Source organism: Prevotella bivia DSM 20514 (assembly GCF_000262545.1).
Taxonomy (GTDB): domain Bacteria; phylum Bacteroidota; class Bacteroidia; order Bacteroidales; family Bacteroidaceae; genus Prevotella; species Prevotella bivia.
In genome coordinates this window covers 1-57,671 of the sequence record NZ_JH660660.1, presented here as the reverse complement: position 1 = coordinate 57,671, position 57,671 = coordinate 1, and the positions used below count along the sequence as shown (strand labels likewise).

Below are 57,671 nucleotides of genomic sequence, written 5' to 3'. Positions count from 1 at the left end.
GATACTTGCCCCACCCTCACGCAAAATTTGCATAATAACGGTCAATGGCAGTTTAGAAGGTGTGCGGTTTACTATTTTTAGCACCTCAGTATCTAAATCTTGTACTCCTATACTAAAACGATTGAAATGAGCTGCAAGCAAGTTTTCCCAATCTTTCTTCTCTAGATAACCGGGATGACACTCAATGGCTATTTCTGGCTGTTCTATCGTTGGGAAAGATGTGAGCAAATGCTCGTTTAACTCCTGAAGTACAGAGGCAGGCAACGATGTAGGACTTCCTCCGCCATAATGAATTTGCGAAATACGCCTACTTTTATTCAAATGCTGCACAACGAGATCTATTTCCTTATGTAGCGCATCGACATAGGTTTGAACACCCTCCTCTTTCTGCATAGGATAAGAGTTGCAACCACAATAATGACAAAGTCGGCGACAGAAAGGTATATGAAAATAGAAAGAAAGATTACTTGTATATGAAAAATTGCTTTCATGAAGCGCCTCAATATAGTTAGCTTCTGTAAAAGGTGCAAAATAATTAGCTGGTGGATAGCTAGTATAACGAGGTACTGAAATGTTATATTTATCAATAATATTAGTTTTCATAACAAACTAAAGATGTTTTTTTTATTCCTTTATTTTTTGATAAGCCACACGGGTGTCGCCATTTTCTAAATAAATAATTCCACAATAAGTAAAACCAAGTCGCTCTAAAGCACTACGCATAAGAATGTTATCAGCGTGAGTATCTATACGGATGTTGTTCGTAAGCGTGAAAACAAAGTTGATAATAGCACGCATTATACCATGCGTATTAGGAGCAGATGCTACACGATGGATAACATAATAGGAAGCATCATTTAGCCATTGTCCTTCTTCAATAACAGTGTAAGTTGGTTCTGGACTAGCGATAGCTGCAAAGGTTGCAAGAGGCGAACTCGGGTTAGCTACATCTATTACTAGGTAAGAATTGCCATTAAGAATATCTTGATGTAGCTGCTCAATAGAAGGGTGAGAAGCCGACCATTGGTGAAGATTGCCCGAAGCTATCATCTTACGCTTACCTTCTTCTATTAATGTCTTTATATGACCAATATCAGTCTCTGTAGCAACACGAATGATAATTTTAGAATTATCTTTTATCATATCATTATCGTTTATTTCAAGCAAAAATACGCAATTAATTTCAAATACCCAGCTTATAGTAGCAGAAGTTGTATAGAACTGCTAACGAATGTTATCTTTGTACGCATAGAAGTATAGTAATAAGAAAGAAAATAAACCCTGAAAAATACTTGTATTCAGAAAAGAATGCGTATTTTTGCCATAGATATAACCTCATAATTTTTTTATAATGGAAAAGAACTTAAATCTTGTTTCAGCAAATAAGCTAGAAGCATTTCTTGGTAAGAAATCAAAGACATTTACCAAAGCAGACATCTTGAAGGTAGCAGATGAATTTGAAATTGAAATGGTCAATTTTATGTATCCTGCTGGTGATGGAAGATTAAAAACACTAAACTTTTCTATTCATTCACAAGCGTATTTAGAGACAATTCTTACTTGTGGTGAGCGTGTAGATGGGTCATCGCTATTCAGCTTTATTGCAGCAGGAAGTAGCGATTTATATGTAATGCCACGTTATGCAACCGCTTTTATTGATCCATTCCAACTTACACCTACTCTATGTTTCCTTTGCACATTCTTTGACAGAGACGGAAACCCTCTAGCTTCTTCGCCAGAACAAACACTATGCAAGGCAATGAAGTCGTTCGAGGAAGTTACAGGAATGACTTACGAAGCAATGGGCGAGCTAGAATATTATGTTATTCACGAAGAAGAGGAAGAGTTCCCTGCAGAAGATCAACATGGCTATCATGAAAGTTCTCCATACTCAAAGGCTAACGATTTCCGTACAGAGTGTATGAAACTTATTGCAGAAATGGGTGGTAAGATTAAGTATGGACACTCAGAAGTGGGCAACTTTGTTGAAAATGGTTTGAACTATGAGCAAAACGAAATAGAATTCTTGCCAGTACCTGCAAATGAGTGTGCAGAACAATTGCTTTTGGCTAAATGGGTAATCCGCTCGCTCGCTTACGAACAAGGCTTAAACGTTACTTTTGCACCAAAAATTACAACAGGTAAGGCTGGCTCAGGTATGCACATTCACATGCGTATGATGAAAGATGGCAAGAATATGATGTTGAATAATGGCAAGCTATCTGACGAAGCTCGTAAGATGATAGCTGGTATGATGGAGCTAGCTCCAAGTATCACTGCATTTGGTAATAAGAACCCTACTTCTTACTTCCGTCTTGTTCCTCATCAGGAAGCTCCTACTAATGTTTGTTGGGGTATGAGCAATCGTTCTGTATTGGTACGTGTTCCACTAGGTTGGACATCTGGCGAAGATATGTGCCATAAGGCTAATCCTTTGGAACCATTGACACAACGCGATTATAGTGGTAAGCAAACAGTTGAAATGCGCTCACCAGATGGCTCGGCTGACATTTATCAGCTATTATCAGGGTTATGTGTAGCTTGTCGTCATGGTTTTGAAATGGCAAATGCAATGGAAGTGTCAGAGCAAACATTTGCAGATGGCGATATCCACGACGAAAAGAATGCTGCGAGATATGCTACTCTTGCGCAACTTCCTGACTCTTGTGAGGCTTCAGCCGACTGCCTAGAAAAACAACGTGCTATTTTCGAAGCTTATGAAGTGTTCCCTGCTGCTATGATTGATGGTATCTTAAAGCAACTTCGTGGTATGCAAGATCGTACCTTACGTGCTGACATCATCAACAAGCCTGAAGAAGTAGCTGCATTAGTAAAGAAGTATTTCCACTGCGGCTAATTCGTAAAATATAAGGAGTTAAAGTCACCAAAGCTATTGTTTTAGGTAGCTTGATTAGGCTTTAACTCCTTTTCTTATCAATTTAATACCCCATAAGCTACTATAAAATGGGAAAAATCCTTACCTTTGTCTTATTCTATAAAATAACTAATAGCTAAATGGGTATGGAGAATAATTATAAGATAGCTGTTGCTGGTTCTGGATATGTTGGGTTAAGTATTGCGATATTGCTTAGTCAGCATAATGAAGTGGTAACTGTAGATGTTGTAGAGGAAAAGGTTGATATGATCAAGCGTGGTATCTCTCCTATCCAAGACGACTACATAGAAGATTATCTAAAGAATAAATCGCTCTCCCTAAAAGCTACAATAAATGGGAAAGAAGCATATAAAAATGCCGACTTTGTGGTAATTGCTACTCCTACTAATTATGACCCTGTACGCAACTATTTCGATACACGTCATGTAGAAGAAGTAATAGAACTAGTGCTTGAAGTTAATCCAAAGGCTATAATGATCATCAAATCTACTATACCTGTTGGATATACAGAAAGTGTAAGAGATAAATATCAATGCAATAACATTATCTTCGCTCCTGAATTTTTGCGTGAGAGCAAAGCACTATACGATAATCTTTATCCAAACAGAATTATAGTAGGTCGCCCTGAAGGTGATGAGCATTTGGATAAAGCTGCCCATATCTTTGCCGAACTACTACAGCAAGGTGCCATTAAAAAAAACGTTCCTACCCTTTTCATGGGACTCACAGAAGCAGAAGCCGTAAAACTTTTTGCTAATACATACCTAGCTTTGCGCGTAAGCTATTTCAACGAGCTTGATACTTACGCAGAAGTGAAAGGTCTTGATACTGCAAATATTATTCAAGGGGTTTGCCTTGACCCACGTATTGGCTCTTTCTATAATAACCCTTCATTTGGTTACGGTGGCTATTGCTTGCCAAAAGATACCAAGCAATTACTAGCAAATTATGAAGATGTACCCGAAAATCTGATACAAGCCATTGTAGAAAGTAATCGTACACGGAAAGATTTCATAGCAAATCAGGTTCTTCACATCGCAGGCTATTACGATTATAATGATAAAGGCGATTATAACCCTAACAACGAAAAAATATGTATTATAGGAGTATATCGCTTAACGATGAAGTCGAATAGCGATAACTTCCGTCAAAGTTCTATCCAAGGAATTATGAAACGCATTAAGGCTAAAGGGGCTCAAGTTATTATCTATGAACCAACTTTAGAAGATGGAACGACTTTCTTTGGAAGTGAAATAGTTAATAACCTAAGTGAGTTTAAAAAACGTTCACAAAGCATCATAGCCAATCGTTACGATAGTAGCCTTGATGATGTTAAAGAGAAAGTATATACAAGGGATATATTTAAACGAGATTAAATCCTAACTAGAACATCTAGCATTAATCCTCTTAAATAAGATGTTATAAAAACTATCTTTTGCTGCTAAAACAAAATATAAACAAGCAAAAGATTTTTTATAACAAGAGCGGAAGTAGAGGGATTCAAACCCCCGATACGCGGTGAGGCGTATACCGGATTTCGAGTCCAGCGCATTCGGTCACTCTGCCATACTTCCTTATCGTAACACAAAAGTAATATAAAATGATAATATTACCAAATTAATCAAATGAAAGTTTCTTCAATCTGGTACGAAGTTCGTCTGCTTTACTTTGTCTAATAGATAGAACTATTTCACATGTATTATCGAATGTCTGGCTAACAATACGTGGTTCCATATCTTTTACTATACGCATAACATCATTCATCATAGGATAAGTAAAAGTAAACTTAACAATCTCTTCTACAAACCGTTCCTCAATATTGCTATTTACAATAGCATTGGCAGCAGCTAATCGGTATGCTTCTATCAACCCACTAGTACCTAAATTTACACCACCATAATAGCGAATAACGATAATAAGAATATTAGTCAACTCATTACTATTAATTTGTCCTAGTATCGGCTTACCTGCCGTAGACGATGGTTCTCCATCATCATTAGATCTAAATTCACTTCTATCAGCTCCCACGACATAAGCGTAGCAACAATGTCGTGCATCATAATATTTCTTCCGATATTCTTTCACAAACTTCAACGCCTCGGCTGCAGAATTTACATGATGGGCAAAAGCGAGGAATTTACTCCGCTTTTCAGAGTAAAATCCCTCGCTTATTTGATTTTCTAATATTGTCTTATACTTGTCGTTACACATATAAATATTAAAGTTCCACTTAGTCTAGCTTATGAATGATAAGACCAGAACGAAGTTTTGGCTCAAACCATGTTGCCTTTGGTGGCATAATCTTACCACTATCAGCAATATCCATAATTTGTTGCATAGAAACAGGATAAAGTGCTAATGCCCAACGCATTTCACCACTATCAACACGACGTTTCAATTCTGATAATCCACGTAAACCACCAACGAAGTCGATACGCTTATCTGAACGTAAATCCTTAATATTCATAAGTTCGTCAAGAATCAAACGACTAGAGATGTCAACATCAAGAACACCGATAGGATCTGCATCATTGTATGTACCTTCTTTAGCAATGAGACTGTACCAATTCTCGTCAATATATAGTGAGAATTCGTGTAGCTGCTTAGGACGATACTCTGTATGTCCCTTCTTCTGAACAGTAAAGTTCTTTGCAAGAGCAGTCAAGAACTCATCAGTAGTCATACCATTAAGATCCTTAACAACGCGGTTATAATCTAAGATTGTTAATTGGCTAGCTTGGAAGCATACAGCCATAAAATAGTTATACTCTTCATCACCTTTGTGATTAGGATTTTGCTTAGCTTTTTCTGCGCCAACTAATGCTGCTGCTGCAGAACGGTGATGTCCATCAGCAATATAAAGATTAGGCATTTTACCAAATTCTTCTGTAACCAATTTGATATCTTGATCATTATCAATAATCCATAGTTGATGACGGAAACCATCAATAGGAGCAACAAAATCGTATTCTGGTTCAGTAGCAGCATAGCGATTGACCAATTCATCAAGCACTTTATTGTCTGGATAAGCAAAGAATACAGGCTCAATATTAGCGTTGTTTACACGAACATGCTTCATACGATCCTCTTCCTTATCGCGACGTGTTAATTCATGCTTTTTTATAGTGCCATTCATGTAATCATCAACGTATGCACCCACAACAAGACCATATTGTGTCTTACCGTTCATAGTCTGAGCATAAATATAATAACGCTCTTTATTGTCTTGAACTAACCAACCTTTATCTTGGAACTTTTTGAAGTTCTCTGCTGCACTTTCGTATACCTTAGGATCATATTCACTAGTTCCTACAGGAAAGTTGATTTCTGGCTTGATTATATGATATAAACTTTTTTCGTTATTGCCAGCTTCCTCTCTTGCTTCTTCAGAGTTAAGTACGTCGTAAGGACGACTTTGAACTTCTTCGACAAACTGTTTTGGAGGACGAACGCCTTTAAATGGTTTTACAATTGCCATATTATTTAGGTTTTAAGATAAGATTAATAGTGTTTAAAGTGAAAGATATTATAATGGACTACACAATATAAATGTAGCCATTATAATATTTTCTCGAATGTAAAAATGTAAGTAAAACTCCTTATCTAAAGAATTATTTATTTACTTGGAATTTGGTATCACCTGTTGCAAAGAAAGCATTAATCTGCTTTGCTGCAGCAATACCAGCATTTGTGTTAGCTTCTGCAGTTTGAGCCCCCATCTTCTTAGGTGTGCTGAAGTATCTTCCTTCAAACTTCGCAAACTCAGCATCAGCATCAGGCTTAATGTCTGTAATGAACTTGATATCCTCACGCTCAGCCATTAACTTAACCAACTCTTCCTCATTGATAACTTCCTTACGAGCAGTGTTCACTACAATACCACCTTTAGGCATCATATTTACTAGGTTGTAGTTAATACTCTTTATGGTTTCAGGAGTTGCAGGAATGTGTAGAGAAACTACATCACAATTCTTGAATAATTCTTCCTGATTAGCAACAGCATGAACTCCTGCTTCTTCAATAACGTTAGCTGGGCAGTATGCATCGTATGCATAAACATCCATTCCAAAGCCTTTAGCAATACGAGCTACATTACGACCAACATTACCAAAAGCAAGAATACCAAGTTTCTTACCTTTCAACTCTGTACCTGACTTACCATTATAGAAGCCACGAACACCAAATACTAACAAACCAAATACAAGTTCAGCCACAGCGTTTGAGTTTTGTCCAGGAGTGTTTTCTGATACTACATTATGAGCAGTAGAAGCAGCTAAGTCGATATTATCGAAACCTGCACCAGCACGTACAACAATCTTCAACTTCTTAGCTGCATTAAAAACTTCTGTATCAACTTTATCAGAGCGAATGATCATAGCATCAGCATCAGCAACAGCTGCTAATAGTTGAGACTTCTCTGTATATTTCTCTAGCAAAACAACTTCATGCTTTGCACCTTCAAGTTCTTCTTTAATGCCTTTAACAGCAGCAGCTGCAAAAGGTTTTTCGGTTGCAATTAAAACTTTCATAGCAAACAGTTTTAGTTATAGGTAATTTTTATATTACTGATAGGCAGCACACTTTTATGCTGCTACCTATCAGTTGATTATAATAAGATTAGTGCTTCTTTTCGTATTCCTGCATACAGTCGACAAGTGCCTTAACACCCTCAACAGTCATAGCATTGTAGCAGCTAGCACGGAAGCCACCAACATCGCGATGTCCCTTAACACCTACCATACCACGCTCTGTAGCAAACTTGAAGAAATCATCTTGTAGTTCGCTGTACTCATCATTTAATACGAAGCAGATGTTCATGTAAGAACGATCTTCCTCACACTTAACAGTGCCATGGAACAACTTGTTGCGATCAATTTCTCCATAAAGCAAGTCAGCACGCTCCTTTGCAAGTTTCTCCATAGCCTTTACACCACCTTGAGCCTTGATCCAACGTAGGTTTTCAAGAGCTGTATAGATAGGAACTACAGGAGGAGTATTAAACATAGAGCCTTTCTTAACATGTGTACGATAGTCTAACATTGTTGGAATTTCACGCTCAACACGACCAAGGACATCATCCTTAACAATAATAAACGTAACACCTGCCATAGACAAGTTCTTCTGAGCACCACCATAGATACAATCATACTTAGAAACATCAACAGGACGGCTGAAAATATCAGATGACATATCACCAATCATACGTACAGGAACATCAAGATCCTTGTGCAACTCAGTACCATAAATAGTATTGTTAGTTGTTACGTGTAGATAGTCAAGATCTGTAGGTACATCAAAGTTCTTTGGAAGGTAAGTGTAATTATCATCTGCAGAAGATGCAACTTCAATAGTTTCACCATAAAGTTTAGCTTCTTTCATTGCCTTCTTTGCCCAAACACCTGTATTTACATAACCAGCCTTCTTTACAAGGAAGTTAGCAGGGATCTGAGTGAACTGCAACGAAGCACCACCACCAAGGAACAATACAGAATACCCTTCAGGAACATCCAATACTTCTTTTACCAAAGCCTGAGCTTCATCCATTACAGGCTGAAAGTCCTTTGATCTGTGGCTAATCTCAGCAATAGATAGACCAATACCATTAAAATCTAAGATAGCACTTGCTGTCTTTTCAATCACTTCACGTGGAAGAATGCAGGGACCTGCACCAAAATTGTACTTCTTCATATGCATATATTGTTTAATGTTAGTTTAATCATTTTTTGAGCAAATGCTAGGTTTGTTGCATTTTTCTTTACTCACGATGCGAATTTACGCTTTTATTTTTAGTCTTACAAGCATTTAACCATTTTTTTTATTTACTCTATTTGTTAAGTCAAATACCTATGTTCTCGCACACACAAAGAAACATCTTGTCATTTTGAAAGCAATATCTACCTAATTTCTTCCAAAATAGTACGGATACCCTTTATTTTTTTATCTTTAGTATTTGTTATTACAGAAGAAATTTTTCTTTTTTTTATCGCAACATAAGAGTATCTATCTTTTACATCAATCTTTCCTATTTCTGATGATTGCAATCCACCTATTTTACAAAGAAACCCTACAATGTCTGTCTTAGCTATTTTATCCTTCTTTCCCTTCCCTATATATAAGGTTGCCATCTTAGGTTCGGATGGCGCAGGAAGCTCGTCAGGCAATACTACCTCTTCATATTCTTCCTTAATATAATCAGGAAGTTTCTCTTCTGGACCAAGAATGAAAAAAGTAGCCCCCTCCTTGTCCCACCTCGCAGTTCGCCCAACTCTATGCACAAAGCTATCTTCTCCTTCTGGAAGATGATAATGAACAATATTATTTACATCAGGAATATCTAGTCCTCGTGCAGCAAGGTCTGTGCTAACAAGAATATTTGCCGATCCATTTGAGAACTTATAAAGGGCAGCTTCTCGCTCAGTTTGATCTAATCCTCCATGAAATAAGGACAGTGTAAACCCCTTCTCACGTAAGAAACTAGCAGTACGTTCTACCGAGTCGCGATAATTTAAAAACACTATTGAACTTTGATCCCTAAATGTGCAAAGTAAGTCGGAAAGTGTTTCAAGTTTATCTTTATCTGGACTGTTAACAATAAAAGTTTTAATACGATCCGAAACGACTTCGTCTTTATCAGAATAGTCAATCTTCATCAATCTACCCATAGAAACAAAGCTTGGAATTTCCTCTGAGTATGTAGCAGAAAGGAGAATACGACGTTTAATATTAGGAAGCTTGAATATGAGACTAGACATTTCTTTTTGAAAGCCCATTTCCAAACATTTATCAAACTCGTCTATAACCATCCATACCACTTCTCTAACATCAAGGTTATCCTTATCAAGGTGATCGTTAAAGCGTCCTGGAGTTGTAAATACTATTTGAGGTTTTACTTCTCGCAATAACCTATGTTCGTCCATAGTTGCTCTACCTCCATACAATGCCATTGCACGAAGTCCACTACCTAAGTCTTTCACTACGGTAGCTGATTGCAAAGCTAATTCTCTACTAGGCAATACAACAACAGCTTGCACATTATCACTTTTTGCATTGATACGTTGGCATAATGGTATGAGATAAGCAAAAGACTTACCTGTACCAGTAGGAGAAAGTACTACAACATCCTTATCTGTATGCAAAATAGCATCAAATGTAGCTTTCTGCATTTCATTTGGCGTTATACCAAGTTTGTCTAATATCTTATTATTTTCCATTTCTTATCCTATCTATTATGTCAAATTCTTTACCCATATTTAGGTTCAAATAAATTGTGTAAAGTGGAGCTAGCCACTTTTTTTTACTATCGGGCATTAGTTCCTTATATTTCTCTATATAAGGAAGTGCTTTCTCATAATATGCCACAATACTATTACGTTTTACACTACTCCGTTGCCAATTCTTATCTAGCTCAATAGCTTGATTAAAGTACGCCACCCCAATATTGTAGTAAGCGTCCGCAAAATCTTCCCTCTCTTTTATCAATTGCTTACATATAGCAATACTTTGATTATATTTACCTAGATTAAGCAAAGCTGTGCTTTTAGCAAAACGAAACAACACATTCGTTGAATCGACTTTTAACGCACTATCAGCAACGATTAATGCCGAATCGTTTGCACCTATCTTGTCATAATATTCTATCAAACGTGGAAAGAAATAGCCAAAATTAGGATATTGTGAAAATCCATCTTTCAATGCGTGAACATACTTTATCGTATCCTCTTGTAATAGATATGCTTCTGCCTCATATTGCTTTACAAAGTTGAGCATCGAACTATCTTTTTCAGCCCATTCTTTATGCTTTAATATTAAGGTAGCATCTTGTATTTTATATCCACAATACATAGCCCAATAAGCTGCATGTGGAATTAAAGGATCACTATTCTTGTAGTGATATCCTGTAAAAAGTGGCAAATTATCTAATAAAATAAAGTCATCAAAGAAGCTATAAGCCTGCTTGAAATCCTGCGCATGAATGAAGAATACCCCACCATTAAAAAGGTTAGGGCGAATGGAGTTGAGCAGTTTTGCATGCTTTTCTCTATATTTAGGTTTCCTGCTAGGATTATTCCTTACATCAACAGAATCAAAACTACTCATAGTATGATACAGTTTTCTTGTTATATTAAAGAAAGCTGTAGTATCGTATTTTTGCTTTAAGTACAACTTTTCATTGCCCTGATCATATTGTTTAATCAGTGCTTCACAAAGAAGCAGCCATATTTTAGAATTAGTCCTATTAGCAGAATCTTTAAGCAATAATTCCATTGCCTTTTCTACTTTCACCAATTCTTTACCTTTTTTCAATTGTTCCTCTGCTGTTTGTATTTGTTTTCTCTGTCCAAAAGAGGCAATTGAGACTAGCATCAGCAACAATATTGATAATATCTTTTTCACATCTTTCTCCTTACTTTGTTTCTAACATTGGTTCAAGCTCGTTTACCTTTATTTTATCATCCAATATAGTATAATCCATATACAACGGACCTACCCAGTCCACTTTATTCCTTCGTGGATCCTTAGCACGAACTCTTTCAAGATAGTTTCTAGCTTCTGCAAAAAATCTTGTATATAGTGTTTCTGAAACTATCTCCCCTTTCTTTTTCTGTGCCATAACAGAATCTCTCATCTGCATTCCCAGCTGATTTAAGCATACACCTATATTATATATAAGAGGTATGCGTGTTGGATCAAGCTCATCTGCTTGCTTGTAAGCATCTACTGCTTCCTCCCAACGCTCAGCATGCATAGCAATCTCACCTTTTAAAATCCAAGGTATAGGCGAATTAGCATTTTCTTCTAGTCTGCCATCTACAAAATCTTCCAAATTAAATTTTGCAGTAGGCTTTTGGTAAAAGCGCATAATCCATGAGAAATATTTTTCATTTGTTGGATCAGTATTATACAGGTGTTTTAGCACTGCTAGATACTTTACTGAGTCAATTTCACATGTCATCTGCTCATACATACATTCAGCCTTTACATCAGCCGCAGCCTTTGCCGTTTCATCGTATTTTAAGGCTTCGTTAGCATATTGATCGGCATGTTCATAATCCTTCGCTTTAAGATAATAATAAGCCAAATAATAAGATGCCACTCCTGACTCATCAACGCTCCCAACAAGTAAAGGTGATTTTCTTGCCGACAAATATAAATTAAGTGCATCTATACCTTGCGAACGTGTGTTGTCTTGCTTAGCCAAATACTTACCTGCATCTATTAAGATAGGATAAAGACGATTTAGACGCATCTTATTATCTTCTTCCAATTTAGGCTGAACCTTGTTCCGTCGATTAGGCATTCTGTCAAATTCATCACTCTTCAATGAGTAATTCACAACATTATAAATAGCATTGTAATATAATACAGAATCCCTAATCGACCGTTCATCTACTTTAGCCTCATTATCTTTAGCCAAACGATTATATCTATCAGCCTGCTTGCGTGCATCTTCTTGCGCAGATACCACTAATATAGAGTTTAGAAATACTAATAAGAATACGGAAATCTTCTTCATCAAATAAAATTTTCGTGAATAGAAAAGTTTAATTCTTTTCTATTGAACTTGCAAAAGGCTCAATAGAAAAGAATTAAACTATAACAATTAATGATTACTGAACACCAGCATCAGCTGCTGCTGCAACTGTTTCAGGAGCTTGCGCACCCTTAACAAAGTAGTAGCAACCATATAGAGGATAAGCCCATGAGTTCTTTTGCTCTTTTGTTACATCAAGGTTCTTTGCTGTCTCTAGGTAAGAAATAGCCTTGAGGTATACATCATTGAATTGAGCCTTAGCAGCAGGTGAAAGTACACCCTTAACTTGACTTACACGGTCTTGAGCCTTATAGAACCAACACTGACCAATAGAAGCATTCAAAGCGATTTTCTGTGTATCTTCCTTAGCACCTGCCAAAGCCTTTGTTAGATAATTAGAAGCACTTTCATATTTCTTTTCTTGAAGAGCAATCTGACCTTTCATAACCAATGCACTATAGCTGTTAGGATTTTTAGCTAAAGCGGCGTCCAAAATACTTTCAGCCTTGCTTTGCATACCTAGTGCGTTGTATGTAGAAGTGAGCGAGGTAAGTACAGGTTCGTTCTCTGGATCTTCTTGATAGATAGTTTCAAGCTTCTGAGCGTATGCTACAGAGTCTTCACGTGTCTTTAATTGTGCGCCAAGAAGAGCTAATTGAATTTGTTTTGCGTCCTTTCCACGCTCTGCACTTTGCAAAGCATAACTCACATATTTTTCAGCCTTATCATATTGCTTATTCTGATAAGCATAGATAGCAGCAAAGTAAGCTATCTCATTCAGATTTTGATCCTTAGCCTTATCAAAACTAGCAAACATTGGCCATTCTGCAGAGTCAACGTAACGAGCTAGAAACTTATAAGCATTAGCATCGTCTTTCTTACCTTGGAAGTAGATACCACCATTGATCAATTGAGAACGAAGGTTGTAAGTTGGCTCAATAATACGTGCATAACGAGGCTTAACCTTACCCTTAGCATTAGGCATATTATCATATTTATTTACCTCTATAGCAGCATCAAAAACCTGATCGAGAGCCTTGTATAGACCTTCCTCGTCAACAGGCTTATTACCTTCTTTTCCCATCTGCTGTGCAGTTTGGTTTTCTAACTGAATAGTCTGTTCAGCGTTAACCTTTCCCATAGCAAGCTCATAAAGCTTGTTATAAGCCTTAGCTTTCTCAGCATTATCAGTCAACTGACTTAGGTTTGTCTGAACAAGACTTACAGCTTGCTCGTAACTAGTTGCACTTAAAATAGCCTTTAAAGGATTGCTATCTCCAGCAAATGCAGCTGATGTACCTAGTAGCATCATGGCTGCGAACATTAATTTTTTCATATTTGTTATCTATTAAAGTTTTTCTTTTATTATAACTTTTAGTAAAGGAGAGTTACTCTGTCTCGTTAGTATTTACTCCCTCAGCTTCCAACTTTGTATCAATACTAGAGGTATCGTTCTTTATTTGCTGATTAGTTTTTTCCCAATCGGCTTTGCTTTCTTCCTCTATGCGTTCTTCCATTTCGGCACTCATCACCTTACAAACAGAAGCTATCGTATCGTTCTTTTTTGATAGATTTATCAATCGGACACCTTGTGTAGCTCTACCCATTACGCGGCATTTAGCCACAGCCATACGAATAACAATTCCGCTCTTATTGATAATCATAAGGTCGTTGTCATCGGTAACGGTTTTAATAGCAACAAGTTTACCCGTCTTTTCTGTGATATTCAAAGTCTTAACACCCTTGCCACCACGATTGGTCAAACGATAATCGTCTACCAACGAGCGCTTGCCATAACCCTCTTCAGACACTACCATGACGGTTTCATTTTCTGCATCGTTTACAACAACCATACCAATAACCTCGTCTTCACAGTCGTCATCAAGTTTCATACCACGAACACCTGTTGAAACACGCCCCATTGTACGAACATGCTTTTCATGGAAACGACATGCACGACCATTCCTATTAGCAATGATCAATTCATCATTACCATTGGTTAAGCGAACATCTACTACCTCATCGCTTTCATTTATATTGATAGCTATCACACCATTAGTACGTGGACGAGAGTAAGCTCGAAGTGAGGTCTTCTTTACCAAGCCCTTCTTTGTTACAAATACTACATAGTGTTTGTCTAGGAATTCTTCATTGTCCAAGCCACGAATGCGCAAGAAAGCATTCACAGAATCGCCCGGCTCTAACGATAGCATATTCTGAATAGCTCTACCCTTTGAGTTCTTATCACCCTCTGGAATATCATAACACTTCATCCAATAGCAACGACCGTTTTTAGTGAAAAACAACATTGTTTGGTGCATTGTAGCTGGATAAATATATTCCGTAAAATCCTTCTCACGTGTACGAGCGCCCTTAGAACCTACTCCGCCACGAGCTTGCTCCTTAAAGTCGGTCAATGGGGTACGCTTAATATATCCAAGATGGCTAATTGTGATTACAACAGGATCATTAGGATAGAAGTCTTCTGCATTAAACTCATGCTCGTCAGGAATAATCTCTGTACGACGATCATCACCATACTTTTCCTTCACCTCGTTGAGTTCCTCTTTCATAACCTCCTTACAACGCTCTGGATTATCAAGAATTTCTTGTAGGCTCTTAATCGTTTGCATCAACTGCTCATATTCTTCATGTAACTGATCCATACGCAAGCCCGTAAGTTGAGCCAAACGCATATCAACAATAGCCTTCGACTGTAGTTCGTCAAGTTCGAAGCGTTTCTCTAAGTTGGTTTGCGCCTCTGATGGAGTTTTACTAGCACGGATAATGTGAACTACCTCGTCAATGTTATCGCATGCAATAATTAAGCCTTCTAAAATATGCGCACGCTCTTGCGCTTTCTTTAAGTCGAATTGAGTGCGGCGAATGGTTACATCATGGCGATGTTCAACAAAATATTTGATACATTCCCGCAAGTTCAACAAGCGTGGACGACCATTTACGAGTGCAATACAATTCACTGAGAAAGAGCTTTGTAACGCCGTCATCTTAAACAACTTGTTCAAGATAACATTAGCATTCGCATCGCGTTTTACATCTACAACGATACGCATACCCTGACGACCCGTTTCATCGTTTACATTAGAAATACCTTCAAGCCTTCCTTCTTTCACCAAGTCGGCAATATATTCAATAAGCTGTGCCTTATTAACACCATAAGGAATTTCTGTTACAACGATTTTATCATGACTATCGCCTGCCTCAATTTCTGCCTTTGCACGCATAACGACACGACCACGCCCTGTTTCGTAAGCATCTTTTACACCCTGTAAACCATAGATGTATGCACCTGTAGGGAAATCGGGTGCTGGGATAAATTGCATCAAGCCCTCTGTAGTAATCTCTGGATTATCAATATAGGCACAACAGCCATCAATAACTTCGCTAAGATTATGTGTAGGAATATTAGTAGCCATACCAACAGCAATACCATTACCACCATTTACAAGAAGATTAGGTATTTTTGTAGGCATAACAGAAGGCTCGCTCAAGGTGTCATCAAAGTTGTTTACCATATCGACAGTATCCTTCTCGATGTCGTCCATAACACGCTCACCCATCTTTGCTAAACGACACTCTGTGTAACGCATAGCAGCAGCAGAGTCGCCATCTACAGATCCAAAGTTACCCTGACCATCAACAAGCTTGTAACGCATATTCCACTCTTGACCCATACGAACCAAGGCACCATATACAGAAGAATCGCCATGAGGGTGAAACTTACCAAGTACCTCACCTACTACACGTGCACACTTCTTATATGGCTGGTTACTAAAATTACCAATACCACGCATACCAAAAAGGATACGACGGTGTACTGGCTTGAAACCATCGCGAACATCAGGGAGAGCACGTGCTACAATTACCGACATAGAGTAGTCGATATATGAGCTTTTCATTTCTTCCTCAATGTTAATCCTCATGATTCTGTCATGATCAATTGTCTGATTCTCGTCCATTATTTATCTATTAGTTATTGTCAATTCATATCCTCATAGAGACTATAAAATGCGCTAGAATGCCCTTTTTTTTCGTTCTGGCGCGTTTTGCCCATTTTGTTCAAGTTGTAAAAGTACAAAAAAAGAAAGATATAAAACAGCTTAGAACTAAAAAAAATGATTATTTAACTAGTGGCTATTGGCTCTTTAAATAGATTAAAAAAGTATGCCATAGAGAAAAAAACAGCAAAAGATAAGCCTTTTAATATCATTAAATCACCTTTTACGTGAGAATAGATAAACTTTTAGAATAATTTTTAATTTATTTTTGCAAGAAAAATAAATTATAAATGACACAAAAATAATTTATTTTTCATAGCAAAAGATAAGGTTTTTCACTTTAAAAGGTCATCGTTTACCAAACGTAAGATTATCTTTTGCTATAAGAAACATTACTTTTCACAGATAAAGCATTCAGAAAAAACAAAGTTATTAGGGCTGAATAATATTTTTAAAAGCTAGGTAAGTTTTTATTGAGCCTTAAAAAAGATTTATATATTTGTTATTATCAGGCAATATAATTATCTTTGCAGATAGAGGGTTTCTAATCTTCTATCATTAATAAGCATCAACATGAAACATAGATATATTTTATTACTTTTATTCTTTTCCCCCGCTCTTCTTTTTGCGCAAGATATTGTGATAGGCAACTATACCTTTAAAAACATGGCAAAATATCATGGAGAGATGTTTCGTGGTAAGCCTTGGGGTAAAGGTAAGACGATCTTCCCTAATGGAAATGTTTACGAGGGTATATATGCCAAAGGCATAAGAGAGGGAGTTGGTACGCTAACTAAGCCTAATGGCGAGAAATATGAAGGCGATTGGTTTCAAGATCAGCAGCTAGGCAAAGGAAAATACACTTACACCAATGGCAATGTTTATGAAGGACTGTGGTTTAAAAATGAACGACACGGCAAAGGTACTATGTTCTACTATAATAAGGACAAATACGTGGGCAATTGGGAAAATGGAAAACGTAGCGGTGAGGGCAGATATACCTTTGCTGATGGGTCGTATTATGATGGTGCATGGAAGAACGATATGAAGAATGGTCATGGACAATTTGTTTGGAAAGACAAATCGTCTTATACTGGCGACTGGCTGAATAATCTAAAAGAAGGACGTGGTATTTTTATCTACTCCAATGGTGATGACTATTCGGGACAATGGAAAAACGATCTTCAAAATGGCAAAGGCACTTACCATTTCCGTAACAGAGATGTATACGAGGGCGATTACCTCAACGGACAACGCACAGGCTTAGGTTTGCTGAGATATAGAAATGGAGATGAATATAATGGTCAGTTTCTTGACGGTGAGAAGAGCGGTATAGGTACGATGAAGTGGCGAAATGGAGATGTATATACGGGCGAATGGAGCCATGACAAGCAAAACGGAAAAGGCAAGCTTATCAAGCATAATGAAGACATTTATGAAGGATCGTTTACAAACGGATGCCTCAATGGGGCTGTCATAATCCATTATGCTGATGGATCAGTTTTTGAAGGATCTTATCAGAATAACAAGCGCAACGGAAAATTCGTTGAACGTAATAAAGAAGGACAAATTACTGCCACAGGAACTTATAACAACGGATCAAGACGCCAAAATAAATAAAAACAAAACCCTCCAATTATGGTAAAAGTAACGAAGCAGACAACTACGCCTACTACAAGAAAATCTAAGATAGTGAAGCGAGCAACAGTAAAACATATAGGAATAGTGGCACATGATCCTTTCCTAGAAGAGTATGAAGCTGCAATTATGGGCAGACACAACTTTGCTTTGCAAAAGAAGAAGCAACTTACAAAGCTTACCAACGACTCGTTGTCTGACTTTGCTATGGGATATACCTATTTTGGCTTACACAAAACTGACACCGAATGGGTGTTTCGTGATTGGGCGCCAAATGCAACAGCTATCTATCTTATAGGCGATTTCAATCATTGGGAAAAGCAAGAAAAATTTAAGGCAAAGCGTATTAAAGGCACTGACAATTGGGAGCTTAAACTACCGCTACATGCTATAAAGCACGAGCAACTATATAAACTCATTATAGAATGGGATGGCGGTGAAGGTGAACGCATTCCTGCATGGGTGCAGCGTGTGGTGCAAGACGAGGTAACCCATATTTTCTCGGCTCAAGTGTGGGATCCTCAAACACCCTATAAGTGGAAGAAAAAAAACTTCACCCCAAAGACCTCTCCCCTTCTCATTTACGAGTGCCACATTGGTATGGCGCAAGAAAAAGAGGGCGTTGGCACTTATAACGAGTTTCGAGAGAAAATACTTCCACGCATTGTAAAAGATGGATATAATGCTATTCAAATAATGGCAATACAAGAACATCCTTATTATGGAAGTTTTGGCTATCATGTAAGTTCATTCTTTGCACCAAGTTCGCGCTTCGGTACTCCAGAAGAGCTAAAACAACTCATTGATGAAGCACACAAAAATGGCATTGCTGTAATTATGGATATAGTCCACTCGCATGCTGTAAAAAATGAATTGGAAGGTTTAGGAAATTATGCAGGCGACCCTAATCAGTTCTTTTACTCTGGCGATCGCCATGAGCATCCTGCATGGGATTCGTTATGTTTCGACTATGGTAAAAACGAAGTACTTCACTTCTTACTTTCTAATTGTAAGTATTGGTTAGAAGAATACCACTTCGATGGTTTCCGCTTCGATGGTGTTACCTCTATGCTTTATTATAGTCATGGGCTAGGCGAAGCTTTTATGAGTTATGGCGATTACTTTAATGGGCACCAAGACGACAATGCCATTTGCTATTTAACACTAGCCAATTTGCTAATTCACGAAGTAAACAAGAAAGCTATCACTATTGCCGAAGAGGTTTCGGGTATGCCAGGACTAGCGGCTGCAGTAAAAGATGGTGGTTATGGGTTTAACTATCGCATGGCAATGAATATCCCCGATTATTGGATTAAAACGATTAAGGAATTACCTGACGAAACGTGGAAACCATCATCTATCTTTTGGGAGATAAAAAATAGGCGTGCAGACGAAAAGACAATATCCTATTGTGAATCGCACGACCAAGCTTTAGTGGGAGATAAGACCCTTATCTTCCGCTTGATAGATGCCGATATGTATTGGCACTTCAAGATTGGTGATGAAAACGAGATAGCCCACCGTGGTATAGCACTACATAAAATGATACGTTTGGCTACTGTTGCTGCCATCAATGGCGGTTACCTAAACTTTATGGGTAATGAATTTGGGCATCCAGAATGGATTGATTTTCCACGTGAGGGGAACGGTTGGAGCCACAAATATGCTCGCCGACAGTGGAGCTTAGTGGATAATAAGGAGCTAGACTATCAATATTTAGGCAACTTTGATAAGAAGATGCTCGAAGTGATCAAAAGTGAAAAGAAATTGATAGATACACCTATTATAGAAATATGGCATAACGATAGCGATCAAGTGCTTGCCTTTATGCGTGGAAATTTGCTCTTCGTATTCAATTTTTCTCCTAACACCTCATTTACCGACTATGGTTTCTTAGTGCCTGAAGGATCATACAATGTGGTATTAAATACCGATCATAAAGATTATGGCGGATTTGGATTAGCTGATGACAGTGTAGAACATTTTACATTGGAGGATCCGCTCTATAAGAAAGATGAAAAAGGTTGGGTGAAACTGTATTTACCAGCTCGTAGTGCAGTAGTTTTAAGAAAGAAATAACAAGACGAAACATTCATGGAAGGTAAGTTTCTGCGAATCATCAGCGCAATATTTTTTTGTATATTTAGTTTCTGCTTCTTATTCTTTTATCAAGCAGACGTAATGACTGTCTCGCAACATATTGCCTCAGAGGGGCAAACATTTTATAGCCCGATAGTGGGTGCAATCTTAATAACGAGCATCTTACAACTGCTACAAAACGGTATTGATACCTTTGTAAGAATACCCAACAGAGCTTTCGCTCTAACCTACTTTCCTTCGTTTGTGTTACTAACGCTAGTAGCAAGCATCAAGCCTGATGTTGCCTACAACGAGTTTGCTATTAGCTCATGGTGGTGGAGCTTATTCATACTAGTACCTATCTATATCTTTGCAGTATATTTCATTAAACGCTATGAGCCATACGCTCTGCAACAACGCAATATAGGTATCTTCTCACAAGCCACATGGATTAATCTGCTTCTACTATTTACGTTCTCGTTCTTTACAGGATTTTTATCTAATAATGATCCCTATTTTCATAAACGAGCAGAGATAGAACACTTAGTAGACCAGCGTAAGTACGAAGAAGCGCTCAAGGTAGTAAAGACTTTACCACAGACCGATTCGGTAACCTCTATGCTTACTATCTATGCTGCTGCTCGTACTAATCAGCTAACGAGCAAGCTCTTCGCTTATCCATTAGTGGGTGGAAGTAAGGTAATGCGCCCTATATTCGTACACTCCTATTTGCAGCCAGACAGCGTTATATTTAAGAATACACGTATGTCGGCTAACTATCAGTTGATGGGATTTTTACTAGATAGAGATCTACAACAGTTTGTGCGCTACTTGCCCCAGTATTACCCTATAGATAGTATCCAACCACGATACTATAAGGAGGCTACTCGTATATACACTTTGCATTTAAAAGATAGTATTCCTGCTCCACCCTATCAGCGAGATAGCTATTATAGTTATTATTTTAAGAAATAAACAGCACATCGGCAAACCTCAGTTTCAGCTTCGTGGCTGTTTACCTTTGTTATCCTCACGCTATAATGCTCGCTTTCTTGCGCTGAAGTGAATGGCTCTAAATAAAAGTTTAATTGGTCGCCTTGATGCGACTCTGCCACATAAGCAACATCTATACGCTTGATCGTATGCTGTTGATACCAATCCACTGACCATAAGTCGAGCACATGCTCTATATATTTTATGGAGTTGATATGTCCATTCATATCAACATCACTATAGTGGGTGTCAATACTTCTTACTAAAGAAGCGGTTTCTGAAACCTGAACACGCGAAAGTTTATCAATGTTACATTCTTTTTCTTTATCTATGAATGTTGATATAATACCATTGCACACATCTAATAAATTGACAGGTTGTCGGGTCTCTACATCAATCATTGCCCATACACTTTTACCATAACCTAGTGTATTTCCTTGCTCATTGGTAATTTTAAAGTTACGCCCCGTGAAGTAGCGCATAACACTTTTTAGCCACGTTTCTATATTGATTGTTTCGTAAGCAAGAGGGTATTCTGACATCTCTATTGTGAGCCTACTCAAAACCCACGTTTTGTTTACAGTATGAAGGTAGTTCATACCATAGCCTCTGTCGTTACTATGAAAGTCGGCAGCATTAAGCAAATGATTTCCTAGATGTCCCAAAAAGAGACGTTTAGAGAAATCACAATGAAAAGGTTCTACTAAAAACTTATAGCAGCCTATCTTTGGTAATTCGTTCATTATCCTTTCCTATATACATATAAACAACAACCTATTAACCCAAGAATATTCTTGAGCCAATAGGCTGTTGCATTCATTTTTTTTACTTTATTCGTGCCAATATGAAATCATCATACGGCTTATAACCGTGCATATTCTTTAAGAAAGGAAAGTCGCGCAATGTAGACCAGCTATTGTATCCTTTCTCAACTGCTATCTCTATTTGGCGCATCGCCATAGGTTTATCATTCTTTATCGCATAGAAGCATGCTGCATAGAAATAATTAATAGCAGATGTGTCTTCTTGCAAGCTCTTATTAAGGCTTTCAAGGGCTTGTTTATCAAGGTGTAAGAAATGTTGTGCTATAAAGGTAGCAGCACTCGGTGTACCTATACTATCTGTTTCGATAGCCTTCCTAAAGTCGCCTTCGGTATTCATAGTGTTACCTAACTGTTGATATATCCAGCCCCGATATAGATACACTAAACCATTATCATGTTCGGTCTTTTCATCATAAGCGTTAATATCTTTGAGTGCTTCTTTAAACTTACCCATCTTCATATAGGTGAAAGCTCGATCCCACAAAGGAGTGGTTTTCTCAGGATTGGCATCAGCAGCCATTGTAAATTGTTTAATGGCTTCATCGTATCTGCCCATATCATCATAAATATTAGCATGTAAGGAGAAGTATCGCTGCATATTTTCAGACTCTTTCCTTGCCTGCGCTTCTGCCTTACCTATCCATTCCAAGGCTTCTTGATGTAAGTTTTGTAAATAATAAGTATTTGCTACATTATAAGCACTACCTGCAGCTTTATCAATAGCAAACGCTTCCTTATAGGCAGCTACAGCCTTTGGATAATCCGCCACTCTATAGTAAACACTTCCCAAAACGTGCTTCCAAATGCCGTTTGTAGGATCAGCAGCGGCTCTGGCATTGAGCTTCTTTATGATGATTTCCCTTATTTCTGCCGAGTCAGATCGAGCTAAAAGGTTGTCGTAACCATCCGTATCGTCTTGTTTAATCAACTCCATTAAATCTTCAATACTAGCGTCCTGCTTATCGAGTTGGTTGTAAGCTATACTTCTATGTAAGCGTGCCTCCACATAATTAGGATTGGCTGTTAGCACCTTTGTGTAACAATCGATAGCTTTATCACAGTTTTTCTGCACAAATTCAAGATCACCAAGCGTGTACATAGCATCAAGATTGCCTGCATCTAACTGCAGAGCTTTTTGTAAATCGGCTTTTGAATGCTTATAATCTTCCAGCTCGTTAGCATAAAATTTAGCTCTAAGAAGCAGTGCTTCGACATTCTTAGGCAATGCCTTCACCATATCATTATAAGTTGCTAACTGTTTTTCGCTATCGTTACACGTTTCACATAGTTTTGCACGATAATTATACGCTTGATAAAGATATGTTTCATCAGACTTAGGCATATACTTAATAGCTTGGTCTATCGAGATAAACGCACTATCTACATTCTTTTCAATACTATAAGCAAGCGATAATAAGAACAAGTCGTACGGATCTTTGGTGTTGCCTCCCATATCCATAAAGATTAGTTTCTTCGCCTTTGCAATGTCTTGATTATTAAGAGCAGCAACAGCTTGCTTAAAGTTATACGTGTTTTTTTGAGCTAAAGTTAGCAGTGGGGTTAACGAGCAGAGCAACGTTAAAACCAATAATTTTTGATAATGTTTCATACACTAAAAAAGAATTTAATTAGTAATTGCATAGCTAGTAAAATAGTAATGTTCAACAAGTTTTAAGAGCTATAGTTTATACAAAGATACACATTAATATTATACGTAGGTAAGATTTCACGAGAAATCTATCGCTTATATGCTTTTCTGTGCTGAAACTTTCAAATAAATACTTTTGTTTATTGCGCTAATCATATCGCAAGAAATATCCTTATGATTATAGAAGAGAAAATAAAAACCGCTTAATCTGTCTCAGACTAAGCGGCTAAAAACAATAGTAGTGTTAATAAATCAAAACCTTTCGTTAAAAGTGGAAGTTGACATCAACTCCCAATTGGAATGGATTACCTTGCTGTGCAAAGGTATATTTAGTACCTGTCGCTGCATTCTGAACAGCAAAAGTATTATATTTAGTGTTTGTAAAGTTACGCACCCATAGATTTATATTGAATAAACCAAAATTGGCATCAGCATGTGCACCAAGTACTGCGTAAAACTTCTGTGCAATTGTATTCGCTTCGTCCCAATAAGTTTTACCTTGAGCAGCCACATTCATACCTATTGTTACACTACGAAGATGAAATTTATTAGTAGGATCGAGCAAAGCAGCAGGATCTATGTTAATGAGGTAGTCTGCACTAGAGCCCAAGGTGTGTGCTGGCACAAAAGGCACTTTCTTACCCTTATAATCTACAGTTCCACTAGGAGTGTTATCGGTATATTCGTCAAACTGTGCGCTTGTAAAGCCATAACTGAGAGAGTAAGCTAACTTATTGTCTAACGCCATACCTAACAATCGTGCCTCTAATCCACATGAGTGGCTCTTACCAGCATTCGTCATCATACGACCGAAACCATAGTTTCCTGCCATTACAGAAAGCTGTTGGTTGTGAATTTGCATATAGAAACCTGATAAATCAAGATGCAACTGATTATCTAAAAGATTAAGATGAGTACCTACCTCATAGTTCCAACTTGTCTCTGGCTTGTAAGCAATAGTATTAGCTACCTTCTCATAGAAAGCATCATCGTGCTGAATATCTACATTAGTACGTGCTGTTCGAGCTACTCCTGAAACTTCTGCTTGCAATATATCGGCGAACATCTGGAAGTTGTAACCACCAGCACGATAGCCTTTCGACCATGTAGCGTAAATATTGCTACCATTATTAAAAGCATAGGTCAACCCTACTTTTGGTAATAACTGGTTAAAGCTATTATCCTCATGATGGCTTAGCATAGAGGTAATAACAGGGCTTAGCTTTGCTCCCATCACATTTACATTCATTGCTACACGAGCCGATGTTTCGTAATCAATAGCCACATGCGAGTAATCATAACGCAGACCAAGCGTAGCTGTAAGGCGTGGAGTTACTTCAATATTACTTTCATGATATACACCAAAATTATAGGATGGAGTTTGGAAGATGCCTGGAACTGGATCCATTGCCATATTAATAGTAACTCCTCCTGCTACTTTTATAATGCCAGCCGCAGCCTTCTTAGCAGCTTCAAGAGCAGCTTCTTTACTCATACCCAGAGCTTTAAAGCCTTTAGCCATACCTGCTGCCATTTTATTAAGTATGCCGTTGTAAACATTTTGCGTAATAGTTCTTGACAGGAAGCTATTCATATCAGCATCGAAATAAACAGGTGCAGTAGTCTTTAACCATTGGTAAGAACCAAAAGTACCAAAAGTCCAATGCCATTTGCTATTGTTATGACTCTTTATTGATAACTCTTCCGTAATAGCATTACCATGCTGACGCTCGGTCATGTGAAGGAAATCCTTTGGCGAATAGTCAATATCCATCAACATATTATCGTGTAGATACTGCCATGAAGTCATCGAATTAATATCAAAACCATTGCCAGCATATTTAAGTCCAAGCCCTGTGTTGATAACATTACGACGATAATTGCTTTGACGATTTTGGTTAGGCTCTAGCGTACCAGGCTTCAAACTATAAAGCGGAGAGGTTATTGGAGCTGCTGCTATTTCTTCTGCTGTTACTACTTGCCCATAAGGGAAGCCATTTTGGTGTACATATTGATAATCGGCTATCAAGTCGAGCGATAAGCGCGAAGTGGGTTTCCACTTCAATCTGCCTTTTGCGCCAAACTCGTTCATCTTATCGGCTCTAGTTCCATCATATTGATTATGGAAGAAACCATTCTGCCCATCATAGAAACCAGCGAGTGAGAAAGCCACCTTATCGTTTATCTTCTCATAATGGCTTATCTCTGCTTTGCGCCATAAGCGTGAGCCTATTGATAGTTTAACATCTGTACCCTGATATTGGAAAGGGTTCTTGCTATATAAACGTATCAAACCTCCTTCGGTGTTAACACCATAGAGCGTACCTTGTGGTCCATGTAACACATCTATTCTATCTACATCATAGGTATGGAAATTGAAAGCACTTTTGCTCTGTAAAGGCATTCCGTCAACATAGATGCCCACAGCAGGAGAGTTTACACGCGAACCTATACCGCGAATATACATAGCCGAGGTGTATCGACTACCATATTCAGGCATCGTGAACGAAGGAACAAAAATAGAAATCTGACGCAAATCTTGCACATTCAAGTTTAACAAGCGAGTAGCATCGAATGAGGTGCTACTTAGCGGTTGCTTACGAAGACGGAAGTTTTCCTTTGGTTGATCTATAACTACCACTTCATCTATATCGTAAATCTTAGAAGAATCGTTTACTACGATATGATTATCTGCGCTAGCCCCAATAGGTACTAAACTAACAAAAAGTCCGCCAAGTATTATTTTTCTGTACTGCATATTTTATACTAAAACCTTGATCATTACAGAGCGCAAAGTTAGCTATAATATGCAAAGGACACAATCCTTATTTATTAGGAAATAAGATATAGCTATTACTCATTCATAGTTCCACAGCGTGGACATCTACCTCTACGATGTAAGTACATTCCACAATTACCACAATAATATTTCTCACTATGGTGTACCCAATACTTCTTAAAAGCAAAATAAAGGTAGACTACAAGCAATAGATAGCCTATATAATATAAGGTAGTAATAGAGAAAATAATATAGTTTACAGCACAAATACTAGCTGTACCACCTAAGTAAAGCACAGCATCTGTCGATTTTAATAATCGTCTTACATCATCAACAGTGGCAATAGCAATGATGAGCATTGCCCAAACTAGCAATAAAAATATATTCAATAATAATGGTTGTGAGAAAGGGTTGAGCGATGGATGGAAATAAAACTCACGCCATGTTTCTGGAGCAAAGAGCTGAATACTAGCATAGAATGTTGCCGATGTAGCCACCACTGTAGTAAGCAGTGTGGGATAAAGGCTATTAATATCATTAAAATGTACGATCCTTGCATTGCGCTTTCTGATCTTCCGAAACATATAGCCCACGGCTATTATGGAGATTACTATTAGAAAGAAGAGTAAGTGTATATTAGAGAAAGTAGAAATAAACTGTGAAATAGGATCAGCAGGATCTACTTGCTTAAGTAGCTTACTTTCGTGTATCCAACCAAATTTTGCATCTTCTGTAGCTATATGTATCCACACCGAGTCAGTTTTATCTGTTGATAATATACGCACATCAGCTACTACCACCAGCTTACCTTTCTTCACAGAAAAGCTATCAGTTTCTAATTTATTGATAGCTTCCTCTGGTTGTTGTCGAAGCAATTCTAGTGAGTCAGACCTCACTATAAAGTTAAATCCTTGCGAATAATGATGCTTAATACGAAAGTTAAGCGAGTCGAAACGTGCTTCTCTCCCACCCCAATAACTTGATGTATCGCCTCCTTGCTTTGCGATAGAATCAAAATTAGTATGCAAATGATGAGATATTTGCGCCTCTTGTATGCTATCTGGCAATTGAACAAAAGAACGAGTCTTTTGATGATAACATCCTACCAACAAGCATGACATCAACACTAGCAAAACAGAATAAAAGCCACTTCTCAACTTCATCTTATTATCCTTTAAAATTTACTCTGCGGGGTGAATATTCATCTGACAGTTTTTACAATCAAACTCCAATCTAAATTTGCGCTTATCAGGCAATGTTAAATAAAGTGGTTCATGCCAAGAAGGTTGCTTTCCACCTCGTTTCACACAATAACCTAACGAATAACGTATGCAATGGCGACACTGCATAAGTAGTGCATCAGGCACGCTTTCCCTTTGATTCTTTACCCTATCTATCTTATATTTATTAGCAATTTCGTATGCCATATCAACCTCTTTCAAGCCTTGTGCTTGATAGAATTGCAGGGCAACTTGATTTGATATATTATATAAGTAGGTGAAGCCTTGATATTGTTTAGGGTTTGCCTCTATCACAACAAGTCTATTTTTGCCTACTGCCATGTGTCGATAGCGTTCTTGCATACGCTGTGCTGCTACCACTTTATCAAGCTGCTCCACGATCATACGTCTAAGTTCTGCCAACACACTGTTAGGGATAAAACATTGTTCAACGCCCTCACCTATCGCCATATTATGACATTCATACACTGTAGTACCCAGCTTTGTAAGTTGCTTCACTATATTTTCACATTGTGCTTTCTTCGCTAGTTGATGTTCAAAGGGAAGTTTTACTTCCACTTGTGGAAAGGCATTATGCGATGATAAGATCTCTGCTTTTAGCACATAACCTGCTTTATATTTTTCTAAACACATCGCCACGCTTATACGGCGTACAGCAGTTTCTCCACTTAATTCTTTTTCGAAAGCTTGGTCTTGATTTCTATACAAGCCCACACCAGGCTTCAATCCCTGTGGCATCTTATAAGGATAAAGCCTATTGCCTTCAGCTCTATTCACACGAAAGCCTTCAAGTGTTGTTTTCTCAATACCACCTACAACCGTCATACGCAAAAAACAGAGTCCATCTCCATTGGTAAAGGTTGCTGTACCTGCTACATTAAAGCTATCCTTACGTAGTTCTTTTACCTTACCTACATATTCACCAAGTGCTTTGGGAGTATTTGGCGAGAAGATATTAGCTTGTCTTCCTTGCACAAAGTAATTTGTATAGCCACGGTTGAAGGTTTTATTCAAATCAGGAGTAAACTGATACACCACATTTCCAAGTGATGCCCTACAAAACTCCTTTGGATATTTTGCTATAATTTCATCTAGTCGTTGCGAATAAGCAGACACTACGTTCTTCACATAGTTAATATCTTTGAGTCTACCTTCTATCTTAAACGAACATGCCCCCGATCGCATCAAAGTTTCCAAGTTGTCTATCTGTTTCATATCCTTTAGCGACAACAAGTGGGCTTGCTTTTCTATCATGTGTCCATCACTATCTACAAGATCGAATGCTAAACGACAAAATTGCGAACAAGCACCGCGATTAGCCGATCGGTCGAAACAATGCTGTGAAGCATAACATACACCACTATAGCTCACACACAAAGCTCCATGTACAAAGGCTTCTAGCTCAAGACTAGGCAACTGCTCATGAATATTTTTTATTTCGTCTGCCGATAGTTCTCTTGCCAATACTACACGGTTAAAACCCTGCTGCTGAAGCCACTTTGCTTTATTTACAGTTCGTGTATCGCACTGTGTGCTAGCATGAAGAGCTACATAAGGAGGTAGCAGCTTCTTAATAGCCGAGAACAACCCCATGTCTTGCACTAAGAAAGCATCTACACCTACCTCTATTAATTCCTCCACTAATTTTATAGTGTCGTCTAATTCGTGATCATAGATAATTGTATTGAGCGTTACATGCACTCTTGCATCGTAACGGTGGGCATAAGCACATAGTTCGGCTATATCCTCTACGCTATTGCCAGCCGACTGCCTTGCCCCAAACTTCTGTGCTCCAATATATACAGCATCGGCACCATGATCAATGGCAGCCTTGCCACATTCAACATTCTTTGCAGGGGCAAGTAGTTCTATTGTTCGCATTCTATTTTTTCCTTTTTACTTAATGTCGTTAATATTGTATGGTGTTTCTTGATAAACATAATAGTTTATCCAATTGGCAAAGAGTAAGTTGGCATGTGCACGCCATGTTACAAATATACCTTGTTGAGGATCATTGTTTCTGTAATAATGCAAAGGTATATCAACATCCGAGCGTTTTCCTTTATCGCGTTTGTATTCATCATCTAGCGTATTAGGAGCATATTCCAAATGTCCTGTTATAAAAAATTCTCTACCTCCACGTGCCATAACGATTGACACACCACTCTCTACCGATTCTGCCACTATCTTTAATGCTTCCACTCCTTCAATATCCTTTCGGAGAACCTCGGTATGCCTACTTTGCGGCATACTAAATACATCATCAAAACCACGAAAGATAGGTAGTTCGGGCTTTAGTGCTTCAGTGGGAAATATACCAAACATCTTCTTGTCCAGCTCATACTTAGGCACACCATAAAAGTGATATAACCCTGCTTGTGCTGCCCAACAGATATAGAGCGTAGAGGTTACATTTTTAGCTGCCCAGTTGAAGATCTCTTTCACCTCGTCCCAATAACTCACCTCTTCAAAGGGCATTATCTCTACAGGTGCACCTGTTACGATCATGCCGTCATACTTCTCCGTTTTCATTTCAGCAAATTCCTTATAAAACATCATCATGTGCTCTACGGGGGTATGCTTAGGAGTATGACTCTTTAGTTTCATAAAACTAATTTCCAACTGCAAGGGCGTGTTTGATAACAAGCGCACCAAGTCGGTTTCAGTCGTTATCTTCAAAGGCATAAGGTTAAGAATAGCTATGCGCAATGGGCGTATATCTTGCTTGTGAGCGCGCGAATTATCCATTACAAAGATATTCTCTCTCTTCAAAATATCAATTGCTGGTAATCTATCTGGGAGTCGAAGGGGCATATCATATAGTTTTTATAACTTATGCAAAGATAGTGCAAACGAGAGGAATGAAAGTTTACTTTCAAATTCCCAAGTACAGCCTATCTTATGCAAAGATACAAATTTAATAAGACACTATGAATTTATTAGAGAGAAAACAGAAAACATCCATTTGCTATCAGTGATAAAACACAAAAGGTATCTTGAGAAAACGCCCAACATACCTTTTATATATCTTCTTAGAACAGCAATACTACTTTTTCAAAGCAAGATTATAATTATAATACTTAGTATTGCCTGTAATATCTTCCATTACTTCAAGAAATGGAGGAATATTTACCGATTCATGATCTACAATTCCCTTTGTTTCGAGAATTTGTAACCCACTATTTGCATCAAGATATGTGTCAAGTTCAAAGAATTGACCTTTCCAAATAAATGTCTTTCGAATCTTATGAATAGTGTCGCGATAAGGATCAGCCTGACGCATCAACGACTCGTACAAGTTATTGTCTATCTGCCGCTCTGTTTGCACCTGTTCACCAGTAGAAAGCATCTTCTTTGTTGTACGAACATTCATTGATATACCATTTAAGGTGCGCCTACGCAAACGGACTTCACTCCGTGGTTCAGATGTTAGATATGTTTGATAAATCTCGCTCTCAATTGCTTCAGGTATTTCGTTTAACACCTTAACAATATATTTTCGCTCTTCAATAACCTGCTGAGGAATTTCAAGTACACTAGAAATTTCTTGTAATACCCTATTGATTTTTGTATCAAAGTTCTCGTGATTATTGATCACACGCAAGTGTGGATGCTCTGACCAAGCCTGAATGACTTTCTTATCCAATTCCCTTGCCAACTCTATACCCTCAGTGCGTTCACTATTATTTGCTGTGGTATAAAACTGTTCAGCACCATCGGCAGCACTCACAAGGTGGAGTACAGCGTCATAACGCGAGCGAAGCATTTCAGAAGCAACACCCACACTGGTAGTGATTTCACTCCACATCTCGTCATTCATATAAGCAGAAATATCCATAGTACCACGATCACAAACTATGATCGTTGGTCTATCTATTGTTTCTGCAATACGCATAAACTGATCTTCTAAAGCTATTTGTGTTTCAAGTGTAGCTTTTTCTCCTTCAAAAAAGAACTGATGATTGCTAGTAAGATAGTCCATACCCGCCTGACTAAACAAGGTTGGTACCTCTGGAATAACAAAAACTTTATAGCCTAGACTAGAGAAATGTTCTATTATTTTCACTAGAGCAGTGGTCTTTCCTGCACATGGGCCACCTGTAAGAACAATACGTTTCATCTAAATAAATTTTGTCAGACAGTAAAGCAAACGGCTAAAATATAAAAGTCCCTATCATCAAAATGATGAAAGGGACTAATGATATATTTACTGCTTTACAGTGCAAATAAATTATTCTTTCTTTACTCTGCTGCTGCTTCAGGTGCTGTTTCAGCTACAGGAGCCTCAACAACCTCTTCTGCTACAGGAGCTGGCTGGTTCTCAGCAACAACTGATACAGGAACCTTTACTTCAACTTCCTTATGGAAGTGGATAGTAGCTTCAGAAGTACCTACCTTCTTGATATCACGCATAGTGATGATCTTACGATCAACCTCGATACCCTTCTTTGCAAGCTCTTCAGCCACAGTTGCAGTGTTTACAGAACCGTAAGTTACACCAGTTGCAGAAACCTTAGCAACAATTACAAGCTCTACGCCTTCCAATTGAGCAGCCTTCTTCTCTGCTTCAGCCTTGTAAGCTGCAAGCTTAGCAGCCTGCTGCTTTAGGTTTTCAGCCAATTGCTTCTTTGCAGAAGCAGATGCTACAACACCCTTACCTTGTGGGATAAGGTAGTTACGACCATAACCACTCTTTACATTAACGATATCGTTCTTGTATCCAAGACCGATAATATCTTCTTTCAATATAATTTCCATCTATTGACCTCCTTCTTTATTTCATCAAATCGGTTACATATGGAAGAAGTGCAATCTGACGAGCACGCTTTATAGCCTGTGCCACACGACGCTGATACTTCAATGATGTTCCTGTGATACGACGTGGAAGAATCTTACCCTGTTCGTTCAAGAACTTCTTTAGGAATTCAGGATCCTTATAGTCGATGTACTTAATACCGCTCTTCTTGAAACGGCAATACTTCTTCTTCTTAGTGTCGATAGAAGGAGCTGTCAAATAACGAATTTCTGTTTTTTGCTCTGCCATAATTAAGCCTCCTTTTTAGCTGACCACTTAGCACGACGCTTTTCTGCGTATGCTGCAGAATACTTGTCTTGCTTAACGGTAATGTAACGAATAACTTTCTCATCGCGGCGGAAGCCGGTCTCGAGAGTGTTGATAACTGATGGCTCTGCATTAAATTCTAGCAAAGCATAGAAGCCTGATGACTTCTTCTGAATGTTGTAAGCCAACTTCTTCAAACCCCAAGCCTCTTCATTCAAGATTTCAGCACCATTATCGGTGAGCAATGCTTTGAATTTAGCGACCGTTTCCTTCATCTGTTCATCAGACAAAACGGGAGTCAAAATGAAAACGGTTTCGTATTGATTCATACTACCTAATTAAAAAATAATTTATATTTATTTGTTTATTGCCTTAGCTTGCGCATAAAGCGATGCAAAAGTACCACTTTTTTATCTAGTTACCAAACTTTTTTATGTACTTTTGCCCTTATCAACAGTATAAATATGGCAAATAACATAAAAAAAATAGGTTTAGCTGCTATCATTCTTGGTATAGTTTGCTTCATTTCCCACGTTCTTCTACATTTTTATGGGAACAGCTTACTCTTTACAGGTTTATTCCTTGTTATGGCTGGAACATACGTTTATATAAAAGGCTGGAAGCGAGAAGGAAAATAATACTAAGTATTGTATCAATGTTTACATTAGCTATTTAACATAAAAACTAGCTATAAAACTTTTAGTCCTCACACTTAATATCACATTCTTCGTAAACTAATCTTCCTTCATTAGTAACTCCCTCTACTGTGATATGATAGTTTCCTATTCGTGCTGAAGTATCAAACTCTATGAAAGGTTGCGAAACAGTAGGCGACCACCAGATAGTTCTGCTTGCTTCAGTCAGGCGTGAAAAGTTTATAGGACTCTGAAATCCTAGAGGGACAACTTTTTGCTGATTGAGCTTTGCCACTTGTTTAACCGCCTCGCCACCTTGACGTGTCGTAATAGAAATAACTCCACTTCCTCCTCGTGAGCCCCAAATAACAGTAGAACTACCTTTGTATATATCTACGCGGGCTACATCCATCATATTGATTCTATCAAGGTCGAATTCTTCTTCCATAAAAACACCATCAACAACTATTGCTGCAGGATGTTGTTCACCATGGACAGTAGTTACAGCTCTAATGTAGCATTTTTCCTGCCGAACAAAAATACCAGGTACACGGCGTAATAGTTCGTGCATGCAAGTAGCATCAATTTCCTCTATATCCTTTAAGCCAAATGAAAATTCTGATAGACGTGAATACGCATCACTTCGACTCATTTCTGCCGTCTTGTTCTTTACAACATCAACATTCTTGAGAAGAACACCCCCATAATCCTTCTCGTTCTCTGTTTGCCCAAGAATTGCGGGTATAGTATCTTCACATTCCCCTATTTTCTCTTTAGTGGGTAACGCAGGATAATCGTTTTCATGAATAATAAGTTCTATATTCTCTTTCCCATTAGGCTTACTTGCGTTGATGAGGTATTCTGTCTGTTGAGGGAGATCTAATCCTTTAAAGCAGAATGTACCATCGCTATCTGTTGTTGTTGCTGTAGCTTGTCCAATAGAAGGCACAATAATGCTCACTTTAGCATTGACTATAGGTTGATGAAAAAGAAGGCTACGAACTTTTCCACAAAGCATTTGATCCTGTTCTGGCTTTATATATCCATATTGATATACACCTTTTAACACGTTACTAAAATTATATCGCATCCAGTTTTCATGACTTAACAAGCTATCGGCACGGTTAGGATACATATAAAGATATGCTGCATGAGGTAAGAATTTCATAATATCAGTTGATAAGAAAAAATGAGCCAGAATATTTGTTGTGGCTGGATAATCTTGTTTTTGCTCAGCACGTACCGATACAGAAAGATCCACCCGCTCTCCTTTATGAAGCAATGCTTCATCGAAATTGATATGTACATGACCTCCTACCTTGTAAATAGGCTTATCTGCTATAAGGGGCAGGCGCAAACGCTCACGATCATTTGCAGACAGCAGCATACATGATCCCAAAAGGTTGCCATATCTATTGATCAATAATAAGCTAATAACTCCTTGTGGTATAGAATCCTTATCTAGGACAATAGGCTGGGTAATACTTATTGGTTTGCAAGCAAAAGGAAAAGCTCTACAATGAGCTAACATATAAAGCGAGTCATTAGGAAGCGTTGTAGAAACGATTATTTCTTTCCCAGCATATTTAAAACTAATAGGCGATGGCGTTGTGATTTTTGCAGGATCGTATAAATTGGTATAATCTTTTGTCTCTGTTGCAGAATTAAGTTTACTTGTTCCTATATATATGTATTGTATACTTTCATAATTCTCCACACTAGCAGATGGCAATGTATAGCTACGCAATACATATCTACCAGTCTTAGCATTGGCAGGGATGTCAAGATAACCAAAATAAGCTCCTTCGTTTTCTTTTAACTTAATACGACTTACTAATGCTCCATTGGGTGATATTAGTTCCACATAAGCATATCTACTTTCATTTGTGGGGATGTGGCTCAAAGCTTCTACAACATACACTTTAAGCCATATACGATCGCTAGGTATATAATGATTAGCATCTGTATGAACATAAGTCTTTTCTTGTGGATATAGCTGTAGTTGGCGTATAATTCTATTGGTAATAATATTACTATCTTGTGCAAAAGCAAAATGAGCGTTGAAAACTAACAAGCTACTTATGAATAGTAAAAGGCTAGTTCTTAATCTATACGTGTAAGTGGTAATAATATGCATGGGTTCTTATTTTACATATTTTACAAAAGTAATTAAAAAAAATCAAGATACCGATAAGAATATACAATAATTACTTCTACTTATCCTTTTTTTTATTAGTAACTCTTTCAATCTTTTCTTTCCTAACCACAACAACTAAAATACCTTTGAAACCTTTTATACCTCAAAATATATTTGTCCTTATTTATACAACCTTACTGCTTTATACTAAAAGAAAATTATTAACAAACAAAATTTCTAAAAACACAAATTATATCATTCATAACAAACTAATTATCAATCATTTACAAATACATCATCTTTTACCTCATAAAAGGTGATGTTTTACAAAGCAAAAGATGACCTTTTAATGAGTAAAAGGTCATCTTTCAGATGTAAATTGATGATGTATACAAATATCACCACTAAAAAATTTTACATAAATTACTCGCCCGTATAGAAAGTAATCACTTTTTTAATAGCATCTTGACATACTGGGCAGAAGTCGGGCTTTACATTGGTACGCATACGACAATCGGGGAAAGCACGATAAACACCATGTTGCGAATAGCCTGCTGGCTCGTAAGCTCCCACTTTCCATTTACTCGCATTTGCGCATGGAGTATCAAGATCAGTTGGTTGTGGTGTAGGAAGCGGAGTTCCTTTCTTCACCATTTTCTTCCACTTATTATCAAAATTCACCATTGTGGTGATATTAGCTTCCCATGGCTCGATGTCTGTAGGATACATATTGAGCGACTCTTGTTCGTAGGCATATTCATCAGCCAAGCCAGCGAAAGAATGTCCAAACTCATGCACTACTACTGGTTTAAAATACTTATTATGGGTCATCGAAAGGTTATATGAATTCAATATACCACCACCACCATATTCCTTTGTATTTACAAGAACAATAATATGCTCGTATGGCGTACCTGCCAACCAATTATGAAGATCTTTCAAATGTAAGGTTGTAAGGTATCGATCACTATAAAATGTATCAAAATGAGAATGAAGCGCTGTGTTCTTCCAAACCCCATGACTAGGTTCAGAAGTGCCACTCTCTTCCGATGGCGATTTTACTGCTACAATATTAAACCTATTACGCATACTCTTAAAAGGTTCATGTGCAAAAAGAGCTTCGGTAGCAACACGACAGTCGGTTAAGAAAGTGTTCATCTCTTGCTCAGTATATCCTTCTGCCACATAGGCAATATGGATACAATTCGTGGTATCAGCAGCTTGCTGAAGTGTTTCGTAGGGGGTGATATTCTTTTCTCCAATGTGGCGTATCAAAATATCAGAAGGGACAACCGTATGGGTAAGCGAAGCTACAACCTGACGACGATTGCTAAACAATTCGACGGTAACATCTACCGTATCCTTAGGAAAAGGAACTAGAAAGACATTTTGAAAGGCTTTAGAAGTAGTTTTTGCCTCATCATAAGTAATCCATTCCTGAAAAAGTGTAGAAAAAGAATTCTTATAAATTACTTCGTGTGAACGATGAGTGCGAACAGTAATTTGCCCATTACCTTCCATAGGAAGTTCGCTTAAACGCTGATGCTTACCATACCAACGTGGTATACGGCTCTGCTCATCTATAGCTATACTTTGCTTTGTTGCATTTCCAGAGAAAATGTAATCGAGACGAAGTGTAGCATCAGTGAAATACTGTTCAAAACGCTGTGCCTTAACATTTATAAGGCTAGCAAAAAGTAAAATAAATGTGAGTATTCGTTTCATCATAAATTTAGGTTTTAGAAAAGAGTTATTCTTATTGTTACTTTAAAGAGTTATGATCAATTATTAAAAGGGTATTGTAATTAAGAATATCCGCATAAAAGTTTCCTTAATAGCACTATATATTATGTGTTTCTATATAGCTTATTTTTAAAACTTGAGTGGATTTTTTTGTATAACGCACCCTATTATCAGTGCGAAGCCCCACTAACCAAAGCGAAAGGTTTGTAGCATCGGTAAGAAGAAGTTGGTTACGCTTTTCAAAACGATTCTTTTTTAGGTCGGTAAGAAAATCACTCACTAGCTTAACACCCGTCATTCCGAAAGGTACAAACTTATCTCCATTTACGACATTGCGCAAGATTAAAGGAAATTTTGCCTGTGCCGCATCTATATATATGGTGTATGGATCTCGGCGAAGCTCTTCTGATGTGATAGCTTCCACGTTATTTATATAGGTGATACGGATAGAGTGTTCAGAGTCGACAACGTACAAACCTTCTTCAGGAAACCTCTTATGGAGAGCTTTTTTATGATCTTTCCTACTGATAACCAATGACAGCGCATCGAGTGTAATCTCATATTCCGCACTTTCCCAAATACGCCCAACCGATGTAGCTAACCCTGCATTTATTTCCTTTATTTGTGCAGAATTGAAGCCAAGAGGCGACAATACATGAAAGAGAAGATAGGCGGGGGAGGAAAAATCAAGAAACACTTTTAGTGGAATCTCGAAACAACCACATACTGTTAGCCTATTATGCGAAAAGGCAACACTAGACAATGCTGTTTCAACTGCTCCTTCCACCACCCTTTCAGTCTCTATCAAATGGCTAGCTGTTTGCATGATAGCATGCTCTACAGAAGGATTGATTTCTCTTAGCAAAGGCAACACTTGTAAGCGAATTTTATTGCGCATCACATCAGGCACAAGATTACTACTATCGGTAATGTAAGTTGCTCCTTCCGCTTTTAAATATGCGTTAATATCTTCTTTTGAACAGACAAGTAAAGGTCTAATTATTAATCCATTGATAGGTTTTATACCTGTAAGTCCTTTAATGCCTGTTCCTCGAACAAGATTAAGCAAAATCGTTTCTACAGAATCGTCTTGATGATGTCCCACACAAATACCAGCCGCATCTATATCCCTACACAGTTGTTCGAAATAACGATAGCGAAGATCGCGCGCAGCCATCTCAATACTAATCTTTTTAAGTGCTGCATATTCGCGTGTATCAAAATGAATAAGATGAATTTTAATGTTCTGTCGTTTACAAAGATCTATACAAAACTGTTCATCTCGATTGCTCTCTTCTCCTCGAAGTTTAAAGTTACAATGAGCAGCCTCAACGGCATAACCAAGCTTATGGAGTATTAAAAGCAAACAGACACTATCTGCTCCCCCTGAAAGGGCGACCAGATAGCGTCTGTTGTTGTCTAACAGTTGGTGTTTGTTTATAAAGTTCTGAACCTTATTCAACATATAGAACTAATCCTTTAAGATATTCACCCTCAGGATGATAAATATTAATAGGATGATCGGCAGGCTGATGGATCTGATGTAAAATGCGTACTTTACGCCCTGCCTGAGCAGCAGCAGTGAATACAGCTTGACGGAAATTGTCTTTGGTTACTACTTGTGAGCAACTAAAAGTGAACAAGATACCACCTTTCTTGATCTTCTCAAAACCCTTAACATTTAAGCGAGTATAACCGCGCAAGCCATTTTTCAACGCACTACGATGCTTTGCAAAGGCTGGAGGATCTAAGATAATGAGATCGTACTTGCCATTATGCTCGTCCAAGTATTTAAAGGCATCTTCACAATAAGCTGCATGACGATCGTCATTAGGAAAATTAAGTGCAATATTCTTATTGGTAAGCTCCACTGCTTTAGCTGAACTATCCACAGAGTGAACTTCCTTAGCACCACCACGCATAGCATAAACAGAGAATCCACCTGTATAGCAGAACATATTCAGAACACTACGACCCTTAGCGTAATATTCTAGCAAACTGCGGTTCTCACGTTGGTCGATAAAGAAGCCTGTCTTCTGTCCTTTGAGCCAATCGATGTGGAATTTCAATCCATTCTCTATCGCTATATTATTGTCTGTATCTCCGTAAATAAAGCCATTTTCTTGTCCTAAATCAGCTTTATAGGGTAAAGTGGTCTCGCTCTTATAATAAACACTTGTGAGTTGATCCCCCATTACACTAACAAGCGCATCTGTAATAAGCTGACGATCGACATGCACGCCCACAGAATGGGCTTGCATCACTGCTGTATTACCATATACATCAATGATTAATCCCGGCAGGTTATCACCTTCACCATGCACAAGACGATAAGTGGTATTTGGCTCCTCTGCCCCCATAATGCCACGCGTTGCAGTTTCACGAACCACTCCCATAGCCTTACGAGCATCGAAAGCAGAAGTCAATCGGCTTTCATAAAAAGCCTTATCTATCTTTACATCGCTAAAAGATAGTACACGCACAGCAATAGAGCCTATTTGATAATGCCCCATTGCAATGAAATTGCCCTGATTGGTTAGTACACGGACTACATCGCCCTCTTCTATTCCTTCCTCTATAGCTTTAATAGCTCCCGAGAAGATCCAAGGGTGGAAACGTAGAATACTATCTTCTTTGCCTTTCTTTAAGTAAACTTGTTTGTACATGAATATTTTTGGGTTACCCTATTCTTAATTATTTTGTTGTTATTTCTGCATTAACTTCTACTGTATCAAAGGGCGCATTAGAAGGCTCTAAATCGTTTTCAACGAGCTTATAATCGCCAGTTTCTTTAAGCTCCTTCATCTTTAAATAGAGATTAATACAAGTCCACGCATCGGTCGATGCATAGCGTTTTTGCTTATCAGTAAGTTCTGTATTTTCCCAATTGGTTAATTGTTCACGCTTTACAATCTTTTCTCCAAAGACATTGGCATATAGCTTTTGCAAACTCAAATCGTGAATGCCAAGATCTTTTACATAGTCTTGTAAGTCAATAAAATAACCCGGCTTAAAGGTTACTCGCTTATTTAGCATTCGGAAATCATCGTGCAATGAAAGCCCAATCTTTGGTACGCTTGTATCTTCGAGTAAACGTATAATACTATCTGTAATACCGATAATGTTCAAACGGAAAAGAAAACATACTTCACGAGTAGAAACTTGCAGCAACGCAACCTTATGCCTTATACCCTTTTTAAACGAAGGGCGTGTCTCTGTATCAATACCAAGAATATCGCTTTGCAACAGATAATCGACCGCAGCAGAAGCTCCTTCTGCTGTTTTTACAACAACTATTCTGCCTGGGAAAATTACCCGTGGTAAGTCCTTTATTTCTTTCTTGTCAAATTTACTATAAAGTATAGTTTTCATTTTTGCATACTTTCTGTTTGCAAATTTAAAAAAAAATCTCTGAAATCATAGAGGTATGTGGCTCTAAATTATTACTTTTGCAAGAATAAAAAGATAAAACAAGGATGGTAAAAAAGAAGACTGAACGTACCGCAAAGACATTCACAGAGGCTTTAGGCATAAAGAATATTTTTAACGATAAAACTGGACTTGTAGTAGGACTACTACTCGTTTTATTTGCTATTTGCATCTGTTTTGCATTCGTCAGCTATTTTTCTACAGGTCAAGCTGACCAAAGCCTTGTTACCGATCTTCGCCCAGGAGAGCTAAAAAACACAGGGCAAGAATTTCAGAATATCTGTGGTTCGCTTGGAGCGATGGTATCCTATTTCTTTATCTCACGCTGTTTTGGTATCCCAGCTTTCTTTATTCCTGCTTTTATAACGCTGTGTGGAGTTAAGATGATGGGTGCTTATAAGCATGTGAACTTATGGAAATGGTTCTTAGGAATAGCGCTTTGCATGATTTGGACATCGGTAGTTTTTGCTAAGTTCTTAACTCCGCTGATGGGAAGTCAGATTTTTAATCCTGGTGGTGATCACGGAGCTTACTGCGTTCAGGTAGTGGAAAATGTAGTTGGAACACCTGGTTTGATAGCGCTATTAGTAATTATTTTAGTGGCTTTCCTCACTTATCTTACATCAGAAACGATTACTGTTGTTAGAAAAATCGTAAACCCTGTGGGATATCTTCGCGATAAAGTAAAGTTTACAGTAGTGAGCAGAAATAAAAATGCGGTATCGGGAATGGATGTGGAAACACCAGATGAAGACACTTCTGGTGCTGATGAGGCTTTATATACTAGCGAATTGACCGACCCTACTGCTAAAGTAATTGACCTCGATAATGAAATAACCGAGCTAGATGAAGAAACAGATACGGATATAAAGAATACTGCTAACCCCTATAAGAAAAATAGAAAAAGAGAGGTTAGCTTAGAAGTTGAAGAAGCTAAAGTAGAGGAGAAAGCCGATAGTAAAGTAGTTGCAAACTCAACGGATATGGGTACTCCTATCAATCCTCGCGAACCTTTTACCAAATGGAAATTCCCTACGCTTGACTTATTAAAGGAATATGACTCTGATTCGCGTACTAGCTATGTTGGAAAAGAAGAGCTAGAGGCAAATAAAAATAGAATTATCAAGGTGTTAAACGACTTTGGAGTACAAATCAGAAGTATACGAGCAACCGTAGGACCTACAATTACCTTATACGAGATCACTCCTGCTCAAGGTGTGCGTATTTCAAAGATCAAGAACCTAGAAGATGATATTGCACTAAGCTTGGCTGCTATTGGTATCCGTATTATAGCCCCTATGCCTGGCAAGGGAACTATTGGTATTGAAGTGCCTAATGCTAACCCTAACATTGTTTCAATGTTCTCTATTTTGAATTCTAAAAAATTCCAAGAGTCGAATATGGAACTACCTATAGCTTTAGGTAAAACAATTACTAACGATGTGTTTATGGTGGATCTTGCAAAGATTCCTCACCTTCTAGTAGCAGGTGCAACAGGTCAAGGTAAATCAGTAGGACTGAATGCTATCATCACTTCCCTACTCTATAAGAAACATCCAAACGAACTAAAGATAGTTCTTGTAGATCCAAAGAAGGTAGAGTTTAGTGTATATGCTCCAATAGCAAAGCCCTTCATGGCAGCAGTAGATGACAACGAAGACGAACCTATCATTACAGATGTTCAGAAAGTAGTAAAGACATTGAAAGGTCTTTGTGTCTTGATGGATGAACGCTATGATATGCTCAAAGCTGCAGGTGCTAGAAACTTGAAGGAATATAACAATAAGTTTCTTAATCATCACCTTAACCCCGAAGAAGGGCATGACTTTATGCCATACATTGTAGTGATTATTGACGAGTTTGGTGATCTAATTCTTACAGCAGGACGTGAAATAGAGATACCTATTACCCGCATAGCACAGCTAGCACGTGCTGTAGGTATCCACATGGTCATAGCTACTCAACGCCCTACCGCGACAATTATTACTGGTAACATTAAGGCTAACTTCCCAGGTAGAATAGCTTTCCGCGTGGGAGCAATGATCGACTCACGTACTATTCTTGATCGCCCAGGTGCTCAACAGTTAGTAGGTAGAGGTGATATGCTTTATCTTAATGGTGGAGAACCTGTTCGCGTGCAGTGTGCCTTCGTTGATACTCCTGAGGTAGATAAGATCAATAAGTTTATCGCTAACCAACCAGGCCCTGTACATCCGCTAGAAATTCCTGAACCAATATCGGAAGATGGTGGTGGAAATGCTGGCGGTTTAGACACCCACAATGTAGATCCGCTTTTTGAAGATGCAGCTCGCGCCATAGTAATGTCTCAACAAGGCTCTACTAGTATGATACAGCGACGTTTCTCAATAGGCTACAACCGTGCAGGACGTTTAATGGATCAACTTGAAAGTGCTGGTATTGTAGGAGCAGCTCAAGGATCTAAACCACGTGAAGTTCTCATAAGCGATGAGAATACACTTGATGCTTTACTTAGTACATTACACGGACATTAAACTTTATCAGAAAGAGATCATCTAATAATTAATAACTTTTTAAAGATATATAGTGAGTATGATGAAGATAACCAAATACATTTTTCTTTTCATTGCATTATTTATTAGCAATGAGTTCTATGCACAGAATGCTAATCAAGCCAAAGATTGCTTGGATAAAGCTACAGCTATCATTAGCCATAAAGGTGGGGTACAAGCATGCTTTTCTATCTCAAAGTTGGGCTTAGGCGGCACTTCGGGTACAGTAGCTATTAAAGGAAATAAGTTCATGGCAGTAACTAGACAGGCCTCAGTATGGTTTGATGGTAAGACACAGTGGACTTATATGAAATCGACAAATGAAGTAAACATCTCTACTCCTACAGAGGCTCAACGCTTATCGGTAAATCCTTATAGTATTATTAGTATGTATAAAAATGGATATACACTATCTATGACTACTAAAGGGGGGCAAAAAGTGGTACACATGGTAGCCAAAAATCAGAAGCGTAGCGTGCCAGAAGCATACATAACTTTAAGTGGAAATCAGCTAAAGCAGATAAAAATGCGCCAAGGTAGCAAGTGGACTACCATTAAAATCACAAGTATTGTTCCTAAAAACTTGAGCAATTCCATGTTCCAATTTAATAGGAAGCAATATCCTAAAGCAGAGATTATAGACTTAAGATAATACAAAAATATTGCGCTAGCAGACAATTTTAATAGGTAAGCTATCATTACATAATAAGTAATTATGATAGACTTACCTTCTTTTTTTAAGCTATGGGTGGCAAATAAGTATTGTGAACACAAGGGCAAATCCAAGAAGCACAACTAAGATATTATAAAAGCAGAAGCAGGCAAATAGTTGTTGTTAAAAGCTATTAAATCTATAAGCTTATCGCCAACGATTGATAAAGTTTTAGTTACCTTTGCAGTCTGAACAATAGTTAGTATGCATATCATGCAAAACAGGATAAAAACTAATTATATTAAACAGAACAAGTTACTCATCACTTATGCCTATACCATCGAACTAAAGCAGTAATAATAGTTTAAGGCTTAGTGATTAAAATCGCGCAAGGTATATATAAAAAATAATTCATTAAAGACAATGGCATACGAACTTCTTAAACTAAAAAATCAGCTCTGCTTCAGACTTTATACAGCAAGCCGCTTAATTACTCAAGCATATTACCCTTTGCTAGACGCAATTGGCTTAACCTACCCTCAATATCTCGTAATGATGGTTTTATGGGAACAAGATGGTCAGAAGGTTATGGAGATTTCTCACAAGCTAGAACTTGATTCAAACACAGTTACTCCTTTGCTTAAAAGAATGGACGAAGAAGGACTTGTGAGTCGTAAAAAAGGAAAGGAAGACGGACGAGAAACTTTCATCTTTCTAACCAAGAAAGGTAAAGAGCTTGAAGCACAAGCAAAGAATATTCCTCATTGTATGCTAGATAAGGTTTCTTCAGAGGATTTCCAAGAAGACAACCTTAACGATCTTATAGAAGGTTTAGATACACTTATCAAGCTACTTCATAAGAGAAAAGAAGAAGAAATTAAGGCAAAAAATGAGAAAAGACAAAGAAAGGGTTGAAAAAAGATTAATATGCTCACTCCCCAAAATGGAGAATAAGCGATAAAACTTAATATAGAGAATATAAAGAATAAAAAAAATATATACTAGCAATATTTTAATATAGATAAATTTTCGAAACGTTATATTCATTTTTTAGAGAGTAAAGTTTATTGGGTTTGCCCCCAATAATGCAAAACATCCGCCTGCGTGATGCAGACGGATGTTTTGATTTACATTACCTAACTTAGCCAAAGTAAAGTTCTATACCTTTTCTCTCTCCCCAAATAGCCATCGTTTAATAAAATTTTATATCAGCAATAAGCATAGAACCGACATAAGCATTCAACTTCCTTATCAATTCAGACCTCATCATTGTTAAATCAGCCTTTAAAGCTGGATTAATAATCTTGACAAATAAAGTTTGGTTTTTAATGAATTTTTCTTGTGTATATTTAGCTACAGTTTTACCTGCAATTTCTTCCCAAGCATTTATTAAACGGCGTTGCAGCAATGGAGTTTCAAGTCCTTCATTACGCAAAAAATGGTTTAACACATCATCTAAAACCTCTACCTTACGTCTAAACATACCCTTATGCTTCTTTTATTGTCACCTCACCATTCTCAACCGAAAATAACTTATAGTTGAACGCCCCACCCTGTAATATCTTATCTAAATGATCACGATTAGTATCTGTAATAAAAATTTGCCCGAAATCATCACTCGAAACCAATCGTATAATCTGCTCAACACGATTAGCATCAAGTTTATCAAAGATATCATCAAGTAATAAAAGTGGAGTGTTATTCGCTGTTGTACGCCGAAGAAAATCAAACTGTGCTAGTTTTAAAGCTAACACATACGTTTTATTTTGTCCTTGACTTCCCTCACGCTTTATTGAATAATTACCCAATTGCATTACCAAGTCGTCCTTATGAATGCCATGAAGAGAATAACCCATTATCCGATCTTTTGCCCTATCACGTTGAATTACATTCAGCAAATCGCCACGCTGACCATGCGACACATAAGTTAGTGATACTTGTTCATGCTCATTTGAAATAGCTTGATAAATACGCTGAAACACAGGTTGGAGATCTTCCACAAAAGCAGTACGCTTCTTAAAAACCTTTTCTCCATACTCAGCCATCTGCCCTTCGAGAAGTTCTAACAATGTTTCATCAGGTTCTTCCTCTTGTTTTAACAAACTATTACGCTGCTGCAAAGCCTTGTTATAACGTGATAAAGACTCCATATAAAGGGCATCATATTGAGAAATAACAACATCCATTAAATGGCGTCGCTCTTCACTACCTCCTGTTATTAGAGAAGAATCTGCGGGAGAAATAAAAATTAGCGGAACTAACCCGATATGTTGAGAAAGGCGTTTATATTCTTTCTTGTTGCGCTTAAAATGCTTTTTCGAACCTCGCTTCATGCCACAATACACCTGTTCAGCATCTCCTGCTTCCGTAGTATAATCGCCTTCTAATACCAAAAAGTCTGCAGTATGACACATTACTTCCGAATCCTTAGGATTAAAAGCACTCTTACAGAACGACAAATAATAGATAGCATCTAGCAAATTTGTCTTACCTTCGCCATTATGCCCAATGAAACAATTTAGCTTTGGAGACAATTCAAGTGTCGCTGCTTGAATATTCTTATAATTTATTATGGAGAGTTTATCTAATCGCATTGTAATTTAATATATGCAAAGGTAGCCGTTTTTCTACCAACACTGAAAAAAAAGAGGTATATATTTTATTAATTGGGGGAAAATAACTAATTTTGCGCAAATAATTACATACCATTATTAGATACGATAATAATAAAGAATTAAAATATAAAATGGCAAATCAAAATGGTAAGAGTACAACCGAAGCTACTCTAAACAACTCTGAAGCTGTATTTTTTAAGTACGGAAAGCAAATTATAATTGCTATTGTGGTCTTAATCGTAATTATTGGAGGTTTTGTTGCATATAAAACTCTCATATCTGATCCACAAGAACAAGAAGCTAGCACTGAGTTAGCAAAAAGTCAGACACTATTCAACGCTCAGCAATATGACCAAGCTTTGAAGGGCTTTATGAAGGTACAGTCAGACTATGGTAGTACAGAAGCTGGTAATCTTGCTAATTTATATATCGCATTATGCTATGCACACAGCGCAAAACCTAATTGGGCTAGCGCTGCACAGTACGCAGAAAAGTTTAGCACATCTGATGACCAAATCATTAGTCCTGCATCACAAATGGCATTAGGCGACATCTATGCTAACAACAACCAAAATGATAAGGCTGTTGAAAGTCTAAAGAAAGCTGCACAAATGGCAGATGCTCAAGCTGATGAGAATACTAACTTGAGTATTGCTCCTTTAGCACTTCGCAAGGCAGGTATTATCCTTGAAAGTGAGGGCAAAAAAGCTGAAGCATCTGAAATCTACAAGGAAATTAAGAAGAAGTACGTAAACTCTCCTATCTTCCAAGATATTGACAAGTATATAGAACGTGCATCCAACTAATAACACCTATGGCAACAGCATTACATCACTTATCTGACTACGACGTGCAATCAGTTCCAGACGCAAGTAATATGTGCTTTGGTGTCGTTGTTTCAGAATGGAATACTGAAATTACCAGTGCATTGCTAGATGGTACTGTAAAGACGCTAGAGAGACATGGCTGCCTACCAGAAAACATTCATGTGAAAACTGTTCCTGGAAGCTTTGAGCTTGTTTATGGCGCACAACAAATGACTAAGAATGATGGCTTCGATGCTGTTATTATACTCGGAAGTGTCATTCGTGGTGAAACTCCTCACTTTGATTATATTTGTGAAGGCGTAACACAAGGAATAGCACATCTTAATGCCACACAAAATATTCCTGTTGTATTCGGTTTGTTAACAACTGACAACTTACAACAAGCACAAGATCGCTGTGGTGGAAAACTAGGAAACAAGGGCGATGAATGTGCTGTTGTAGCTATTAAGATGGCTAAGTTTTAAAGTAAGACAAAAGAAACTCTCTAAATAATTATCCGAACTACAAAATCTGTGAAGACTTGTCGTTCAACTAAATAGTGGCATAGGACTTGTTAATATATTCTACTAACAACCTTAGCCACTATTTTTTTCTTCCCATACATTCATACTTTAGGTCGTAGTTGATCGTGTGAAGCAGCATATCAAGGCTTGGTTCATTTTCACTCTCCTCAAATTCTTGCCGATGATTTTACTGATACCCTAAAATGGAATGAAGAGTACCTTTACCTATATAAAATACATTACCGTTAACTATCTTATAATGATGTATCTGCTGAAAAGGAAGTTCCTTAGCATAAGTATAGCTATCGCTACCATCGACCTCGGCAAATACCCAGAGTAAGGTGATAATAGCTTAATATAACGTGAGAGTATCCCCAATGTTTATTGAAGCCTAACATCATATTGGCAGCATTCTCACGGAATTGTGTGCCAGCAATATAGTTATCATACTTATTCTTATAGTTGTGTGCCAACTTTTGCGACCAACGACCATCCCATACAAACCCATTCTTATTACCTTTGAAGTTGGCAGAGTAAGTAAACAAGCATAACATTACTTCTCTACTATTGTGTTCCGTTTATGATGATGGAGTGAGTTCAGCAATAGCATCAATAAGAATACTCCTAAAAGTATTCTTGCCGATAATTTTCTAAAGTTGTGTATCTTGAACAACATTCTTTTTAAAGGAGTTTAAGCCTTTATTTAGCCTTGTCCATTAGCCTTCTATTAACAAGTGGAAAACCTTATTAATTTCTTATATAATTGCTTCTCTATTACTTAAAAGAACTCTTCCTGAATGCCATTGATACTTAAAGTGTCAGCAACAGCACATGGATTAAAGTTTGGAGGAAGATTAAATTTTGCTGAAGGGTGATAACCTAGTCGCTTATCAGCATAGACGAGTTGCATATAATATGCCCATACAGGAAGAGCAGTGGAAGCTCCCTGACCAAGAGCAGTAGACTCGAAGCGAATATCCCGATCTTCACCACCTACCCAGCAACCATTAACAAGCTCTGGGGTAATGCCTAAAAACCATCCATCAGAGTTATTGTTTGTAGTACCCGTCTTACCACCTATATCGCCAGTATAGTTAAGATAACGATGCAAACGGCTAGCAGTACCACCATTAACCACTGCCATTAACATATCAAGCATCTGATTAGCAGAAGCCGAAGATATAACTTCAGTCATCAATGGTTGGAACTTTGCTAATACATTACCATGACTATCTTCAATCTTAGTTACATATAATGGTGCACAACGGATACCATTATTAGCAAAAGTGGTATAAGCACTTGTCATTTCACCTACGGACACCTCACAAGGACCTAAACAAAGTACTGGTGAAGCATTCTTATCAATATCAGGATTGTTTAATCCGAAATCATGCAAAATATTCACAAACTGAGATGACCCTAGTAAACTAATCAAGTAAGCAGAAATCCAGTTGTTAGACTGCTGTAAACCCCACTTCAATGGTACTTCTTGACCATAGCGAGCACGCGAGCCATTACGAGGAGTCCAGCCACCATAAGTACGCTGTACGTTAAGAACAGTAGAACATGGAGTCATACCATTTTGCATTGCTAACGCATAGAGAAAAGGCTTAATAGTAGAACCCACCTGACGGCGACCACCCATTACCATATCATATTTAAAATGCTGATAGTCGATACCCCCCACATACGCTTTTACTGCCCCTGTCTTAGGATCCATACTCATAAAAGCAGAACGAAGAAATGACTTATAATAGCGAACAGAATCAATAGGCGTCATCAAAGTATCTACTTCCCCATGATAAGTAAATAAAGTCATTTCATGTGGTGTGCGGAAACTACGTTTAATCTCCTCTGCACTAGCACCTTGGTTCTTTAATGCAAGATAACGACGGCTACGTAAACAAGCGGCGTTTAATATTGCTTTAATCTGCTTGCGAGTGAGATTAGAAGAGAAAGGAGCATTTTTTTTATAACGACTTGCTTGATTAAACAAAGCCTGAAGCTTACCTCCCACCTGCTTACGCACAGCCTCTTCAGCATATTGTTGCATGCGTGTATCTATCGTAGTGTAAATGCGAAGTCCGTCTGCATTAACATTATAAGGATCGCCATTACGCTTAAAATTCTTGTTACACCATCCATACAATGGATCTTGATCCCATGCTATAGAGTCGATAACAAAATCGCGCATACGCCACGATTGGTAATTTTCGCGTTCTGGTTTTACAGCCATCATGTATTGACGCAAGAAAGCTTGGAAATAGTTAGCCGATCCATTCACGGGTTTCACCTTAGAATAGTGAACACCAAGAGGTTGACCACATAGTTCAATATATTCATTATGTGTAAGATAACCCGATTTTGCCATCTGCATTAACACTGTGTTTCTTCTGTCCATACAACGTTCTGGATAGCGCAAAGGATTGTAGAAAGAGGGGTTCTTACATAAGCCTACTAATAGAGCCGATTCTATAACATTTAGATTTTTAGGCTCTTTATTAAAATACACATTAGCTGCACGTTTTATACCGACAGCATTATGAAGGAAGTCGAAATAATTAAAATACATCGCTATCACTTCTTCCTTTGTGAAATATCTTTCTAGTTTGATAGCAATAACCCATTCTATAGGCTTTTGTAGCAAACGTTCAAAGCTGCTATGTGCTTTTTCAGAAAAGATTTGCTTTGCCAATTGTTGCGTAATAGTCGATCCACCACCAGCATTCTGCTGGCGCATCACTCCTCGTTTTACAATAGCACGCCCAAGGGCTATAAAGTCAACTCCAGAATGTTCATAAAAACGTTCATCTTCCGTAGCTACAAGGGCATGAACAAGATGTGGAGAAAGACTATTGTAACCTATAGCAACACGGTTAGCATTATCTTGGTTCCATGTGCCAATAAGCTTTTGATCAGAGGAATAAACTTGCGAGGCAAACTTATCTATAGGGTCGGAAAGTTCGTCCATATTAGGCATATAACCTATCCAGCCGTTCCACACGGAGATAAAGAAAACAAATATTGCGCCCACAATAGCAACAAATGATCCCCAAATAATATGTACGAAATGCCTTCTAATCATAAACTTATGAAAAAATTCTGTCCTCAGAATAAATGAAAATATATGCAAAGATACCTCTAAATAAGGAAAGCACAAAATAAATAAAAGTTTTTTTGATAGATGCCACACTTTCTGTTATTTAGCCTTGACAGATATATTGATTTTCAGTAACTTTACACTCAAATCATCATAAAAACAGTTTTGCCTGATGGAAAAGCATAATTTTGTAAATATTAAGACGCTTAATCGAGCTGAATTATTACATTTGATCGAAATGGCGCACGAGTTTGAGAAACATCCTAACCGCGAGCTTTTAAAGGGTAAGGTTATAGCAACCTTATTTTATGAACCCTCTACACGTACTCGCTTGAGTTTTGAAACTGCAGCCAACAGGCTTGGTGCAAAGGTGATAGGCTTTACAGATGCGAAAGCATCTAGTGTGAGTAAAGGGGAAACTCTGAAAGATACTATTTTAATGGTTTCAAATTATGCAGATGCGATAGCGATGCGCCATTATATAGAAGGAGCAGCACAATATGCCTCAGAAATAGCACCAGTGCCTATTATCAATGCTGGCGATGGTGCGCATCAGCACCCCTCACAGTGCTTACTCGACTTATATACCATTTATCAAACACAAGGCACGCTAGACAACTTAAACATCTTCTTAGTTGGTGATTTGAAATATGGCAGAACCGTACACTCCCTCATTATGGCTATGCGCCACTTCAACCCTACTTTTCACTTCATTGCACCAAAGGAATTAGCAATGCCATTAGAGTACAAAACTTATTGTAAGGAACACAATATAAAATATGTAGAGCATGAGGACTTTACACCAGAGATCATTGCTGATGCAGACATCTTATATATGACTCGCGTACAAAAAGAGCGTTTCTCTGACTTAATGGAATACGAACATGTAAAGAATGTATATATCTTACGCAGAGATATGCTGTCTATGGCACGTGAAAACATGAGGATATTACATCCTCTACCACGTGTAAACGAAATTGCATACGATGTTGATAACGATCCGCATGCTTACTACATACAGCAAGCTAAAAACGGACTTTATGCGCGTGAAGCCATTTTTTGTCATTGCCTAGGTATCTCACTAGAAGATATTCGCAATGACAAAACCATCATAGAATAGATTTTTAGAAATTCATTCATAAATAATTCTATAAGATAGAATAGTTTTTTTAGAAAGATTAGACCAGAAAATATCATGCAAATCGTGTCTAAATAAAAGAATAGAATATGTCAAAGAAAGAAAGATTAGTAGCTGCAATCGAAAACGGTTCAGTGATAGATCATATCCCTGCAGAGAAAACTTTTCAAGTAGTTAATCTATTACAGCTCCAGAAGCTCGTTATGCCCGTTACTATTGGCTTTAACTTCTCATCGAAGATGGTAGGCTCTAAAGGTATCATCAAGGTAAGCGACAAGTTTTTTACCGATGATGAAATATCTCGTTTGTCGGTAGTTGCCCCAAACGTTGTGCTGAACATCATTAAAGACTATGAAGTGGTAGAGAAGAAGAAAGTGGTAACACCTGACGAGCTTCGGGGCATCGTAAAATGTAATAATCCAAAATGCATTACCAATAACGAGCCTATGGAAACGATCTTTAACGTAATGGATAAAGAAAATGGTATTGTAAAATGCCACTATTGCGATAAAGAGCAACACATTGATAAGGTGGAACTTATTTAAAGCAACTCAAACATATATAAAACTAAATAGAGATGAACCTGTCAAAGGGTTCATCTCTATTTATACAAAAACTTTTCTTTATTATGCAAAAGAACTATGCGGTCAAGACATTGTCTTTATATCTGAAGCATTTATAAACCTTGTTTATTTGATACCTTTTTCGTCTAAAGCCTTTGCATAATTATCAGCATTCACTTGATGCTCTTCGTAAGTCTTTGCAAAATTATGTGTGCCACTAAAGTCTTCCTTTGCACACATATACATATAATCATGGTGAACATAGTTTAACACCGCATCTATAGCATCGACCGACGGAATACGAATAGGACCAATAGGCAATCCTTTATACATATAAGTATTGTATGGACTATCTTCTCGAGTCCACTTTTCATAAATGCGATGAGCTGTAAAGTTTCTTGTGGCATATTTTACCGTAGGGTCTGCCTGCAAACGCATTCCCTTTTTATATCGGTTCATATACATTCCTGCTACCATTGGCATTTCCTCTACATTATCAGTTTCTTCATCTACAATACTAGCCATAGTAATTACCTCGACAGGAGTAAAGCCCATTTGCTTTGCCTTTTGTGTACGTTCAAAATTCCAAAACTTTTTACTTCCAGCATTGATCTTATCTAGGAATTTATCTAAAGAAGTATCCCAATAAAAATCGTAAGTATTAGGCACAAACATGGCGATAATCGTCATTGGGGTATAACCATACTTCTTACACGTTTCAGGATCGGTTATTTTATTCATAAATTCCGCACGCGTAAACATCATCTGTTTGCAAACATCATCTGCTAAATCGCCAAGCGTTCTCACACTCTTGATAGTCAAGCTAATAGGTGCTTGCATTCCATTACGAATATGTCGAAAGGTCATCAGCGCACCACTATTGCCTATTTTATACCTACCCACACGAATATGATCACCATAGCCTATCACACTAGCCAATTGCTTATACACTAAGAAGCCATAACCTTTTGCCTCTGGCTTTAACTTGTGTAAAATGGAGTCAGGAGTATCGTTTTCATCTACCATTACATAGTGTGCCTCTCCATCTTTCGACATACTTGAGAAGAATGCGATATAACCTCCGAAAAGCACAATTGCCGCAACGATCAGTAAAGCGAACTTAGAATTAGCCGAATCCCTTTTCTTCTTACTATTGCCCATATTTTCTTTTTCTTTTCTAATTTAGATATGCAAAGATAAGTATTTCAGCATTTATTCCTTATATTTGCACAACAAAACATCCAAAGCTTAACAACATTTGGCTATAAAGAGGACAATAATGAAAGAATACGATACTTATATCTTCGATCTTGACGGAACACTTCTCTGCACACTCGAAGATCTTGCAGCTAGTACCAACTATGCTTTACGCAAAAACGGAATGCCAGAACACTCCATTGATGAAATTAGAATGTTTGTTGGTAACGGTGTAAAAAAACTTATGCAACGTGCTATTCCTAACGGTGAGAACAATCCTAAGTTTGAACAAACTTATGCTCTCTTTCGCCAACATTATTTAGAACACAATCTTGATACTACCCACCCTTACGAAGGTATTCCCGAACTACTTGCCGAACTAAAACGCCGTGGTAAGCACTTAGCCATTGTAAGTAACAAGTTTTATACCGCCACACAAGAACTTGCCCGCCATTTCTTTCCCGACACGATTGAAGTAGCCATTGGCGAGCGTGAAACGATTAAGAAGAAACCTGCCCCTGACACTGTTATTGAAGCCTTAAAACAATTAGGTGTAACAGCAGAACGTGCTGTATATATAGGCGATAGTGATGTAGATATTATGACTGCAAAAAATTGCAATCTACCATGTATTAGTGTGCTTTGGGGCTTCCGAGATAAGAACTTCCTTATTGAGCATGGAGGGACTACTTTTGTACATCATCCAAAGGAAATTCTCTTTTAGCTCTTAAATACATAATAGTTTAGTAGAAAAAAAGGGTGGATAGTTTCTCTACTAGCCAAACAGTAGTGTTAGTAACGAATATGTAAAAATATCAACAAAGAATATTGAGCAGTCTTATGTTTAATATAGTTGTAACTATATGATAATAAAGGCCTTACAAATACATAACGTTTTACTATGCAAAAGATGATGTTTTGCTCTGTAAATGATGATGTTTTAATGAGCAACTAATCAGCGAAAATGAAGAAATATCGAAGTTGGTGTAAACAGACTGATAATGAGTAGGAAACGGAATAATTTGCATAGAAGTGCTCTTTTCAAAAAGGGTCATAATGTGCAGATTTAGGCAGAAGTTCAGTTACCAAATCGTTACCCGATTTCGTCATAGGTAACGATGGAGTAATATTCGGTAACTGAATTATTTTCGCTCGTGTGGCTGTTGCTGCGGTCGGCAGTTTTCTGCATAAGTGAGGAACGCTTTGAATTTGGTAATTTTGCCACAAAACATCAAAGCGTATGAAACAAGAGAAAATGAAGGTGTTGCTCTACCTCAAAAAGAGCGGTCTGGACAAGTCGGGTAAGGCTCCGATTATGGGGCGGATAACCATCGGACGTTCTATCGCGCAGTTCAGTTGCAAGCTCTCCTGTAATCCTGACCTGTGGAATCCCCGTGAGAGCAGAATGGACGGAAAAAGTCGTGAGGCGGTGGAAGTGAATGGCAGGTTGGAGAACTTGCTGCTGTCCATTCAGTCAGCCTATCAGTCTTTGCTTGCAAGAGGTTGCTCATTTGACGCAACCGACGTGAAGGAACAGTTTCAAGGCAGTGTGCAGGCACGGTGTAGGCTCATTGAAAGATTGGATATGCTTATCCGAGAGAAAGAAAGTCATATCGGTGTAGACATCAGAAAAGAGTCAATGGCAAGCTATCACTCCACGAGAATCCACTTGCAGGAGTTCATCCAAAAGAAGTATAAGGTTTCTGACTTAGCCTTCTCACAACTGACAGAGAACTTCATCCATGAGTTTCAGCAGTACTTCTTAGGGGAGTGTGGATTTCAGGAAAGCTCATTCTACAATGTCGCCACCCATTTGAAAACGGTATGCAGGCTGGCTTACCGTGAGGGGTTGGCAGACTTCCTGCTTTTCGACAAAGTCAAAATCAGCAAGGGTAACAAGAAACTCCCCAAAGCACTTGACAGAGGGGCATTTGAGAAGTTAAAGACTCTCCACTTTGAGGACTTGGAGGAGGAAATGGAAACGGCAAGGGATATTTTCCTCTTTGCCTGTTATACGGGTGCTGCATATTGTGATTTGATGGAACTGGACAAGTCCCATCTTGTGCGTGACGACGAGAGTAGCCTTTGGCTGAAGTTCAACCGCCACAAGACAGGTGTGCCTTGTCGTGTCAAACTGCTGCCCGAAGCCATACGGCTGATGGAAAAGCTCCACAGCGATGAAAGGGAAACATTGCTCCCTTTCATGGGATATGCCACTTACCAATCTTATTTGAAAGCCCTGCGGCTTCGTGCAGGCATCTCGTTTCCTTTTACCACACATACGGCAAGGCACACATTTGCCACGCTCATCACGCTTGAACAGGGTGTACCGATTGAGACCGTTAGTAAGATGCTGGGGCATTCCAACGTGAGCATGACCGAGCGTTATGCAAAGGTAACACCGCAGAAACTCTTTGAGGAATTTGACCGTTTCCTTTCTTTCACTGAAGATATGCAGTTGGCTATCTGACCATTTCTTTCATTCAACATTGTTTTATCGTTAAATAAAACATGAACAATTCAATCAAGACCATTATGAGAAGTACATTCAAGATACTGTTCTATATTAACAGACAGAAAACAAAGGCAGACGGCAATACCGCCATTCTCTGCCGTATCACCATCGACGGAAAGAATACAGCCATTACCACAGGAGAAGAGTGTAAAGTCTGCGAGTGGAACACCAAGCAGAGTTTGACAACAAACAAGAAGACAAACCAAAGAATCAAAGAATTCAGGGATTTGGTGGAAAAGACCTATCGGGACATTCTTGTAAAGGATGGAGTTGTAAGCGTGGAACTTATCAAGAACCGCTTGCAAGGTATTGCCACCAATCCGACCACGCTCCTTGCCATGAGCAGGGCGGAACTCCAAGCAGTCAAGGAAAGTGTTGGCAGATCAAGGGCAGAGGGAACTTACCTGAATCTGTTCTATTCTGACAGAAATCTCCGTGAATTTGTCGAAAACAAAGGAGTGCAGGACATACCCATCGGAACCATTACAGAGGACTTGTTCGAGGAATACCGTTTTTTTCTGAAAAAGCGTGGGCTGAGAGCATCCACCATCAACAGCAACCTCTGCTGGCTGAGCCGATTGATGTTCCGTGCGGTCAGCAAGAGGATTATCCGCTGCAATCCGTTTGAGAATGCCAAGTATGAAAAGGAGGAAAAGAAGATACGTTTTCTGCAAAAGGGCGATGTAATGAAACTTATGCCAATGAGGATGAACGACAAGGAAGCGGAGCTGGCAAGACAGATGTTCATCTTTTCCTGCTTCACAGGACTGGCAATCTCGGATATGGAAAATTTGGAATACAAGCATATCCAAACGACAGCGGAAGGACAGATGTATATAAGAAAGGAACGTCAGAAAACCAAGGTTGAGTTCATCGTGCCGTTACATCCCATAGCGGAAGCCATCATCAGTCATTGCCAGAAAGAGCCGGAAAGAAGCGAGGTACAGCAGACGGTGAAAGAAAAAGGCGACCACCTTGTTTTTCACCGTGATTGCAGCCGCAGTGTCATGGATACCAAACTGAGCATCGTGGGAAAGGCTTGCGGTATCCGCCAAAGACTTTCCTACCACATGGCTCGCCACACCTTCGGCACGATGAGCCTGAGCGCAGGTATTCCCATTGAGAGCATAGCCAAGATGATGGGGCATGCCTCCATATCAAGCACTCAAGTTTATGCGCAGGTAACGGATAACAAGATTTCGGAGGATATAGACAGGCTCATAGCCAAGCAATCGGTAAGGGAGAAAGAAATGCCGAAGAGAGAGGAAAATGACCATTTCGCTGCAACTCCTTGTATCATAGTCTTTTATTTTTTTATCCTTTTTAATTGTAGCCATATTGTAGCCACAACAAGATCTTACCTACGCGCTCTCAA

Annotated in this window: 48 protein-coding genes and 1 tRNA gene (1 of these 49 running past the window's edge); 16 read left to right on the top strand and 33 right to left on the bottom strand. The window is 38.1% G+C overall.

The window, feature by feature from the left end:
- Together hemN and PREBIDRAFT_RS02605 are read right to left on the bottom strand one after the other, a co-directional pair.
- Positions 1-603: the 5' portion of an oxygen-independent coproporphyrinogen III oxidase gene (hemN, locus tag PREBIDRAFT_RS02610; protein ID WP_004338785.1), read on the bottom strand. It extends 762 nt beyond the left edge of the window; only the first 603 of its 1,365 coding nucleotides appear in the window; its start codon is at positions 601-603; the stop codon falls past the left edge of the window.
- A gap of 21 nt (positions 604-624) precedes the next feature.
- Positions 625-1,143 (bottom strand): GNAT family N-acetyltransferase, encoded by a 519-nt coding sequence (locus tag PREBIDRAFT_RS02605; RefSeq protein WP_004338784.1) that lies wholly within the window; start codon positions 1,141-1,143, stop codon positions 625-627.
- Between the two features lie 208 nt (positions 1,144-1,351).
- Here PREBIDRAFT_RS02605 and PREBIDRAFT_RS02600 point away from each other — a divergent pair, with 208 nt between their 5' ends.
- Entirely contained in the window at positions 1,352-2,857 is a 1,506-nt protein-coding gene (locus PREBIDRAFT_RS02600; RefSeq protein ID WP_004338783.1) for a glutamine synthetase family protein, read from the top strand.
- A gap of 164 nt (positions 2,858-3,021) precedes the next feature.
- Positions 3,022-4,272, top strand: a complete 1,251-nt coding sequence (locus tag PREBIDRAFT_RS02595; RefSeq protein WP_174299181.1) for a nucleotide sugar dehydrogenase — start codon at positions 3,022-3,024, stop codon at positions 4,270-4,272.
- A 109-nt stretch (positions 4,273-4,381) separates the two neighbouring features.
- On the opposite strand, the gene PREBIDRAFT_RS02590 is transcribed toward PREBIDRAFT_RS02595, so the two are convergent.
- The 10 genes from PREBIDRAFT_RS02590 to gyrA form a co-directional block, all read right to left on the bottom strand.
- Positions 4,382-4,470 (bottom strand) — tRNA-Ser (locus tag PREBIDRAFT_RS02590).
- A gap of 43 nt (positions 4,471-4,513) precedes the next feature.
- Entirely contained in the window at positions 4,514-5,107 is a 594-nt protein-coding gene (locus PREBIDRAFT_RS02585; RefSeq protein ID WP_004338781.1) for an IMPACT family protein, read from the bottom strand.
- Positions 5,108-5,126: 19 nt separating this feature from the next.
- Complete coding sequence (locus PREBIDRAFT_RS02580) at positions 5,127-6,374, bottom strand: DUF1015 domain-containing protein (RefSeq protein ID WP_004338780.1); 1,248 nt, start codon at positions 6,372-6,374, stop codon at positions 5,127-5,129.
- A gap of 133 nt (positions 6,375-6,507) precedes the next feature.
- Positions 6,508-7,425: an NAD(P)-dependent oxidoreductase gene (locus PREBIDRAFT_RS02575; protein WP_004338779.1), complete on the bottom strand. Its 918-nt coding sequence runs from the start codon at positions 7,423-7,425 to the stop codon at positions 6,508-6,510.
- A gap of 88 nt (positions 7,426-7,513) precedes the next feature.
- On the bottom strand, positions 7,514-8,584 hold the full coding sequence (serC, locus tag PREBIDRAFT_RS02570) for a 3-phosphoserine/phosphohydroxythreonine transaminase (protein WP_004338778.1): 1,071 nt from the start codon (positions 8,582-8,584) through the stop codon (positions 7,514-7,516).
- Between the two features lie 206 nt (positions 8,585-8,790).
- A complete protein-coding gene (locus PREBIDRAFT_RS02565) occupies positions 8,791-10,107 on the bottom strand; it encodes a DEAD/DEAH box helicase (RefSeq protein WP_004338777.1) in 1,317 nt (438 codons plus the stop codon).
- Positions 10,097-11,260 carry a tetratricopeptide repeat protein gene (locus PREBIDRAFT_RS02560; protein WP_004339098.1) on the bottom strand — a complete coding sequence of 388 codons (1,164 nt, stop codon included), beginning with the start codon at positions 11,258-11,260 and terminating at the stop codon, positions 10,097-10,099. Before PREBIDRAFT_RS02560 ends, PREBIDRAFT_RS02565 begins: the two co-directional genes overlap by 11 nt.
- A 40-nt stretch (positions 11,261-11,300) precedes the next feature.
- Positions 11,301-12,410: a tetratricopeptide repeat protein gene (locus tag PREBIDRAFT_RS02555; RefSeq protein ID WP_004338775.1), complete on the bottom strand. Its 1,110-nt coding sequence runs from the start codon at positions 12,408-12,410 to the stop codon at positions 11,301-11,303.
- 94 nt (positions 12,411-12,504) lie between these two features.
- Positions 12,505-13,764, bottom strand: a complete 1,260-nt coding sequence (locus tag PREBIDRAFT_RS02550) for a tetratricopeptide repeat protein (protein ID WP_004338774.1) — start codon at positions 13,762-13,764, stop codon at positions 12,505-12,507.
- A gap of 52 nt (positions 13,765-13,816) precedes the next feature.
- The gene (gyrA, locus tag PREBIDRAFT_RS02545) at positions 13,817-16,408 is read right to left on the bottom strand and encodes a DNA gyrase subunit A (RefSeq protein ID WP_004338773.1); all 2,592 of its coding nucleotides are present in this window, start codon (positions 16,406-16,408) and stop codon (positions 13,817-13,819) included.
- A gap of 612 nt (positions 16,409-17,020) precedes the next feature.
- Here gyrA and PREBIDRAFT_RS02540 point away from each other — a divergent pair.
- From PREBIDRAFT_RS02540 to PREBIDRAFT_RS02530, 3 genes are read left to right on the top strand one after another with little or no spacing between them, the layout of a single operon-like run.
- Positions 17,021-18,067 (top strand): MORN repeat-containing protein, encoded by a 1,047-nt coding sequence (locus PREBIDRAFT_RS02540; protein ID WP_004338772.1) that lies wholly within the window; start codon positions 17,021-17,023, stop codon positions 18,065-18,067.
- Positions 18,068-18,085: 18 nt separating this feature from the next.
- Complete coding sequence (locus tag PREBIDRAFT_RS02535) at positions 18,086-20,164, top strand: alpha amylase C-terminal domain-containing protein (RefSeq protein ID WP_004338771.1); 2,079 nt, start codon at positions 18,086-18,088, stop codon at positions 20,162-20,164.
- Between the two features lie 15 nt (positions 20,165-20,179).
- Complete coding sequence (locus tag PREBIDRAFT_RS02530) at positions 20,180-21,139, top strand: DUF6057 family protein (RefSeq protein WP_004339096.1); 960 nt, start codon at positions 20,180-20,182, stop codon at positions 21,137-21,139.
- On the opposite strand, the gene PREBIDRAFT_RS02525 is transcribed toward PREBIDRAFT_RS02530, so the two are convergent.
- The 10 genes from PREBIDRAFT_RS02525 to rpsF all read right to left on the bottom strand — a co-directional run bounded on the left by PREBIDRAFT_RS02525 (position 21,124) and on the right by rpsF (position 33,040).
- Positions 21,124-21,900 carry an acyl-[acyl-carrier-protein] thioesterase gene (locus tag PREBIDRAFT_RS02525; RefSeq protein ID WP_004338769.1) on the bottom strand — a complete coding sequence of 259 codons (777 nt, stop codon included), beginning with the start codon at positions 21,898-21,900 and terminating at the stop codon, positions 21,124-21,126. The genes PREBIDRAFT_RS02530 and PREBIDRAFT_RS02525 overlap by 16 nt on opposite strands.
- 82 nt (positions 21,901-21,982) lie before the next feature.
- Positions 21,983-23,590 carry a tetratricopeptide repeat protein gene (locus tag PREBIDRAFT_RS02520; protein ID WP_004338768.1) on the bottom strand — a complete coding sequence of 536 codons (1,608 nt, stop codon included), beginning with the start codon at positions 23,588-23,590 and terminating at the stop codon, positions 21,983-21,985.
- Between the two features lie 304 nt (positions 23,591-23,894).
- Complete coding sequence (locus PREBIDRAFT_RS02515; protein ID WP_004338767.1) at positions 23,895-26,387, bottom strand: TonB-dependent receptor; 2,493 nt, start codon at positions 26,385-26,387, stop codon at positions 23,895-23,897.
- A gap of 95 nt (positions 26,388-26,482) precedes the next feature.
- Positions 26,483-27,571: a hypothetical protein gene (locus PREBIDRAFT_RS02510; protein WP_004338766.1), complete on the bottom strand. Its 1,089-nt coding sequence runs from the start codon at positions 27,569-27,571 to the stop codon at positions 26,483-26,485.
- An 18-nt stretch (positions 27,572-27,589) separates the two neighbouring features.
- Positions 27,590-29,530, bottom strand: coding sequence for a peptidase U32 family protein (locus PREBIDRAFT_RS02505; RefSeq protein WP_004338765.1), 1,941 nt, complete (start codon positions 29,528-29,530; stop codon positions 27,590-27,592).
- A gap of 15 nt (positions 29,531-29,545) precedes the next feature.
- A complete protein-coding gene (gene metA, locus PREBIDRAFT_RS02500) occupies positions 29,546-30,463 on the bottom strand; it encodes a homoserine O-acetyltransferase MetA (RefSeq protein ID WP_004338764.1) in 918 nt (305 codons plus the stop codon).
- Positions 30,464-30,695: 232 nt separating this feature from the next.
- Positions 30,696-31,769: an AAA family ATPase gene (locus PREBIDRAFT_RS02495; protein WP_004338763.1), complete on the bottom strand. Its 1,074-nt coding sequence runs from the start codon at positions 31,767-31,769 to the stop codon at positions 30,696-30,698.
- A gap of 122 nt (positions 31,770-31,891) precedes the next feature.
- Positions 31,892-32,407 (bottom strand): 50S ribosomal protein L9, encoded by a 516-nt coding sequence (gene rplI / locus PREBIDRAFT_RS02490; protein WP_004338762.1) that lies wholly within the window; start codon positions 32,405-32,407, stop codon positions 31,892-31,894.
- Positions 32,408-32,423: 16 nt separating this feature from the next.
- The gene (rpsR, locus tag PREBIDRAFT_RS02485) at positions 32,424-32,693 is read right to left on the bottom strand and encodes a 30S ribosomal protein S18 (protein ID WP_004338761.1); all 270 of its coding nucleotides are present in this window, start codon (positions 32,691-32,693) and stop codon (positions 32,424-32,426) included.
- Positions 32,694-32,695: 2 nt separating this feature from the next.
- A complete protein-coding gene (rpsF, locus tag PREBIDRAFT_RS02480) occupies positions 32,696-33,040 on the bottom strand; it encodes a 30S ribosomal protein S6 (RefSeq protein WP_004338760.1) in 345 nt (114 codons plus the stop codon).
- A gap of 135 nt (positions 33,041-33,175) precedes the next feature.
- Here rpsF and PREBIDRAFT_RS11565 point away from each other — a divergent pair, with 135 nt between their 5' ends.
- Entirely contained in the window at positions 33,176-33,349 is a 174-nt protein-coding gene (locus tag PREBIDRAFT_RS11565; protein WP_004338759.1) for a hypothetical protein, read from the top strand.
- Positions 33,350-33,410: 61 nt separating this feature from the next.
- On the opposite strand, the gene PREBIDRAFT_RS02475 is transcribed toward PREBIDRAFT_RS11565, so the two are convergent.
- From PREBIDRAFT_RS02475 to PREBIDRAFT_RS02455, 5 genes are all read right to left on the bottom strand, one after another.
- Positions 33,411-35,483 (bottom strand): carboxypeptidase-like regulatory domain-containing protein, encoded by a 2,073-nt coding sequence (locus PREBIDRAFT_RS02475; RefSeq protein WP_004338758.1) that lies wholly within the window; start codon positions 35,481-35,483, stop codon positions 33,411-33,413.
- A gap of 423 nt (positions 35,484-35,906) precedes the next feature.
- Entirely contained in the window at positions 35,907-37,208 is a 1,302-nt protein-coding gene (locus PREBIDRAFT_RS02470) for a M64 family metallopeptidase (RefSeq protein WP_004339095.1), read from the bottom strand.
- Positions 37,209-37,323: 115 nt separating this feature from the next.
- Positions 37,324-38,691, bottom strand: a complete 1,368-nt coding sequence (gene tilS, locus PREBIDRAFT_RS02465; protein WP_004338756.1) for a tRNA lysidine(34) synthetase TilS — start codon at positions 38,689-38,691, stop codon at positions 37,324-37,326.
- Positions 38,681-39,892, bottom strand: coding sequence for a class I SAM-dependent rRNA methyltransferase (locus PREBIDRAFT_RS02460; protein WP_004338755.1), 1,212 nt, complete (start codon positions 39,890-39,892; stop codon positions 38,681-38,683). Before PREBIDRAFT_RS02460 ends, tilS begins: the two co-directional genes overlap by 11 nt.
- A gap of 28 nt (positions 39,893-39,920) precedes the next feature.
- Entirely contained in the window at positions 39,921-40,598 is a 678-nt protein-coding gene (locus PREBIDRAFT_RS02455; RefSeq protein ID WP_004338754.1) for a 3'-5' exonuclease, read from the bottom strand.
- Positions 40,599-40,702: 104 nt separating this feature from the next.
- Here PREBIDRAFT_RS02455 and PREBIDRAFT_RS02450 point away from each other — a divergent pair, with 104 nt between their 5' ends.
- The 3 genes from PREBIDRAFT_RS02450 (at position 40,703) to PREBIDRAFT_RS02440 (ending at position 44,753) form a co-directional block, all read left to right on the top strand.
- A complete protein-coding gene (locus PREBIDRAFT_RS02450; RefSeq protein WP_004338753.1) occupies positions 40,703-43,168 on the top strand; it encodes an FtsK/SpoIIIE family DNA translocase in 2,466 nt (821 codons plus the stop codon).
- A 61-nt stretch (positions 43,169-43,229) separates the two neighbouring features.
- Positions 43,230-43,838 (top strand): LolA-like putative outer membrane lipoprotein chaperone, encoded by a 609-nt coding sequence (locus PREBIDRAFT_RS02445; RefSeq protein WP_036875620.1) that lies wholly within the window; start codon positions 43,230-43,232, stop codon positions 43,836-43,838.
- Positions 43,839-44,261: 423 nt separating this feature from the next.
- A complete protein-coding gene (locus tag PREBIDRAFT_RS02440) occupies positions 44,262-44,753 on the top strand; it encodes a MarR family winged helix-turn-helix transcriptional regulator (RefSeq protein WP_004338751.1) in 492 nt (163 codons plus the stop codon).
- A gap of 277 nt (positions 44,754-45,030) precedes the next feature.
- On the opposite strand, the gene PREBIDRAFT_RS02435 is transcribed toward PREBIDRAFT_RS02440, so the two are convergent.
- Positions 45,031-45,321, bottom strand: a complete 291-nt coding sequence (locus PREBIDRAFT_RS02435; RefSeq protein ID WP_004338750.1) for a DUF721 domain-containing protein — start codon at positions 45,319-45,321, stop codon at positions 45,031-45,033.
- Between the two features lie 4 nt (positions 45,322-45,325).
- Positions 45,326-46,432: a DNA replication/repair protein RecF gene (gene recF / locus PREBIDRAFT_RS02430; RefSeq protein WP_004338749.1), complete on the bottom strand. Its 1,107-nt coding sequence runs from the start codon at positions 46,430-46,432 to the stop codon at positions 45,326-45,328.
- Between the two features lie 152 nt (positions 46,433-46,584).
- Between recF and PREBIDRAFT_RS02425 the strand changes: the two genes are divergently transcribed.
- Positions 46,585-47,259, top strand: a complete 675-nt coding sequence (locus PREBIDRAFT_RS02425) for a tetratricopeptide repeat protein (protein ID WP_004338748.1) — start codon at positions 46,585-46,587, stop codon at positions 47,257-47,259.
- An 8-nt stretch (positions 47,260-47,267) separates the two neighbouring features.
- Complete coding sequence (ribH, locus tag PREBIDRAFT_RS02420) at positions 47,268-47,744, top strand: 6,7-dimethyl-8-ribityllumazine synthase (protein WP_004338747.1); 477 nt, start codon at positions 47,268-47,270, stop codon at positions 47,742-47,744.
- Positions 47,745-48,091: 347 nt separating this feature from the next.
- Here the strand turns inward: ribH and PREBIDRAFT_RS11620 are convergent, their stop codons facing one another.
- On the bottom strand, positions 48,092-48,337 hold the full coding sequence (locus PREBIDRAFT_RS11620; protein WP_036875440.1) for a hypothetical protein: 246 nt from the start codon (positions 48,335-48,337) through the stop codon (positions 48,092-48,094).
- Between the two features lie 224 nt (positions 48,338-48,561).
- The gene (locus PREBIDRAFT_RS02410) at positions 48,562-50,865 is read right to left on the bottom strand and encodes a transglycosylase domain-containing protein (protein ID WP_036875619.1); all 2,304 of its coding nucleotides are present in this window, start codon (positions 50,863-50,865) and stop codon (positions 48,562-48,564) included.
- A 190-nt stretch (positions 50,866-51,055) separates the two neighbouring features.
- Between PREBIDRAFT_RS02410 and pyrB the strand changes: the two genes are divergently transcribed.
- Positions 51,056-52,003 (top strand): aspartate carbamoyltransferase, encoded by a 948-nt coding sequence (gene pyrB / locus PREBIDRAFT_RS02405; protein ID WP_004338745.1) that lies wholly within the window; start codon positions 51,056-51,058, stop codon positions 52,001-52,003.
- A gap of 107 nt (positions 52,004-52,110) precedes the next feature.
- Positions 52,111-52,566, top strand: coding sequence for an aspartate carbamoyltransferase regulatory subunit (pyrI, locus tag PREBIDRAFT_RS02400; RefSeq protein WP_004338744.1), 456 nt, complete (start codon positions 52,111-52,113; stop codon positions 52,564-52,566).
- A 144-nt stretch (positions 52,567-52,710) separates the two neighbouring features.
- Here the strand turns inward: pyrI and mltG are convergent, their stop codons facing one another.
- Positions 52,711-53,745 (bottom strand): endolytic transglycosylase MltG, encoded by a 1,035-nt coding sequence (mltG, locus tag PREBIDRAFT_RS02395; protein ID WP_004338743.1) that lies wholly within the window; start codon positions 53,743-53,745, stop codon positions 52,711-52,713.
- A gap of 118 nt (positions 53,746-53,863) precedes the next feature.
- Between mltG and PREBIDRAFT_RS02390 the strand changes: the two genes are divergently transcribed.
- A complete protein-coding gene (locus tag PREBIDRAFT_RS02390; protein WP_004338742.1) occupies positions 53,864-54,505 on the top strand; it encodes an HAD family hydrolase in 642 nt (213 codons plus the stop codon).
- 369 nt (positions 54,506-54,874) lie between these two features.
- Here PREBIDRAFT_RS02390 and PREBIDRAFT_RS11785 read toward each other — a convergent pair whose 3' ends face one another.
- Positions 54,875-55,006: a hypothetical protein gene (locus tag PREBIDRAFT_RS11785; protein WP_262497953.1), complete on the bottom strand. Its 132-nt coding sequence runs from the start codon at positions 55,004-55,006 to the stop codon at positions 54,875-54,877.
- 15 nt (positions 55,007-55,021) lie between these two features.
- On the opposite strand from PREBIDRAFT_RS11785, the gene PREBIDRAFT_RS02385 reads away from it, so the two are divergent.
- Positions 55,022-56,251, top strand: coding sequence for a site-specific integrase (locus tag PREBIDRAFT_RS02385; RefSeq protein WP_004338741.1), 1,230 nt, complete (start codon positions 55,022-55,024; stop codon positions 56,249-56,251).
- A 65-nt stretch (positions 56,252-56,316) separates the two neighbouring features.
- The coding region (locus PREBIDRAFT_RS02380; RefSeq protein ID WP_244864329.1) for a site-specific integrase at positions 56,317-57,671 on the top strand (1,355 nt) is incomplete at its 3' end.

Excerpts from the sequence above, each read along its gene's own strand:
- PREBIDRAFT_RS02605 (WP_004338784.1), bottom strand. The coding sequence starts at position 1,143 with ATGATAAAAGATAATTCTAAAATTATCATTCGTGTTGCTACAGAGACT.
- PREBIDRAFT_RS02600 (WP_004338783.1), top strand. The coding sequence starts at position 1,352 with ATGGAAAAGAACTTAAATCTTGTTTCAGCAAATAAGCTAGAAGCATTT.
- PREBIDRAFT_RS02595 (WP_174299181.1), top strand. The coding sequence starts at position 3,022 with ATGGAGAATAATTATAAGATAGCTGTTGCTGGTTCTGGATATGTTGGG.
- PREBIDRAFT_RS02585 (WP_004338781.1), bottom strand. The coding sequence starts at position 5,107 with ATGTGTAACGACAAGTATAAGACAATATTAGAAAATCAAATAAGCGAG.
- PREBIDRAFT_RS02580 (WP_004338780.1), bottom strand. The coding sequence starts at position 6,374 with ATGGCAATTGTAAAACCATTTAAAGGCGTTCGTCCTCCAAAACAGTTT.
- PREBIDRAFT_RS02575 (WP_004338779.1), bottom strand. The coding sequence starts at position 7,425 with ATGAAAGTTTTAATTGCAACCGAAAAACCTTTTGCAGCTGCTGCTGTT.
- serC (WP_004338778.1), bottom strand. The coding sequence starts at position 8,584 with ATGAAGAAGTACAATTTTGGTGCAGGTCCCTGCATTCTTCCACGTGAA.
- PREBIDRAFT_RS02565 (WP_004338777.1), bottom strand. The coding sequence starts at position 10,107 with ATGGAAAATAATAAGATATTAGACAAACTTGGTATAACGCCAAATGAA.
- PREBIDRAFT_RS02560 (WP_004339098.1), bottom strand. The coding sequence starts at position 11,260 with ATGCTAGTCTCAATTGCCTCTTTTGGACAGAGAAAACAAATACAAACA.
- PREBIDRAFT_RS02555 (WP_004338775.1), bottom strand. The coding sequence starts at position 12,410 with ATGAAGAAGATTTCCGTATTCTTATTAGTATTTCTAAACTCTATATTA.
- PREBIDRAFT_RS02550 (WP_004338774.1), bottom strand. The coding sequence starts at position 13,764 with ATGAAAAAATTAATGTTCGCAGCCATGATGCTACTAGGTACATCAGCT.
- gyrA (WP_004338773.1), bottom strand. The coding sequence starts at position 16,408 with ATGGACGAGAATCAGACAATTGATCATGACAGAATCATGAGGATTAAC.
- PREBIDRAFT_RS02540 (WP_004338772.1), top strand. The coding sequence starts at position 17,021 with ATGAAACATAGATATATTTTATTACTTTTATTCTTTTCCCCCGCTCTT.
- PREBIDRAFT_RS02535 (WP_004338771.1), top strand. The coding sequence starts at position 18,086 with ATGGTAAAAGTAACGAAGCAGACAACTACGCCTACTACAAGAAAATCT.
- PREBIDRAFT_RS02530 (WP_004339096.1), top strand. The coding sequence starts at position 20,180 with ATGGAAGGTAAGTTTCTGCGAATCATCAGCGCAATATTTTTTTGTATA.
- PREBIDRAFT_RS02525 (WP_004338769.1), bottom strand. The coding sequence starts at position 21,900 with ATGAACGAATTACCAAAGATAGGCTGCTATAAGTTTTTAGTAGAACCT.
- PREBIDRAFT_RS02520 (WP_004338768.1), bottom strand. The coding sequence starts at position 23,590 with ATGAAACATTATCAAAAATTATTGGTTTTAACGTTGCTCTGCTCGTTA.
- PREBIDRAFT_RS02515 (WP_004338767.1), bottom strand. The coding sequence starts at position 26,387 with ATGCAGTACAGAAAAATAATACTTGGCGGACTTTTTGTTAGTTTAGTA.
- PREBIDRAFT_RS02510 (WP_004338766.1), bottom strand. The coding sequence starts at position 27,571 with ATGAAGTTGAGAAGTGGCTTTTATTCTGTTTTGCTAGTGTTGATGTCA.
- PREBIDRAFT_RS02505 (WP_004338765.1), bottom strand. The coding sequence starts at position 29,530 with ATGCGAACAATAGAACTACTTGCCCCTGCAAAGAATGTTGAATGTGGC.
- metA (WP_004338764.1), bottom strand. The coding sequence starts at position 30,463 with ATGCCCCTTCGACTCCCAGATAGATTACCAGCAATTGATATTTTGAAG.
- PREBIDRAFT_RS02495 (WP_004338763.1), bottom strand. The coding sequence starts at position 31,769 with ATGAAACGTATTGTTCTTACAGGTGGCCCATGTGCAGGAAAGACCACT.
- rplI (WP_004338762.1), bottom strand. The coding sequence starts at position 32,407 with ATGGAAATTATATTGAAAGAAGATATTATCGGTCTTGGATACAAGAAC.
- rpsR (WP_004338761.1), bottom strand. The coding sequence starts at position 32,693 with ATGGCAGAGCAAAAAACAGAAATTCGTTATTTGACAGCTCCTTCTATC.
- rpsF (WP_004338760.1), bottom strand. The coding sequence starts at position 33,040 with ATGAATCAATACGAAACCGTTTTCATTTTGACTCCCGTTTTGTCTGAT.
- PREBIDRAFT_RS11565 (WP_004338759.1), top strand. The coding sequence starts at position 33,176 with ATGGCAAATAACATAAAAAAAATAGGTTTAGCTGCTATCATTCTTGGT.
- PREBIDRAFT_RS02475 (WP_004338758.1), bottom strand. The coding sequence starts at position 35,483 with ATGCATATTATTACCACTTACACGTATAGATTAAGAACTAGCCTTTTA.
- PREBIDRAFT_RS02470 (WP_004339095.1), bottom strand. The coding sequence starts at position 37,208 with ATGAAACGAATACTCACATTTATTTTACTTTTTGCTAGCCTTATAAAT.
- tilS (WP_004338756.1), bottom strand. The coding sequence starts at position 38,691 with ATGTTGAATAAGGTTCAGAACTTTATAAACAAACACCAACTGTTAGAC.
- PREBIDRAFT_RS02460 (WP_004338755.1), bottom strand. The coding sequence starts at position 39,892 with ATGTACAAACAAGTTTACTTAAAGAAAGGCAAAGAAGATAGTATTCTA.
- PREBIDRAFT_RS02455 (WP_004338754.1), bottom strand. The coding sequence starts at position 40,598 with ATGAAAACTATACTTTATAGTAAATTTGACAAGAAAGAAATAAAGGAC.
- PREBIDRAFT_RS02450 (WP_004338753.1), top strand. The coding sequence starts at position 40,703 with ATGGTAAAAAAGAAGACTGAACGTACCGCAAAGACATTCACAGAGGCT.
- PREBIDRAFT_RS02445 (WP_036875620.1), top strand. The coding sequence starts at position 43,230 with ATGAAGATAACCAAATACATTTTTCTTTTCATTGCATTATTTATTAGC.
- PREBIDRAFT_RS02440 (WP_004338751.1), top strand. The coding sequence starts at position 44,262 with ATGGCATACGAACTTCTTAAACTAAAAAATCAGCTCTGCTTCAGACTT.
- PREBIDRAFT_RS02435 (WP_004338750.1), bottom strand. The coding sequence starts at position 45,321 with ATGTTTAGACGTAAGGTAGAGGTTTTAGATGATGTGTTAAACCATTTT.
- recF (WP_004338749.1), bottom strand. The coding sequence starts at position 46,432 with ATGCGATTAGATAAACTCTCCATAATAAATTATAAGAATATTCAAGCA.
- PREBIDRAFT_RS02425 (WP_004338748.1), top strand. The coding sequence starts at position 46,585 with ATGGCAAATCAAAATGGTAAGAGTACAACCGAAGCTACTCTAAACAAC.
- ribH (WP_004338747.1), top strand. The coding sequence starts at position 47,268 with ATGGCAACAGCATTACATCACTTATCTGACTACGACGTGCAATCAGTT.
- PREBIDRAFT_RS11620 (WP_036875440.1), bottom strand. The coding sequence starts at position 48,337 with ATGTTATGCTTGTTTACTTACTCTGCCAACTTCAAAGGTAATAAGAAT.
- pyrB (WP_004338745.1), top strand. The coding sequence starts at position 51,056 with ATGGAAAAGCATAATTTTGTAAATATTAAGACGCTTAATCGAGCTGAA.
- pyrI (WP_004338744.1), top strand. The coding sequence starts at position 52,111 with ATGTCAAAGAAAGAAAGATTAGTAGCTGCAATCGAAAACGGTTCAGTG.
- mltG (WP_004338743.1), bottom strand. The coding sequence starts at position 53,745 with ATGGGCAATAGTAAGAAGAAAAGGGATTCGGCTAATTCTAAGTTCGCT.
- PREBIDRAFT_RS02390 (WP_004338742.1), top strand. The coding sequence starts at position 53,864 with ATGAAAGAATACGATACTTATATCTTCGATCTTGACGGAACACTTCTC.
- PREBIDRAFT_RS02385 (WP_004338741.1), top strand. The coding sequence starts at position 55,022 with ATGAAACAAGAGAAAATGAAGGTGTTGCTCTACCTCAAAAAGAGCGGT.